The 57,671-nt window shown below is 68.4% G+C and carries 44 protein-coding genes and 1 pseudogene (1 of these 45 running past the window's edge); 27 read left to right on the top strand and 18 right to left on the bottom strand.

The features are described 5' to 3' along the window. The 5 genes from ACFPZJ_RS37070 to eccE all read right to left on the bottom strand — a co-directional run. Nucleotides 1–1,034 carry the 5' portion of an ABC transporter permease gene (locus ACFPZJ_RS37070; protein WP_381031095.1) on the bottom strand. Its footprint begins 10 nt before the window's first position, so the window shows 1,034 of its 1,044 coding nt (coding positions 1–1,034); the start codon lies at nucleotides 1,032–1,034; its stop codon lies off the left edge, out of view. A gap of 14 nt (nucleotides 1,035–1,048) precedes the next feature. After that, complete coding sequence (locus ACFPZJ_RS37065) at nucleotides 1,049–2,896, bottom strand: ABC transporter substrate-binding protein (protein WP_381031093.1); 1,848 nt, start codon at nucleotides 2,894–2,896, stop codon at nucleotides 1,049–1,051. Nucleotides 2,897–3,449: 553 nt separating this feature from the next. Continuing rightward, nucleotides 3,450–6,347: an SCO5717 family growth-regulating ATPase gene (locus ACFPZJ_RS37060; protein ID WP_381031091.1), complete on the bottom strand. Its 2,898-nt coding sequence runs from the start codon at nucleotides 6,345–6,347 to the stop codon at nucleotides 3,450–3,452. 209 nt (nucleotides 6,348–6,556) lie between these two features. Continuing rightward, nucleotides 6,557–7,396 carry a hypothetical protein gene (locus ACFPZJ_RS37055; protein ID WP_381031089.1) on the bottom strand — a complete coding sequence of 280 codons (840 nt, stop codon included), beginning with the start codon at nucleotides 7,394–7,396 and terminating at the stop codon, nucleotides 6,557–6,559. Beyond that, the gene (eccE, locus tag ACFPZJ_RS37050) at nucleotides 7,396–8,718 is read right to left on the bottom strand and encodes a type VII secretion protein EccE (protein WP_381031087.1); all 1,323 of its coding nucleotides are present in this window, start codon (nucleotides 8,716–8,718) and stop codon (nucleotides 7,396–7,398) included. Before eccE ends, ACFPZJ_RS37055 begins: the two co-directional genes overlap by 1 nt. 521 nt (nucleotides 8,719–9,239) lie before the next feature. Here eccE and eccB point away from each other — a divergent pair. The 13 genes from eccB (at nucleotide 9,240) to ACFPZJ_RS36985 (ending at nucleotide 22,393) form a co-directional block, all read left to right on the top strand. Next, nucleotides 9,240–10,841: a type VII secretion protein EccB gene (gene eccB / locus ACFPZJ_RS37045; protein ID WP_381031085.1), complete on the top strand. Its 1,602-nt coding sequence runs from the start codon at nucleotides 9,240–9,242 to the stop codon at nucleotides 10,839–10,841. 217 nt (nucleotides 10,842–11,058) lie between these two features. Further along, nucleotides 11,059–11,370, top strand: a complete 312-nt coding sequence (locus tag ACFPZJ_RS37040; RefSeq protein WP_381031083.1) for a WXG100 family type VII secretion target — start codon at nucleotides 11,059–11,061, stop codon at nucleotides 11,368–11,370. Between the two features lie 113 nt (nucleotides 11,371–11,483). Next, nucleotides 11,484–11,768 (top strand): WXG100 family type VII secretion target, encoded by a 285-nt coding sequence (locus tag ACFPZJ_RS37035; protein WP_381031081.1) that lies wholly within the window; start codon nucleotides 11,484–11,486, stop codon nucleotides 11,766–11,768. A 303-nt stretch (nucleotides 11,769–12,071) separates the two neighbouring features. Then, nucleotides 12,072–13,301, top strand: coding sequence for a type VII secretion-associated serine protease mycosin (gene mycP, locus ACFPZJ_RS37030; protein WP_381031079.1), 1,230 nt, complete (start codon nucleotides 12,072–12,074; stop codon nucleotides 13,299–13,301). 85 nt (nucleotides 13,302–13,386) lie between these two features. After that, a complete protein-coding gene (locus ACFPZJ_RS37025) occupies nucleotides 13,387–13,725 on the top strand; it encodes a hypothetical protein (RefSeq protein ID WP_381031077.1) in 339 nt (112 codons plus the stop codon). A gap of 38 nt (nucleotides 13,726–13,763) precedes the next feature. Then, nucleotides 13,764–15,212, top strand: coding sequence for a hypothetical protein (locus tag ACFPZJ_RS37020; protein ID WP_381031075.1), 1,449 nt, complete (start codon nucleotides 13,764–13,766; stop codon nucleotides 15,210–15,212). Between the two features lie 123 nt (nucleotides 15,213–15,335). Next, on the top strand, nucleotides 15,336–16,637 hold the full coding sequence (gene mycP / locus ACFPZJ_RS37015) for a type VII secretion-associated serine protease mycosin (RefSeq protein WP_381031073.1): 1,302 nt from the start codon (nucleotides 15,336–15,338) through the stop codon (nucleotides 16,635–16,637). Nucleotides 16,638–16,675: 38 nt separating this feature from the next. Next, a complete protein-coding gene (gene mycP / locus ACFPZJ_RS37010) occupies nucleotides 16,676–18,016 on the top strand; it encodes a type VII secretion-associated serine protease mycosin (RefSeq protein WP_381031071.1) in 1,341 nt (446 codons plus the stop codon). Nucleotides 18,017–18,205: 189 nt separating this feature from the next. Then, nucleotides 18,206–18,541: a hypothetical protein gene (locus ACFPZJ_RS37005; protein ID WP_381031069.1), complete on the top strand. Its 336-nt coding sequence runs from the start codon at nucleotides 18,206–18,208 to the stop codon at nucleotides 18,539–18,541. Next, nucleotides 18,538–19,707, top strand: coding sequence for a WXG100 family type VII secretion target (locus tag ACFPZJ_RS37000; protein ID WP_381031067.1), 1,170 nt, complete (start codon nucleotides 18,538–18,540; stop codon nucleotides 19,705–19,707). Before ACFPZJ_RS37005 ends, ACFPZJ_RS37000 begins: the two co-directional genes overlap by 4 nt. Nucleotides 19,708–19,922: 215 nt before the next feature. After that, a complete protein-coding gene (locus tag ACFPZJ_RS36995; RefSeq protein ID WP_381031065.1) occupies nucleotides 19,923–21,050 on the top strand; it encodes a hypothetical protein in 1,128 nt (375 codons plus the stop codon). Between the two features lie 821 nt (nucleotides 21,051–21,871). Further along, a complete protein-coding gene (locus ACFPZJ_RS36990; RefSeq protein ID WP_381031063.1) occupies nucleotides 21,872–22,003 on the top strand; it encodes a hypothetical protein in 132 nt (43 codons plus the stop codon). Between the two features lie 87 nt (nucleotides 22,004–22,090). Continuing rightward, nucleotides 22,091–22,393, top strand: coding sequence for a hypothetical protein (locus tag ACFPZJ_RS36985; RefSeq protein WP_381031061.1), 303 nt, complete (start codon nucleotides 22,091–22,093; stop codon nucleotides 22,391–22,393). A 392-nt stretch (nucleotides 22,394–22,785) separates the two neighbouring features. On the opposite strand, the gene ACFPZJ_RS36980 is transcribed toward ACFPZJ_RS36985, so the two are convergent. Then, nucleotides 22,786–23,232, bottom strand: a complete 447-nt coding sequence (locus ACFPZJ_RS36980; RefSeq protein ID WP_381031059.1) for a cytidine/deoxycytidylate deaminase family protein — start codon at nucleotides 23,230–23,232, stop codon at nucleotides 22,786–22,788. 520 nt (nucleotides 23,233–23,752) lie between these two features. Here ACFPZJ_RS36980 and ACFPZJ_RS36975 point away from each other — a divergent pair. The 4 genes from ACFPZJ_RS36975 to ACFPZJ_RS36960 all read left to right on the top strand — a co-directional run bounded on the left by ACFPZJ_RS36975 (nucleotide 23,753) and on the right by ACFPZJ_RS36960 (nucleotide 26,274). Continuing rightward, nucleotides 23,753–24,154 (top strand): hypothetical protein, encoded by a 402-nt coding sequence (locus tag ACFPZJ_RS36975; protein WP_381031057.1) that lies wholly within the window; start codon nucleotides 23,753–23,755, stop codon nucleotides 24,152–24,154. A 164-nt stretch (nucleotides 24,155–24,318) separates the two neighbouring features. Then, nucleotides 24,319–24,732 carry a hypothetical protein gene (locus tag ACFPZJ_RS36970; protein WP_381031055.1) on the top strand — a complete coding sequence of 138 codons (414 nt, stop codon included), beginning with the start codon at nucleotides 24,319–24,321 and terminating at the stop codon, nucleotides 24,730–24,732. Between the two features lie 79 nt (nucleotides 24,733–24,811). Further along, nucleotides 24,812–25,942, top strand: a complete 1,131-nt coding sequence (locus ACFPZJ_RS36965; protein ID WP_381031053.1) for a hypothetical protein — start codon at nucleotides 24,812–24,814, stop codon at nucleotides 25,940–25,942. Nucleotides 25,943–25,989: 47 nt separating this feature from the next. Beyond that, nucleotides 25,990–26,274, top strand: coding sequence for a hypothetical protein (locus ACFPZJ_RS36960; protein ID WP_381031051.1), 285 nt, complete (start codon nucleotides 25,990–25,992; stop codon nucleotides 26,272–26,274). A 1,111-nt stretch (nucleotides 26,275–27,385) separates the two neighbouring features. Here the strand turns inward: ACFPZJ_RS36960 and ACFPZJ_RS36955 are convergent. The 4 genes and pseudogenes from ACFPZJ_RS36955 to ACFPZJ_RS36940 form a co-directional block, all read right to left on the bottom strand. Continuing rightward, the gene (locus ACFPZJ_RS36955; protein ID WP_381031049.1) at nucleotides 27,386–29,560 is read right to left on the bottom strand and encodes an SUKH-4 family immunity protein; all 2,175 of its coding nucleotides are present in this window, start codon (nucleotides 29,558–29,560) and stop codon (nucleotides 27,386–27,388) included. An 8-nt stretch (nucleotides 29,561–29,568) separates the two neighbouring features. Further along, the gene (locus ACFPZJ_RS36950; RefSeq protein ID WP_381031134.1) at nucleotides 29,569–34,101 is read right to left on the bottom strand and encodes a toxin glutamine deamidase domain-containing protein; all 4,533 of its coding nucleotides are present in this window, start codon (nucleotides 34,099–34,101) and stop codon (nucleotides 29,569–29,571) included. Nucleotides 34,102–34,309: 208 nt separating this feature from the next. Next, nucleotides 34,310–34,894, bottom strand: a complete 585-nt coding sequence (locus tag ACFPZJ_RS36945; protein ID WP_381031047.1) for a hypothetical protein — start codon at nucleotides 34,892–34,894, stop codon at nucleotides 34,310–34,312. A gap of 377 nt (nucleotides 34,895–35,271) precedes the next feature. Then, nucleotides 35,272–35,457: pseudogene (locus tag ACFPZJ_RS36940) on the bottom strand (LppU/SCO3897 family protein); the annotation flags it as partial. A gap of 128 nt (nucleotides 35,458–35,585) precedes the next feature. Here ACFPZJ_RS36940 and ACFPZJ_RS36935 point away from each other — a divergent pair. Next, entirely contained in the window at nucleotides 35,586–36,014 is a 429-nt protein-coding gene (locus tag ACFPZJ_RS36935) for a hypothetical protein (protein WP_381031044.1), read from the top strand. Nucleotides 36,015–36,048: 34 nt separating this feature from the next. Here the strand turns inward: ACFPZJ_RS36935 and ACFPZJ_RS36930 are convergent, their stop codons facing one another. The 6 genes from ACFPZJ_RS36930 to eccCa form a co-directional block, all read right to left on the bottom strand. Next, entirely contained in the window at nucleotides 36,049–36,342 is a 294-nt protein-coding gene (locus ACFPZJ_RS36930) for a hypothetical protein (protein ID WP_381031042.1), read from the bottom strand. A 44-nt stretch (nucleotides 36,343–36,386) separates the two neighbouring features. Beyond that, nucleotides 36,387–37,715 carry an SUKH-4 family immunity protein gene (locus ACFPZJ_RS36925; RefSeq protein WP_381031041.1) on the bottom strand — a complete coding sequence of 443 codons (1,329 nt, stop codon included), beginning with the start codon at nucleotides 37,713–37,715 and terminating at the stop codon, nucleotides 36,387–36,389. Between the two features lie 74 nt (nucleotides 37,716–37,789). Then, a complete protein-coding gene (locus ACFPZJ_RS36920) occupies nucleotides 37,790–39,718 on the bottom strand; it encodes an ATP-binding protein (RefSeq protein WP_381031039.1) in 1,929 nt (642 codons plus the stop codon). 90 nt (nucleotides 39,719–39,808) lie between these two features. Then, nucleotides 39,809–40,126, bottom strand: a complete 318-nt coding sequence (locus ACFPZJ_RS36915; protein ID WP_381031037.1) for a DUF397 domain-containing protein — start codon at nucleotides 40,124–40,126, stop codon at nucleotides 39,809–39,811. A gap of 100 nt (nucleotides 40,127–40,226) precedes the next feature. Then, complete coding sequence (locus ACFPZJ_RS36910) at nucleotides 40,227–40,613, bottom strand: hypothetical protein (protein WP_381031035.1); 387 nt, start codon at nucleotides 40,611–40,613, stop codon at nucleotides 40,227–40,229. A gap of 246 nt (nucleotides 40,614–40,859) precedes the next feature. Continuing rightward, entirely contained in the window at nucleotides 40,860–44,804 is a 3,945-nt protein-coding gene (eccCa, locus tag ACFPZJ_RS36905) for a type VII secretion protein EccCa (protein ID WP_381031033.1), read from the bottom strand. Nucleotides 44,805–45,073: 269 nt separating this feature from the next. Between eccCa and eccD the strand changes: the two genes are divergently transcribed. The 6 genes from eccD to ACFPZJ_RS36875 all read left to right on the top strand — a co-directional run bounded on the left by eccD (nucleotide 45,074) and on the right by ACFPZJ_RS36875 (nucleotide 52,299). Further along, on the top strand, nucleotides 45,074–46,531 hold the full coding sequence (gene eccD, locus ACFPZJ_RS36900) for a type VII secretion integral membrane protein EccD (RefSeq protein WP_381031031.1): 1,458 nt from the start codon (nucleotides 45,074–45,076) through the stop codon (nucleotides 46,529–46,531). 207 nt (nucleotides 46,532–46,738) lie between these two features. Continuing rightward, nucleotides 46,739–47,026 (top strand): 30S ribosomal protein S15, encoded by a 288-nt coding sequence (rpsO, locus tag ACFPZJ_RS36895; RefSeq protein ID WP_004982702.1) that lies wholly within the window; start codon nucleotides 46,739–46,741, stop codon nucleotides 47,024–47,026. Between the two features lie 412 nt (nucleotides 47,027–47,438). Then, on the top strand, nucleotides 47,439–49,661 hold the full coding sequence (locus ACFPZJ_RS36890) for a polyribonucleotide nucleotidyltransferase (protein WP_381031029.1): 2,223 nt from the start codon (nucleotides 47,439–47,441) through the stop codon (nucleotides 49,659–49,661). After that, the gene (locus ACFPZJ_RS36885; RefSeq protein ID WP_381031027.1) at nucleotides 49,658–51,037 is read left to right on the top strand and encodes a M16 family metallopeptidase; all 1,380 of its coding nucleotides are present in this window, start codon (nucleotides 49,658–49,660) and stop codon (nucleotides 51,035–51,037) included. Before ACFPZJ_RS36890 ends, ACFPZJ_RS36885 begins: the two co-directional genes overlap by 4 nt. A 43-nt stretch (nucleotides 51,038–51,080) precedes the next feature. Next, the gene (dapB, locus tag ACFPZJ_RS36880; protein ID WP_381031025.1) at nucleotides 51,081–51,833 is read left to right on the top strand and encodes a 4-hydroxy-tetrahydrodipicolinate reductase; all 753 of its coding nucleotides are present in this window, start codon (nucleotides 51,081–51,083) and stop codon (nucleotides 51,831–51,833) included. A gap of 13 nt (nucleotides 51,834–51,846) precedes the next feature. Further along, a complete protein-coding gene (locus tag ACFPZJ_RS36875; protein WP_381031024.1) occupies nucleotides 51,847–52,299 on the top strand; it encodes a tetratricopeptide repeat protein in 453 nt (150 codons plus the stop codon). Between the two features lie 158 nt (nucleotides 52,300–52,457). Here ACFPZJ_RS36875 and ACFPZJ_RS36870 read toward each other — a convergent pair whose 3' ends face one another. Both ACFPZJ_RS36870 and ACFPZJ_RS36865 read right to left on the bottom strand, forming a co-directional pair. Next, entirely contained in the window at nucleotides 52,458–53,030 is a 573-nt protein-coding gene (locus ACFPZJ_RS36870; RefSeq protein ID WP_381031022.1) for a PH domain-containing protein, read from the bottom strand. A 113-nt stretch (nucleotides 53,031–53,143) separates the two neighbouring features. Next, nucleotides 53,144–53,383, bottom strand: coding sequence for a hypothetical protein (locus tag ACFPZJ_RS36865; RefSeq protein ID WP_381031020.1), 240 nt, complete (start codon nucleotides 53,381–53,383; stop codon nucleotides 53,144–53,146). Nucleotides 53,384–53,574: 191 nt separating this feature from the next. On the opposite strand from ACFPZJ_RS36865, the gene thyX reads away from it, so the two are divergent. The 3 genes from thyX (at nucleotide 53,575) to ACFPZJ_RS36850 (ending at nucleotide 57,263) form a co-directional block, all read left to right on the top strand. After that, a complete protein-coding gene (thyX, locus tag ACFPZJ_RS36860) occupies nucleotides 53,575–54,315 on the top strand; it encodes an FAD-dependent thymidylate synthase (RefSeq protein WP_381031019.1) in 741 nt (246 codons plus the stop codon). Nucleotides 54,316–54,523: 208 nt separating this feature from the next. Beyond that, nucleotides 54,524–55,423: a 4-hydroxy-tetrahydrodipicolinate synthase gene (dapA, locus tag ACFPZJ_RS36855; protein ID WP_381031017.1), complete on the top strand. Its 900-nt coding sequence runs from the start codon at nucleotides 54,524–54,526 to the stop codon at nucleotides 55,421–55,423. 154 nt (nucleotides 55,424–55,577) lie between these two features. Next, nucleotides 55,578–57,263, top strand: coding sequence for a ribonuclease J (locus tag ACFPZJ_RS36850; RefSeq protein WP_381031015.1), 1,686 nt, complete (start codon nucleotides 55,578–55,580; stop codon nucleotides 57,261–57,263). Nucleotides 57,264–57,671: the final 408 nt, after the last annotated feature.

The raw sequence follows: 57,671 nt of genomic DNA, 5'->3' as shown, positions 1-57,671 counted from the left end.
ACCCGGGGATCGAGCAGCGGATAGATCAGGTCGGCGAGCGTGTTCATCACGATCACGGCGGCGGCGAAGACGAAGAACAGACCCTGCACCAGCGGCAGATCCGGCACGCTCAGCGCCTGGTAGAACAGCCCGCCGAGCCCCGGCCAGGAGAACACCGTCTCCACCAGGATCACGCCCGCGACCGTCCGCCCGAGGTTGATGAAGATCAGCGTCACGGTCGGCAGCAGCGCGTTGGGCACGGCGTGCCGGCGCCGCACCAGGTCGTCACGCAGCCCCTTGGCCCGCGCGGTCGTCAGATAGTCGCTGCCCATCTCGTCCAGCAGCGCCGACCGCGTCACCAGCAGCGTCTGCCCGTACTCCACCGCCACCAGCGTCACCACCGGCAGCACCAGATGGTGCGCCACGTCCACGGCGTACGCGAAGCCCTCCTTGCCGCCCGACTCCATGCCGCCCGTGGGGAACAGCCCCGGGACCGGCCCCACGCCCACCGAGAGCGTGATGATCAGCAGCAGCCCCAGCCAGAAGGACGGCACCGAGTACAGGGTCAGCGCCAGGCCGGTGTTCAACCGGTCGCCCAGCCGGCCGTGCCGCCACGCCGAGCGCGTGCCGAGGAGGATGCCCAGGGCCGTGTAGAGCACGAAGGCCGTCCCGGTGAGCAGCAGCGTGTTCGGCAGAGCCTCCGTGATCTTGTCGACGACGGGAGCGCGGAACTGGTACGACGTCCCGAGGTCACCGGTGAGCGCCTTGCCGCAGTAGTCGGTGAACTGCCGCCACAGCGGCAGGTCCAGACCGAACTCCCTGCGGTACGCGGCCAGTTGTTCCTGCGAGACCTGCCGCCCGCCGGTCATGGTCTTGACCGGGTCGCCGGGGATCAGCCGGAACAGGAAGAAACTGGTGACCAGGACGGCCAGCAGGGACACGGCCGCCCCGCCCACCTTGCCCGCCACATACCGCGGGTACGCGGTGCGGCCACGCGCCCGGGGTGCGACCGTCCCGTCCTTCTCGGCCGGCACGGGCGTTGCATCAACGGTCATGAGGCCCCGATCGCCTACTCGCGGTCCTCGGCGGTGGCCCGCCGGCGCATCGCCACGAACGCCCCGATGCCGGCGAGGACGACAGCACCGGCGACGATCCCGATGACCACCCCGGTCGACGACGAACCGTCCGACGCGGCGTCGGAGTCCGCCGGAACCGCGGACCACCAGCTCCAGTAGCCGTCCTGGCCGTAGATGTTGCCCGCCTTCGCCGGCATGGTGGTGATCGACTCGATCTGGTCCGTGCGGTAGGCCTCGACGGCGTTCGGGTACGCCATGACGTTCATGTACCCGAGGTCGTACAGCCGGGACTCCATCCGCCGGACGATGGCGGCCCGTGCGGCGGGGTCGTACTCGGCGAGCTGTCGCGCGTAGAGCTCGTCGTAGCGCTTGTCGCAGATGAAGTTGTCGGTCGCGCCCGTGTCCTTCGGGGTGGCCGGGAGCGCCGCGCAGGTGTGGATGGACAGGACGAAGTCCGGGTCCGGGTTGACCGACCAGCCGTCGAAGGCGAGGTCGTACTTGCCGGCGAGCCAGGGGTCGGTCACGTTGTCCAGGCAGGTGAGCGTGACACCGATGCCGAGCCTGCCCCACCACTCCTGGAGGTACTTGCCGACCGCCTTGTCGTTCGGGTCGGTGGCGTGGCACAGCACGCGGTAGGTGATCGGCCTGCCGTCCTTGCCGACCCGTTTGCCGTCGCCGTTCTTCCTGTAGCCGGCCTGGTCGAGGAGCTGTTCCGCCTTCGCCGGGTCGTACGCCAGCTCCTGGCCGGGGGACGGCTTCCAGAAGTACTGCGAGAAGCGCGGCGGGATGTAGCCCTGGCCCTCGACGGCGTGCCCCTGGAACACCTTGTCGACGATGGTCTCGCGGTCCACTGCCATGAACAGGGCGCGCCGCACCCGCTGGTCCAGCAGGGAAGGGTGGCCGTCGCCGAACCTCTGGCCGTTCTTCGCCCGTGCCCCCGGGTTGGTGGCCAGGGCGTAGAAGCGGCGGCCGGGCGCGTCGTTCACCCGGATGTTCTTCTCGCCCTTCAACGACGCCGCCTGGGCGGGCGTCAGCGACGGTGACCCGGCGACGAAGGACACCTCGCCCTTGCGCAGCGCGGAGACGGCCGCGTCCTGGTCCTTGTAGTAGCGGAAGACCAGCTCGTCGAACTTCGGCGCCCCGCGCCAGAAGTCCTTGTTGGCCTTGAGGCGCACATAGCTGTCGGGCTTGTAACCGGTGAGGACGAACGGCCCGTTGCCGACGACCGGGAAGCTCTTGTCGTTGTTGAACTTGGAAAAGTCGCCGACCTTCTCCCACACGTGCCGGGGCACGATCGGCACGTCCAGGGCCGTCATCGTGGCCTGCGGCTTCTTCAGCTCGATGACCAGCTCGGTGGGGCTCGGGGCGGTGACCTCGCGGAAGTTGGCGACGAAGCTGCCGTTGGCGGTGGCCGCGCCCTCGTCGGTCATCATCTTGTTGAACGTCCACGCCGCGTCCTCGGCGGTGGCCCGCTTCCCGTCCGACCACCTGGAGTCGGAGCGGATCGTGTACGTCCAGGTCAGCTTGTCCGGCGACGACCGCCACTTGGTGGCCAGGCCCGGGACGACGTGGTTGTCCTCCGGGTCGTAGTTGGTCAGGTACTCGTACGTGAGCCGGTGGATGCTCGTGCTGAGCAGCCGGACCGCCAGGAACGGGCTCAGCGAGTCGACGCTCTGCGCCACCGCGACGGTCAGCACCTTCCTGCCGTCGTCGGCCGCACGGGCCTGCTGCGGCGCCGGGTCGAGCGGTGTCGCGAGGGAGGCGGTGAGGGTGAGCGCGGCCGCTCCGGCCGCTGCGGCGAGCCGGACGCGGCCCGGGAGGTTGCGTGTCTTCGTGTCCATGGTCGGTGACCTCGCGTCATCGCTCGCACGGGAGGGGCAGAGAGGACCGGTTGATCAGGCGTCAGATGGCTGATGAGTGTCTCAGCGCTGTCTGTGCGCGTCAACGGCGCCTGCACCCCTTCTGGCCTGGGGAAATAACAACCCGGTGAGCTTTTCCCGGCCATTGGTCGAGACCGGTGATGCCCCGCTGGTCAGGGCCTGACGACGGATTTCCCGCCCTGCGCCACGAGTTCCGCGCCGTTGGCGAACGACGTGCGCCCGGAAAGGGAATCGGCCCCTCGAAAGGGGCCGATCGGGTGGCGGACACGGCCGTTCGTGCCGCCTTACGGCGACGGTCGCGGCGCGTTACGACGGCAGTGGCGCGTCACGGCGACGGCCGCGGGGCGGCGGGTTGTCCTCGACGGCCCTGAGGCCCGCCGCCCGGCTCGGCGGGAGGCCGCCGCGCCGGGGACACCGGGACCACCGGGAACGCCGCAGGGCCAGGAACACCGGGAACGCCGGAGGGCCGGCACCGTCAGGGGTGCCGGCCCTCGGGTCCTGGCGGCCGAATCCGCTACTGCTGCGTCCAGCCGGGCGGTACCACGCCGTGCGGCGGCTGGTCCTGCTGCGGCGCCTGCGGCGGCGCCGGCTGCTGCCAGCCCTGCTCCGGCCCGGGCTGCTGCGGGGGCTGTTGCCAGGCTTGCCCCGGCTGCGGGGCGCCGCCGGGCTGGGCGTAGGGCTGCGGCGGGTACGCGTACCCCTGCGGGGGGTGCTGCAGGTTCGGGTTGCCGAAGCCCTGCTGCGTACGGGCGATGTCCTCGGCGACCAGGGCGGCGAGATCGAAGTACGCCTCGCGGGTCTTGGGACGCATCATGTCGAGGTCCACCTCGGCGCCCGCCGCGAGGTGTTCGTCGAAGGGCACCACGACGACACCGCGGCAACGGGTCTCGAAGTGCGCGACGATGTCCTCCACCTTGATCATCTTGCCCGTCTCGCGGACACCGGAGATCACGGTGACCGACCGCTGGACGAGATCGGCGAACCCGTTCGCCGAGAGCCAGTCGAGCGTGGTCGAGGCGCTGCTCGCGCCGTCCACCGAGGGGGTGGAGATGATGATCAACTGGTCGGCGAGGTCGAGGACTCCACGCATCGCGCTGTACAGCAGACCGGTACCCGAGTCCGTGAGGATGATCGGGTACTGCCTGCCCAGCACGTCCAGCGCGCTTCGGTAGTCCTGGTCGTTGAACGTGGTCGAGACCGCCGGGTCCACGTCGTTGGCGATGATCTCCAGCCCCGACGGCGCCTGCGAGGTGAAGCGGCGGATGTCCATGTAGCTGTTCAGCTGGGGGATCGCCTGCACCAGGTCGCGGATGGTGGCGCCCGTCTCGCGCCGGACCCGTCGGCCGAGCGTGCCGGCGTCCGGGTTCGCGTCGATCGCCAGGATCTTGTCCTGACGCTCCGTGGCGAGCGTGGCCCCCAGCGACATGGTCGTCGTGGTCTTGCCGACGCCGCCCTTGAGGCTGATCACCGCGATCCGGTAGCAGGACATCACGGGCGTACGGATCAGCCCCAGCTTCCGCTGCCGCTCCGCCTCCTCCTTCTTGGCGCCGAACTTGAAGCGCGAGGGGCCCGCGTTGTTCTTGCGCGCCTTGGGCTGATTGCGCAGCAGCCGATCGGAGGACAGCTCCACGGCGGCGTTGTAACCGAGCGGAGTGCCGGGCGCCGCCTGCTGCTGGGGGGCGCCGGGTCCGGCCTGGGGCCCAGGCGGGGCGGCCCAGCCCTGCTGGCCGTAGCCGGCGGGCGGAGCGGCGGGCTGCTGAGGCTGGGCCGACTGGTGCGGGTGCGGTGCGGGCTGGTCCGGCGTGGGCTGCTGAGGTGCGGGCGGCTGCGGCTGACCGGGCTGCGGATAGCCGTAGCCCGGCTGGGGCGGGTAACCGTACCCGGCCTGCGTGGGCTGGGGCGGCTGCTGCGGGTAGCCGTAACCGGCGGCGTCGGGCTGCCCGGGGTGCGGCTGCGGGTACGGCTGCGGCTGCGCGGGCGGGGGCGCCTGCTGCGGGTAGCCGTAACCGGCGGCCTGCGGACCTCCAGGGTGCTGCGGCTGGGCAGGGTACGGCTGCCCGGCATGCGGCTGGCCGGGCTGGGGCACCTGCCGCGGGTCGACCGGCGCGAACTGCCCGCCATCCGCCGGGTACTGCTGCTGCGCCGCGTAGCCGGGGTGCTGGGGCGGGCCGAACGAGGCCTGCGCAGGCGGCTGCTGCCCGGGCTGGCCGGGGTGCGGCTGCGCGGGAGGTTGGGGGTAGCCGTATCCGTCGGGCTGAGCGGGCGCGGCCTGCTGCTCCGGCTGTCCCGTCTGCTGCGGCACTCCCTGGTCGGGGTGCGCGGGCACGAAGCCCTGCGGCAGCGGGGGGAGTGCCTGGTTGGGCTGGGGCGGGGCGGGGGGCTGCGCGGGTGGCTGCTGCCCCTGCGCCGCGGGCGCGGGTCCGGGAACGGCGGGCGCCGGCTCCGGCGCTGCCTCCGGCTCCGTCCCTGCCTCCCGCTCACCTTCCGCCGTCGCCGCCTCGCTGTCGGTCTGCGTGGGGGAGTCCTGGTCGGGCCGGACGTCTGCCGACTCGTCGCCTTCCGCACCGGACACGGACCCCGCGGAGTCAGCCGCCTCCGCCTCGCCGCCGGGCTCCTCCTCCGGTTCGGAGTCGTCGGCAACGCCGAACAGCCGCGCCGCCTCGGCGTCGGCTGCGGCATGGTTCAGCTCGGCCTCCGGCTGTTCGGCTTCCGGCTGTTGGGTTTGCGGCTGCTCGGGCACCGACTGCTGGGGCAACGGCTGTGCGGACGTGGGCCGTTCGGGGGCGGCCGCCGCCGGAACGCCCGCCGCCGGGGTAGCGGTCCGGTCCGGGCCGTCCTGGCCGTTCTCGTCGACCGGGCGCAGCACGGGGAAGCCGGGTGCGGCCGGCGGCTGGACGGGCGGCGGGGCAGGCGTGTGCTGCTGCGGCACCTGCTGCGGTGCCTGTTGGGGGTAGCCGTACCCGCCGGGCGTCGCCGTGCCACCGGACGCGGGGGCGGTGCCCGGCGCGGACTGCTGTGGCGGAACTCCGTAGCCACCCGTGGCAGCGCCCTGCTGGTCCGGGCCGGGCGTGCCCTGAGCCTGCGAGGGCTGCGGAGGCTGCGGGGGCTGTGCGGGCTGCGGTACGCCCTGCGTGGGCGGCTGTGCCGGTACGGAAGCGTGCGGTGCGGGTCCCTGTGGCGCGGGACGGCCCGGCGGCCCGGTGGGCGGCCCGACGGGCGGTCCGGTCGGCGGTGGTGGCGCGGCCGGCCCGGCGTCCTGCTGCCCGTCGGCCGGAGAGCCAGCCTGCGTACTTTGGGCGTACCAGGCGGGAGGCGTGTAGACGATTTCGAACTCGCCGGTGACATCCACCTCGTGATCGTCCCCGTCCGAGGAAGGGCTGCCGCCGTTGTACTCGGACCGATCCCTGTTCACTGCTTGCCTCCTGGTCAGCCACTGCTGCTGAGCTGGTCGTCGTCGCGGCCGGGCGGACCGAGTGGCGAGCCCCACGCGACTGCGATCGTCACCGCACCACCAGAAGCCTAATCACTCGCATGGCGGGACGGAAAAGCCCCCGGGGCCGCACACGGAACGACTCCGGGGGCGCGACGCGTTCACGCCCTGCTGGGGCAGACGACGACGCCTCAGTCCATGCGGCGGGCCACGCCGAGCAGTCCCGTCTCCGCTTCGGTGGGGTCGGTCATGACGAACTTGTAGTGCTTGCGAGTGCACCACAGGGCGACGCCGTCGTGAAGGGACGGCAGATGCTGCAGATGCTCGTCCGGGACGCCCAGGGTGTCGCGTACGACCTCGATCTCATGGGGCGAGATGCGCTGGATGCCGACCAGCTGCGCCTGAGCCAGCCAACGAGGCGCGTGCTCGCTGACGAACGGCAGCACCGTCACCACGGCCTGCCAGGGCACGGAGGTCACCCGTCCGCGTGGCGGGCGGATACCGCAGTCCCGGAACAACACCACCGGACTCGAAACGGACGGCCCCTGCGCGGGCACCCGGCCCACCGGGTAGACCGTCACGCACTGCTGGCCGCCGCCCGCTGCCTGGGCCAACTGCTGCCACGCCTGCGGACGTCCGGTCTCGACCCCCACGCGCGCGCCCGTCGCGGCCGCACGCAGCGCCAGCACCTGGGCGAGCCACAGGCCACCCACCAGGACGACGTCGAAGGCGGTCGGACGGGACAGGCCGAGCACGGCCGGCTGCGCCTCGGGGTCGGTTCCGATGATCACGCCGTCGTCCCCGATCGGCATGCTGATCGCCGCTAGCTCCTCGGCGGTGACGACATGACGGTTGCGACGCGGGCCGCGCAGCCCGAAACCCGGGCTGAAGATGCGGCGCTGCTGCGGCGTCTCCGGCTGCCGGATGATCGGAATCATGCCGGTGTCGGTGGGCGAGGCGACGTGCGCGGGCGTGCGCCCGGGGGCCCGGCCCTGCTGTCCCGGGGGCATGGTCGGGGCAGGGTGGGACATCAGTACGTACCTCCGAGCGGCAGAGTGGCGAGGGCTCCGGGCACCTGCTCCCGGTCGAGACGGACCAGCCCGACCTTGGCGGCACCCGCGGACTGCTCCAACTCCCGGCCCACACGGCCCAGTTCCTCGTCACCACGGGCGGTGACCCGGATGTGCCCGGTGAGCGAGACCCCTCGATTGCCGGCCTTGCCCAGGGTCATGCTGAACGTCGTGGCGAGCACCGGCAGCGAGGTGAACCGCGTGACCAGTTCGGGCAGCGCCGCACCGCCGCTGCCCAACTGCGGCCAGCGGGACACCCAGTACGTCGTGTGCCACCGGTCGTCGACCCGCCAGGTCCGCACCGACTCGACCGTACGCCGCTGGGGCGATCGCCCGTCCTGAGCGTGCTGCGCGTTGGCCCGCGGGTTCAGGCAGCTGGAGGTCGCGAGCGCCTGCACCAGCTCGGTCTCGTCCAGGATGGTCGCCTTGAAGCCCGCCCCGGCCAGCCGGCTCGCCAACTGGTCCGCCGCCCGCAGCAGTGCGCGCTGCGCGCCGGGAACGCCGTCCCCGCGCGCCTTAACCGCCTCCGGGCACAGCTCCGGGTCGAGCTTGAGGGCGACCCAGGTGAGCCGGAGCGCGGGAGAACCGGCTTGCGCCTGCAGGGGGCCGTACGACCGCGCGGCGATCGACTGCGGGGGCAGATGCGGCGCGGGCGCCGGCTGGGTGTGCTGCACGACCTGGACGGAGGCGAGACGGATCCCGTCGACCTCCAGGGCGTCCTGGAGCAGCCGGAGCGGCAGTTGGCGCCCGGCCGACCCGGGACGCAGCGGCTGGTCTCCCGGCTGGACGAAGAGCACGGCGGTCAGGAACGTCCCGTCGCCGATCATGCCGATCGAGCGGTTGTCACGGGACACGAAGCCGTAGGTCCGCAGGGCCGGGTCGCACTCCACGACGGGGGCCAGCATCGGGTCCGTCCCGGGCGGGACGGGCTCCTTGGCCTCGCGCCGACGGCGCCGCAGCGCCCGAGCCGTCTCGTACCACTCGGGCAGGGGACGACGGCCCCGACGCAGGACCGCCAGGAGCAGCAGCACCGCCGCGACGACACCGGCCGGGACCAGCAGCCAGGACGCGTCGGCGGCCCAGGCGAGCAGCATGACCGCCGCCGCGAGCTCCACCAGGATGAGCTGCTGCAGCCGCACCGGGCCCAGACCGCCCGGGCGGGGCAGCGTGCGCGGGGACGCGGCGGCGGGGGCGGATGGAGCAACCGCCGTGCGTCTGCGGCCCGATCCCCCCTGTTGCGGCTGTGCGCGGCGTTCGCGCCGAGTGCTCGTAGCGCTGGTCATCCCCCGGGACATCCCTTTCGCGAAGTAGCGGCCGTTCGTCGGCCGGGATCCTCTGTCCGGGACACCGGCGACGGGCCAGGGGCACCGATGGCCCACATCATCCGTGCGAGTGGCTCACGGTACCCGCTGCGGAACCCGAGGCGACACAGGGGACACCGAAACCCCAGGTGGCCAGCCTGTCACGGACGCACCCCGCGTGGTGGAGCGCTGTGGTGAAGCTCTGTGAAGATGCGGGGTCAGCCGCACACCTGATGAATCGTCGTGCCACGGCGCAGGGCATAGTAGGTGCCTGCGCGGCCGAAGTGGCGGTCCACGACGAGGCCGCGGCCTGGTCGGCATGACTGAGCTGTCCGGCACCCTCGGGCATGACGAACGCGCTCGATCACCAAGAACGCGCTCGACCACCAAGAACGCGCTCGCACATCATGAACACGATCGAGTATCACGAACACGATCGAGAATCATGAACGCGTCGAGAATGACGAACGCGTCGAGAACCACAAACGGGAGAAACGGGGACCATGGCAAAGCGTCGGGATGAGCTGGCCGCCTACACGTTCGCTCGCAAGCGCACCGTCGCGGCGTTCCTGGCGCCTTCACCGGGCGGCTCCGAAGAAGGCGCGCCGCGTCCCGTTCGTACGGTGATGCCCAGCCTCGGGGTGGGCGTGGTGCTGGTCATCGGCTTCATCGCCTGGGGCGTCATCAAGCCCACGGCGCCCAAGGGGTGGGACACGCCGGGGGAACACATCATCGTCGACAGCGACTCCACGACGCGGTACGTGGTCCTCGACCCGGATCCGAAGGACGGCAAGGTGGAGAAGGTCCTCCACCCGGTCCTCAACTACGCCTCCGCCAAACTCCTGCTCGACAAGGGCAAGGGCAGTGTCATCGAGGTCCCCGGCAAGGAGATCGACAAGAGCGGCCTCCGGCACGGCGCGACGGTCGGCATTCCCTACGCCCCCGACCGGCTGCCCTCCAAGGAGGACGCGGAGAAGGTGAAGACCTGGGCGGTGTGCGAGCGTCCCGCCCCGGGACAGGAAAGCGCCATCGACCGCGCCGTCTTCGTCTTCGACGCCGACGACGCCAAGTCGCTGAGCACCTCGGGCAAGGTCGGCCCCAGTGAGGCCCTGTACGTCCAAGACCGTGAATCCGGACGGGAGTTCCTGGTCGACGGCAGAGGCAACCTCTTCCTGCTCGGCAACCAGGCCGGCCTCGACGACACCACGATGGCCCAGCTGCGCGCCGCCGTCATCGGCAGCCGGGCCGAACCGCAGCCGGTGAGCCGGGACTGGCTGCGCACCCTCAACGAAGGCGGCGTGATCACCTTCCCCACGGTCCCGTCCGTCGGCACGCCCACGACGGTCCAGGGACTGCCCGCCGAGGCGAGCACGGTGGGCCGGGTGCTCAAGGCGCAGGACGCGCAGGGCGAGCAGTACTTCGTCGTCCTCAAGGACAAGGTCGCCGCCATCACGCCCTTCGTGGCCGACCTGCTCAAGCGCTCGCCCGACGCCCAGGAGGCGTACGGCGACGACGAGATCACCGACATCAAGGTCAACCCCCAGCAGATCATCGCCGCCAACGGGGGCGAGGCGGAAGGCTTCTACACGGACAAGGGCTGGCCCCAGACCGTTCCCCGGCAGGCCAACCCGGCAGCCACGGCGACCGCCGAGGCGCGCACCACCTCGTGCAGCGTCTACAAGGGCGCCATCGGCGGCGACAAGAAGCCGGAGCTCGCCGCGTGGGCCGGGACCAACTACCCCAAGAAGGTCATCACCGACTCGCTGAACGCCTACGTCTCATCCGGCTCCGGACTCCTCTTCAAGGAGGTCACCGGTACGGCGGGAGGCGGCGGCGCGACGTACCTGCTGACGGACACGGGCCTGCGGTACTCGCTGCCGGCGAGCAACGACAGCGAGGCGGAGGGGAGCGCCGCCGGCGCGTCCCCGGGCTCTTCGCCCTCGGACGGTTCGGACGGCGGTGCGAGCGAGACCGACAAGGCGCGCACACGGCTCGGTTACGAGGACCTCTCCAGCCCCGCGATCGTGCCGCAGACATGGGCGAGGTTCATCCCCAAGGGACCCACCCTGGACACCGCCAGCGCGGCACAGCCGCAGAGCCAGTGATCGCTCAACGGCGTTGATCTCCAAGGCACTTGGGAGTAAGACGCCACATGGGTCACAGGATGATCGCTCAAGCGTGTGAGCCGTGTAACTGATTGCCCAGGCCTGTGGATGAGTGACAGGCTGACGATAGAGTGTTTGCAGCGCTCAAAGGTGCGAAGCTTCTCCGGGCACCGCTGCAGGTTTCCCGGATCAACGACGACATGGGGGAAGGTTCATCATGGCCGGCCAGTTCCGGGTAACAGAGGACGAACTCACCAAGCTCTCCGGCGACATCAACACCGTCAACGGTCAGCTCCAGGGCGAGATCCGCCGTCTCAACGGAGTGATCGACCAGATCGCCGGCGGCTGGCAGGGCCAGGCGGCCCAGTCGTACCGCCAGCTGCAGGACCGTTGGAACTCCGACGCGAAGAGGATGTCGGACATCCTCAACGACATCAAGGAAGCCGTGGACTCCACGCGGAGCAACTACTCCGCCTCGGAAGAGCAGCAGAACGCCGAGATCAGCAAGATCATGTCGGACTTCGGCTGATCGAGCCGTACCGGCCCGAAGTCCCTCGCAGGACCTTCGGCCGCTGCCCAACTCCACTTGGGCCCCGCAGACTTCCTTCGATTCTTCCCGAATCTTCCTGAAAGGGAACGACGATGTCGATTCTCGTCAATTACGCCACCATCACCAACGCGTCCACGGACGTGCGCACGACCGCCGGCCGCATCAAGCAGCAGCTCGACGACCTCGAGGCCGCCGTCAAGCGCGTCGCCAACACCTGGGAAGGTGAGGCGCAGGAGGGCTACCAGCGCAAGCAGCGCGAGTGGGACCAGACGGCCCAGTCCCTGCACGCCACCCTGCTGAAGATCTCCACCGCGCTGCAGAGCGCGGCCGAGAACTACCAGGCCACCGAGAAGAGCAACGCCAACACCTGGGCCTGAGCCCGTCGGCGGCCCGAGGGGCATGAGATGAAGAGAATCGGCCCAGCCGACGCCATGGCGTCCGCTGGGCCGACCTCTGCTTGGGGATCACCCACATCTTCTGCGGAGCCGCGCACAGCAAATTCCGCAAACATTCACACTCACATCGCCACACACATGACCCAGCTTCTCAGGAAGCAAGGAAGCCCTGGGGGCCTGAACATGGGGGGCCTGAACGTGAAGGGCCGGACAGCCCGTTCGCGAAGCCGCGAGAGCCGTGGCAGCCGCAACAGTGGAGCCCGCGCGCTGCAGCGGGTTTTCGGCGTGCTCGCGGCGTCCGGGATCTGCCTTGCGTCGGCGCCACCGGCGCTCGCGGCTCCGGACAGCCCTCCCTCTGGGGGCAACCCGGACTTCGGCCTGTCGGCGAGCACGGAGTGTGTCTTCGGCGGCGACGTCATCAAGTCCACGCCGTGGTCACTCCAGCGGATCCTCCTGGACCAACTGTGGGAACAGGCGACGGGCAAGGGCGTCACGGTCGCGGTGATCGACACGGGCGTCGACAAGTCCAACAAGCAGCTGAGCAGCGCCGTGGCAGGCGGCAAGTCCTACGTCGGCGGCTCCGCCACGGACGACATCGAAGGCCACGGCACCCGGGTCGCGGGCATCATCGCGGCCCGCCCGCTCGAAGGCACGGGCTTCGTCGGCATCGCGCCGGAGGCCAAGATCCTCTCGTACCGCTACACAGGCGGGGAGGGGGAGGAAGGCCAGGGCGACTCGGGGACCATGTCCCAGGCGATCGGTGCCGCTGTCGCCGCGGGAGCGGACGTCATCAACATCTCCTCGGACACGGCGAACAAGCAGGACAATCTGCAACTGCGGAACGCCGTGGCGGCAGCCGTACGGAAGGGTGCCCTGATCATCGCGGCCGCCGGCAACGACGGCGCCGACGGCAAGCCCTCGGACACCTACCCCGCCTCGTACGACGGCGTCCTGGCGGTCGCCGCCTCCGACCGCAACGACGAACGCGCCTTCTTCTCCCAGTCGGGCGATTTCGTGGACGTCGCGGCACCGGGCGTCGGCATGGTCTCCACGGTTCCGAAGGGCGGCCAGTGCACGGCTGACGGCACGAGCTTCGCGGCGCCGTACGTCGCGGGCGTCGCGGCCCTCCTGAAGGAGAAGTACCCGAAGTGGACGGCGGCCCAGATCGCCACCCGCATCGAGGAGACCGCCCAACGTCCGGGCCGGGGGCCCAACCGCTTCATCGGATGGGGCGTCGTCGACCCGGTAGCCGCCCTGACGGACGGATCCACACCGGGGAGTTCTCCTCAACCGGATCCGCCGGTGGTGGCTGGATCGGGTGGGGTTGTGCCTATGGCTGTGACCATGGGGGAGAGCGAGGCGGAACGCGAACGCCGCCTGGCCGTCTACGTGTTGGGCACGGGACTCGCTCTGGCGTTGGTGGTTGCGGGGAGCGGGGTGGCTGTGCGGGACTGGCGCAGTAGGCGCGACGACCGAACCGGCCGAACCGGCCGTCCCGGCCGGGCTGGTCGGTAGTGGCGGGCCGGGCGACGACTTGCGCACCGAACGGTGCTGACGACTTGAAAAACAGGGGAGAGGACAACGGGGTATGAGTAACGGGATGCGCGTTGATCTGAGCGCGTTGGATGAGGTCATCCGGAAGCTCTGGACGCTGCTGGACGACATGGACAAGGCGGGGCAGACGTCGCGGTACAACACGGAGATCCCGATGGATGCGTTCGGGAACACTTGCCTGTTCTTGGAGGCGGGTGACCTGCACGCCGCACACCATGACGCGAAGACTCAGCTTGAAAGCGCGATCCAAGGACTTCACGGCCTGATCGATAAATTCGGTAAGAGCACCTCCAAGGTGAAAGACAAGTACACCGAGCAGGAGTACGCGACCAAGCAGCAAATGGGTGGTAATTCGGGGGGCTCGGAAGGTAATTGGGCCAAGTAGACCGATCGAGAATCACCTACAGAGGGGAAGCATTCAGGATGTCCGGTGATACGGAACTGCCCGCGCCCAAGATCGAGTATGACTCCTGCACCGCGAACCCGGAGCGGCCGCAGACCAAGACTCAATTCATTGACTACTCGCTCAAAGAGCTCAAGCAGATGCTTGAGGGCACCAACCCGGGAGCGATCGAGGAAGCCGGCCGCCATTGGGGTAAGGTCAACGAAATCCTCGCCGGTGGCGAGGGAGGAGGGATCGCTGGCCTGCTCGATAAAGCAGTCGACAATGTCTTGGAACACTGGGAAGGTGATGCAGCCAGAAGTTTCGAGAAGAAGGCTCGCGAAATCTCGCAGAGCCTACGAAACGCAGCTTGGCATGCGGACCTAAACAGTACTCAGATGGCTGACGCAGGTTCGCAGTTGCGCAGGTACAAGGAGCAACTGGACGCCATTGAGGAACCCGGCACCCTGGATAAGATCGGTGACGGTCTCACTGACTGGAAATGGGACAACGGCGAAGCGGTAGCTGCGGACCTCAGGCAAGGCAAGATGACTGCCGACCAGATCGCAGCAGCCAATGAGGGCAAGATCGGCGCGAGTCGAGAGGCTCAGCTCAATGGTGTTGCTGTCATGGAGAACCTGGGCGCTCAGTATGCGCGAATCACGAGGAACCTGAAAAACAACCGTGTAGTCGAAGAACCCCCCGGCCATGTCAAGGAGCCCAACCGGGATGTGGAGTACCCGCCGCCGGTCACCCCGGTCGGCGTTGGCGCGTCTCGGCCCAGCGTTTCAGGCTCCGGCAGTAAGCCGTGGAGCGCGGGTCCGACCACCAGCGTCAAGCCAGCCCCAACGGTGCCCCGGGATCAGGGCATCACCGGAGGCACGCAACTCCCGACTGCCAAGACGAAGGTAGACAGCATCACCCCCGGTCTGACAGGGCCCGGCCTTGGTACGAGTACCGGGGTTGGAGGCGGTGGCGGTGGTGTAGGTACCGGCGGCGCCCAGGGCCCGGGCATCGTTGCACCCGGGGGGGGAACCGGAGTCGGCCGTGGGGCCACGGTTGGACGCAGTGGCATCGGAGTCGCGGGTGGCCGAGGTGGTGTAGCTGGAGGCGGCGCCGCAACAGGCCGCGGTGCCTCAGGCCGAGCCGGCATGGGCGGCATGGGCGGTGCGGGATCCGGTGCCGCTGGCCGTGGCGGTGCCGGAGCCACGGGTCGCGGAGCTCTTGCAAAATCACGTGGCGGTGTGGTTGGAGCAGCTAAGGGCATCACCGGCAAGGGTGTCGATGGCGGCGCGGGCCTCCACGGCAGTCGCGGCGGAACCCAGCGCGGAGCAGTGGCAGGCGGAATGGCTGGCAGCTTGGGCCGCAACGGTCGACGGTCTGAGGAGGAGAACGGCCGAGGCGACCGTCCGGACTACCTGGTCGAGGACGAAGAGACCTGGATCTCAGAAGAGGACCGCGCCCGGAACGTACCGCGAACCATCGAGTAAGCCGATGGGCGAGCCGCACGGCGAAAACTGCGGCTCGCCCGTATGGAGGCTGGTTGACCCAGCCGTCGTTGAGTGAGGAGCAAGGAAGTGGGTTTTAAGCGAGTCTGGTCTACGACGGGAGTCGTGGCGCTGGCAGGAGCTGTGCTCCTCACTACGGCCCCCACTGCCTCAGCTGACTACATTCGAGATCAACAGTGGGCCTTGAATGTATTCGCAGCTGAAGATGTTTGGACTGAGTCTCAGGGGGAGGGCGTCACCGTTGCTGTCGTCGATTCCGGTGTGGATGCCAGTCATCCTGATCTGACTGGTCAGGTCCTTCAGGGTAAAGACTTCACGGGTGGCGGGAATGCCCAAGAGGATGTTCTTGGCCATGGGACAGCGATGGCAGGTATCATTGCTGGCCATGGCCACGGTGCGGGAAATTCTTCCGGCGTGATGGGGCTCGCGCCGAAAGCTAAAATTTTGCCCTTGCGTACGCTCCAAACAAATACTGACAGAAATCTTGATGAGACATGGGGTGCCGCAGTCAAATATGCGGTAGACCATGGCGCCAAAGTAATCAATCTGTCGTTCGCAAGCGATGGCGGCAGTAAAACTCTAAGCGCTGGCCGCGAAGCGATCGCATATGCGCAGGCGCACGATGTTGTGGTCGTGGCCGGCTCGGGTAATGACGGTGTTTCTGCTGTAAGTGAACCAGCAGCACTACCCGGTGTCGTTTCTGTCGGCGCCGTGGATAAGGATGCGAATCTCTGGGACAAGTCGAATACAGGAGAGGGGCTAACGCTCACAGCTCCGGGTGTCGATATCGTCAACACGAATCCGACAGCATCCAAGGGTTACGGTCTGGGCAGCGGTACTTCTGATGCCACGGCCTTTGTGTCCGCCGCTGCCGCCTTGGTCCGCGCAAAGTACCCGGACCTCACTGCGGGCCAAGTAATCAACCGTCTGATCAAGTCCGCCACCTTCGCGCACCACAAGGGTCTGAAAGCGCCCGACGAAGAATACGGCTACGGGATCGTCCGGCCCTACTCGGCCCTCACAATGGATATCCCTGCGGGCCCCAAGAAAAACCCTCTCGGTCAACTCTCGTCATCCAGCTCGACTTCGAATAAAGCGTCCCAAGGGACGGACTCATCGAGCCAGGCCAAAAAGAAGAAGTCCTCGTCCAGTAACGTCCTCGGCCTGGTCGGCGGGATCGCAGCTGTCCTGGTCATCGGTGCAATCACTTTTGCGGTCATCCGCAGCCGCCGCAAAGGCGGCAACGGTGGCCCAGGCTCCAGCGGCGGCGTCTCGCAGGGCGCAGGCTATCCGCCTGCCCAGCAGTCCTTCCCTAATTCAGCTCCCAATCATGGGTACCACCCTCAAGAACAATCCCTGCAGCCCCCCAACCCCTACGGTCAACAACCGCCCTCGCAGAATCGATGAGTGGCCAAACCAGTGGTGGTTGACTGAGGAGCAGAGAAGTGGGTTTCAAGCGAGCCTGGTCTGCGACGGGAGTCGTGGCACTGACGGGAGCTTTGCTCCTTACTTCAGCCCCCACTGCCTCAGCGGATTACATCCGTGATAGGCAGTGGGTCATTGACGTCATCAACTTCGAGAAAGTTTGGGCAGAGTCACAAGGCGAAGGCGTGACCGTTGCCGTTGTTGATAGCGGCGTGGACGGTAGCCATCCTGATCTGACCGGGCAGGTATTGAAGGGTAAAGACGTCACCGGAAGTGGCGATGCCCAAATGGACACTGACGGGCATGGCACCGGTATGGCGAGTCTCATCGCTGGTCACGGACATGGGGCAAACAATGCGGCAGGCGTGATGGGCCTGGCACCAAAGGTCAAGATCCTTCCCGTCAAAGCTGCTGTAGCTGACGATTACGATGACGATCAGTGGGCAAAGGGAATTCGATACGCAGTCGATCAAGGCGCAGACGTGATCAATCTGTCCTTTACTGATCCTCTCGCTTCTCCTGGTTCTGAGGGTGCCAAAGCGATCGAGTATGCCCAGCAACATGACGTGGTTGTTGTGGCCGGTACTGGAAACGACGGAATCGAGCATTTGCCCTACCCTGCAAAGCTGCCTGGGGTGGTGGCTGTAGGTGCAGTTGATGAGTCTCTGAAGATTTGGGAGAACTCCAATTATGGTCGAGGAGTGACAGTCGTTGCTCCTGGCGTGAAAATCGTTGGAGCGGATCCCAGTCGGTCTAATAAATACGCAGAAGCGGATGGCACCTCCGACGCAACTGCCTATGTTTCGGCCACTGCCGCCCTCGTCCGCGCCAAATACCCCGACCTTACCGCAGGCCAGGTCATCAACCGCCTGATCAAGTCGGCCACATTCCTCGACCGCGAGGTTAAAGAGGTACCTGATGAGGAATACGGCTACGGTCTGATCCGCCCGTATTCAGCATTGACCATGGACATCCCCAAGGGACCCAAGCAGGGCCCCCTCGCCCAAGCGGCCCCATCCACGTCCACAACTTCCGGCGCTGCATCCGACGGCAACAGCACGAGCCAGGCCAAGAAAAAGAAGTCCTCCTCGGGCAACATTTTCTTCGTCGCCGGCATCGCAGCCGTCGTGGTCGTCGTTGGCATCGCCATCGCAGTAATCCGCAGTCGCCGCAACGGCGGTAGCGGCGGCCCCGGCTCCGGCGGCGGAACCCCTCCCGCCGGCACGGGGTACCCGCCCCAGCCCTCGGGCTACCAGCAGTACGCCCAGACACCCCCCAGCCACGGGTACCCCACGCCGCCAGAACAGGACCCGCAGTACCCCAACCCCTACGCTCCACAGCCCCCGCACCAGGGTCAGTGAGAGCTCGCCACATTCGTGCCAGGCGATAGATGAATTGGGGTACCGAAAATCGGGTCAATGTTTCCGGGCTCTTCTTTTACGCAGGGTCGATGGACACAGTCGCCGGTACCCGCTTCAGGGGCGACTGCTTCGGCAATAGGCGGTTCACGCCGATCGGTTCTTAGGGATCATTCAAGAGATGGGGGAAAAGTGGCTGACGAAGAGGCGTACTACGCGGACGGGGCAGGGAGAGGTCTAGCCAAAAATTTCGAGCTCCAGGCGTACGACTTGCGTGCCTATCTCAAGAAGTTCGAAAATGAGACTGGCGAAGAGGCAATCTCAGACGGATTTGGGTTTCTCACGGAATCGGACGAGGTCCGTAACGCTTACATCGAATACTCGGCGACCGCAGCCTCTGCAATGAAGGCCCTTCACGAACATCTGGATGCTATCGCTGACGCCCTGCGAAAGATCAACAAGAGCACTGAAGTGAATGACGAAGACGTTGCTGTGCTCTTCGGTAAGGGCTCCGGGGGGAACAAATGAGCGGCAAGGAGTCGGGCGCAGAGGAGATCATCGAGCTTGGCCTCGAAATTGTCAACCCTGGGGGCCGCCCGGATGAATTGAGGCAGGCCGCCAAGGCATGGCGGCAGCTCAAGGACGAGGTAGCGGGCGCTGATGGGTTACTCAAGGCGCTCGACAGGAATGTCGACGACACAGTCGGTCACACTTGGCGCGGCGAAGCTGCGGAAGCCTTCAGGGAGCATTGGCGTAAGGTCAAAGCTGCAGTCGAAGAAGGCGTCCAAGAGTACGACGACATCGCCCAGCAGCTCGAAGAAGTGGCCGATGAGATCGAGACCGTCAACGACGAGATCCACGCTATCTATGCCGAAATTGGTGTCTCGATCGGCGTCGGGGTGGCTTTGTCATTTGTGAGCTTTGGCGTCGCGGGTGGTGCCGCCGCCGCGAATGTCACGCGACTCGCCACACAGGCGATCCGCATTTCAGCCCGCCTCGGTGCGCTGCTCCGGCGCATTGCGGCGGCAATCCGGGCATACCAGCAGGCTGGGAAGATGACCAAGCTGGCTGCCAGTTTCTTCGTCAACTGGGCTGGAAACACTGGTGGCACGCTGATCGGCGCTGGCCTCTCCGGCCAGGACGTCGATGCTGCCAAGGTCTGGGAAGCAACCTGGCAGGGAGGACTTGCCGCAGCCGTTGGCACCCCTGCGGGCGCGGCGGCAGCCGGCAAGGCCGCGAAGATCATGGATGACATGGCTTCGCCGCCGGGCGCTCTTGCCAAGAATGTGATCGAGAACGCAACGGGCGGGGTCGTTGGTAATGTGGCCGGAGGGGCTGCCGTGGATGCCCATGCCGCTCTCACAACAAATGAAAACCCTGACTGGCTTAAGAATGCCCTGGTAAATGCGGCAGGCGGGGCAATTGGCGGAGGAACAGTCGGCGGCGTCGGACACTACAGGGAAACCATTCCTGTCGCTGAGGGCTGGGATACGTCACGATATGGGCAGCGCGGTGAGAACCCTGACTTTGCCATCGAAGTGCCCGCTGGCGGTGTAGGTGCTGGATTGGCAGGCGCAGGCGGAGAGCTTGCCGCGAGTGACGACCGGGACGGCAAGGAAAAGGACAAGGGCGCGGACGAGCCGAAGACAGCTTTCGGCCGTAAGCAGCGCAGTCTTGAGGAAGATTTCGGATGATGACAAGGTCCAGCATCCTGGCCCGCTGCTTGACGCTGTTGGGCCTCAGTATGTCGGCTGCGGTTGCCGTCGTACTGATCCAGCCCTCCGCTCGCCCACCCAGATGGGACCTGTTCACATGCCTCTTGGGGGCGGCAGTGGCTGCCGGCGGCGGAGTCTTTTTGCTCCGCCGCGGCCCTGCCGCTCACCTGGGTACGGAGGGCAGACACTGGTGGGTGGAGCAACGCAACGGTTGGGTCGGATTCGCCGCCTGGTCTTGGGTTGTAACTGCGTTTCTGGTCGCTTACTCAGCACTGTCACCAACGCCTGCAGCGTGGGAAATCGTTGATGCAGGTTCCGCGATGCGTACGACCGAGGTGGAGAAGGTTCTGTCCACCAAGTATGTAAGCAGCCAGCGCACTGGGCATTACACCTCCACCGTGCAGGTGTCGGTGCCCTTCGACCAAGGGCCCAAGACAGCGGAAGTGGAGATGACCTCGAGCAACAAGCCGAGCGCAGGAGAGGAGGTCTGGGTCCTCTTTGCGCCGGCGTCACCTGACCTGGAGGTCTTCGTCGGGGATCGGCAGTCGCTTGAGGAGAAGATCGGTGGGCGAGCAGACTACTGGACGATCTTCTTGACTCTGGGCTGCGTTGCCTTCTGCTGGTTCATGAACCTGTTCGGCCGCTGGCGCTCCGATCCCGTTGCTGGCCTCCACCGTTCGCGACAACAAGGCACACTCCACGTACTGCCCGTCTCTGTCAGAGGGGTGGGAGTAGCTCTGGATGAGCGCCCGGCCTCTGGATCTGCCACCAAACACCATAAGCCGCGCATTCACTTGACGTGCGCGGAGTTCGGTGAGCTGTTTCTGTATCTGGATGACATCGTTGACCCTGTTCCTCTGGCGCATCGGCTCATGGGCGTCCGGGGCCACGTCTACTGGCGACGGCCCACTCGGCAGCTCCCCTACGGCAATTCGGTCGGCTATGCCGTGCTGATCCTGGAAGGGAACCATTATGTCGCCGGATGGCTTGAATCACCGAACTCTTCAGTCGACCTGCCGTCGAGCGCACTTGTCCAAGCGGACCGGGAGCTTCCAGCGGTGGGCGAACTCCGAGCTCTTCATCCCATATCGGCCGTCGAGGTCAGCGCCAATTCCACCATCCTGAAGGCGCTCCTACTCGGCATCGTGGCACTCACCGTGGTCACATTTGGAGTCGGTGAGGTCGCGACAGTTGTTTTCGCCGCCGCATCTGTACTGGCAGTTCTAGTGGGCCGAAGGCGGGCGGGACGCCAGGTTCGGCGTCACCTGGAAAGTGTTACGCCAGGCCGCGATCTGAGCACTGGTTCGATCAGCGAAGCGTGATTGCTGTACCTGCTGCTACGGCCGACGCCCGCGGACGAGTGCAACCGGGGGAACCCGTCCACGAAAGTCTAGGGCTGGCGCGAGTTGCACATCCCCGGTTGTGACCGACACTGCTCGATCGGATCGGTACGGACGTGGGTCTCGGAACTCGCAAAACCACCCTATTCTTCTCGCTCGTGGCACCTGGAAATGCTGTAGTGACCTCGATCATAAACCTGAAGGGATCTCCTCAATGGGCCTCATCGTGCTTGTGGTTGGCGTAATCGGTATTGGAGCTGTGCTTTGTGCCGTTGCCGTATTTGCTGTCCTGCGCAGCCGCAGGGACTCGGGTTATGGTGACCCCGCCGATGGTACTTACTCGCAGCCCATGGGATATCCGCCCCAGCATGTGATGCCCCCGACCGTTCATCGGCCGCATCCTACCTCGACCGGGAATTATGGATACCTCACACCTCCAGGGCAGTCGCTGAACCAACCCAATCCCTACGCTCAGCAACCGCCGTACCAGGGCCAGTAGGTGTCCACTTGGTGCGGTGAGTGCCTATCGCATCAGTCCGAGCGCTGCATGCGGATGATGTATCGCTGTTGCGAACACACCCTTGCCCTTGTCGGTCTTCAGAAGAGCGAGGAGTGGCAGTTGCAGTGTGTTTCACTGTCAAGGGCTCCACTCGTGGTCCGCATGGAGCACCGCTGATGCGCGCGAACAATGCGTCAACGGTACGTCGCTGGCCAAAGGGCGCGGCAGACGGCGGTGCTTGGGTCGCCGGTGATCTCCCCTTTGGCGGAGTCATGATCGTCCCCAGCACCGGTGACATGTGTTCATGCAGCCATCGGACTGGCAGAAGTTCGCCGACGAGCGTGAGAAGGCCGACGCCTCGCGCATCGAGCGGGCGCAGCAGGCCGGGCTCACCGAGCTGGTGCAGAGGGAACCGAACATGACCTACGCGTACTAGCCGCCATGGCGCAGCGAGGAGGTCAGGCATCCCTGCAACTGACCCGTGCAAGCGGTATGGGGTACCTGCTGCGAGGAGCGAAGCTCGGTGGAGGGCCTGCTGGTGCTGTTCTTCGTGGTGATCGGAAGACTGGCGATCCTTGCTCTCGGCCGGCTCAGCAGGGGATGGCGGACGCGGCGCATTCTCGCCGTCTATCCCTGGCGTCAGCAGTCAGGGGCTGTGCGCGTCACCAAGGAAAAGGCGGTCTTCGTGCTGCCCGACCCCGACAGCCCTGACAAGACGGTGTCCCTGAAGATCGTTGCCGGGTCGTTCGGACCTGGACCCGCGAGGCGTTGCAGGACTATGACGACGAACTCTGGTACGCCGGTGACCCCGGCTTCGCCTGCGTGATCGCCAAGGTCGGGCAGAACCTGAGTTGCTTGGCCCAACCCACTGCCTACGACCAACGAACCTTCCCCCGCCGCACAGGCCTCAGCCCCGAAGCCCGCTGCCCCGCCCGCGCCATCGGTGCGCGGGTGGCTGAGTAACGGAGCCCGAGCCTGTAGCTCGTTGAGCCGAGTTGCTTGCAGGACCCGTGCGTCCGCAAGCACCAACGCCTTGCGGCTCAAGTGAGTCGGTACGGGAACCAGACCGTTGGTGTCGGCCTTTGGTGTCTTTGTGCCGGGCGGACTCAGTGGGAGCTCGGGGTTGTTGAGGCCGAGGAGAGCCGCGTGGACCTTGCCGGGGGTTGGGGAGCCATCGGCGTCAGAGGCCGGCGCGGTGGTGGTTGGAGGCCAGCGGTGTCAGTCCGTACTGAGTGGAGCGGTCTCTTCGGCCTCGAGTCGGTGGTCGGCCCAGACGTAGCTTTCGGGCAGCAAGTCGGTGATGAGGACGGTTCGGACGCGATCGGCTTCGCCGACGATGACCTTGAGGGCGGGGAAGTAGTCGAGCAGGACCTGACGGCAGCGGCCGCACGGGGGGACGACCCCGCGGTCGCGGTCGCCCACGGCGACGATGGTGTCCAGCTCGTAGGCGCCCTGGGCGGCTGCCGTGCCGATGAGGACCAGCTCGGCGCAGGGGCCTCCCGTGAAGTGGTAGGCGTTCACGGCGGTGACGATCCGGCCGTCCCGGGCGCGGGCGGCAGCTGCCATGGTGTGGTTGTCGCCCCGGCAGCGAGTGCGAGCGACGTGGGCGGCGGCCTGGATGAGTTCGTGGTCGACGTGGTCGACGCCCTGGCCCTGCGTGGTCATCTTCTCTGCCTTCGTCGGGTATCAGGTCACGTTGGGCCGCGTTGCGGGTGTGCGCAAGCCCCGATCGGTGGGTCCGTACGGATCTTCGCACTGCACGCAGATGCGGAAGCCTCTGCCCGGTGGCCCGGTGGCCCGGTGGCCCGGTGGCCCGGTGGCCCGAGCGCATCGAGAGCGACGCCGTGCGTTGCATGCGTGTAAGTGATCAACGATCCGCAGCGTCTCGACGGGCCTGCGGACCACACACCTACAAAATGCGGCCAGGTCTGTGGGGGACGATTTCGGGTGAGCGCAACGGACCGCAATCGGGAGACCGCCGAGCGGGCGAGGGCCTTGGTGCCTGCGGGCGAGGTGCTGCGGCCGATCATGGGGTCAACCTGGCGGAGAGAGCGCCTATGCCAGGCTGTTTCCGGCGGCCGTGGGCTCTGCGGTCCGAGCGCCGTACGCTCGGGAGCTGGTTGATGCTCCCCATGTTCTGGTCTGTGAGGCTCTACGAGACACCTGGAACCCGATCGAGGCGCTCGTGGAAGCGTTCACGGAGCGTGAGTCGAAGAAGCCCGGCAAACCGTTCCACGGGGGATGGAACAGCGTGGCCGGCCACCTGGCCCGCGCCATCGTTCCCCGTACCAGGAACAGCAAGGCCGTGGTGTTGCAGGTCACCGACCGCCGCCTGCAGCTCGTGTATGTGTTCCGCGCGCGTTCCTTCACCGGCGCACCCGGTCCGGTCGAGGTGGGCTGGTCCACGGATCTTCGGAACGTGACCTGTATCCGCGACCGAAGTGATGTAGCGGGCGGCGACCACGAGATCGCCTTTGTCGACGGCTCGTGGTGCTCGGTCCACTTCGGGGGCTTTGGCTGGAGCCGCATGGCGTCGGTGTTCCCGCTTCGGCTGAGCCACCTGGACCAGGTTCCGTACAGGGGATGAGCGGCCCGTGTGCACGGACGTCTGAAAGGACGAATGCGCGGCACGCGTCGCTGAGTTGACACAACCTACGAGGTTTCTGCACCGCCGGTGTGTTGAAGCGTTCACAGGTGCGTTGGTAGTTTCACGCCGGTCGATTCACGCCGACCCTCCCGATGAGGTATCCCTTGAACAGCGCGCCCGACAGTTCCGGCAAGCCCGTGGACGACTCCGAGTTCCTGGAGATGGCCCAGCAGGACCCCGTTCAGGTCAAGATCCTGCGGCAGTCCCTGGAGCATCTCGCCTCGGGGCTGGGAGGTGACGCGCTCAAGGAGATGGCCCAGGAGGTCCTCTCCGGGCGTATGGGGCTGCGCGATGCCGCCAATGTGTCGGCGTACGCCGAGCAGGCCGTGGAGCAGGCGGCTCCCCTTGCCGAGAAGTGGGCATCCCTGTCCGACAGCGAGCGGGAACAGCTCGCGGCGGAGGGTGAGCGCCGGCTCGAGGAGGAGCGGCGGCAGCTCGATGACGAGCGGCGTGCGGAGTCCGAGAACCGGTCGGGTACGAAGTCGCGTCACGACGGGCGTGGTTGGTCCTTGTACTGAGGGGCTGAACCTGGGGACCGGTGTCCGTGCCCTGAGGCCGGTTCGCCGATGGGTCAGTGATGCAGGCGATGGGAGAGAAGTGAACTTCCGTGTGGAACCCGGTGCGATCGACGGCTTCTCGAAGCTGGTGGGGCGTGCCGCGGAGGGCAGTGCGCAGGCCGTCTCGTACACCACCACTCACGCGCAGATCGAGAAGTCGGTGGGTGGAGAGGCCTGGGACCTCGTCGCGGGTGAGCACGAGCGTTATGTGAGCGAGGCCAAGAAGGCTCTGGAGAGGGTCAAGAGTGTTCTTGAGGCGTCCGGGAAGGAACTGGCGGGCACGGCCAAGTACTACCGGGAGACGGACCTGGACGAGGCGGCCAAACTCGACGCCACCTACCCGGGCTCCAAGGTGTCGGGCGGGGCTTCCGGGGGCGACCCGCAGGACTTCTCCGACGCCGGTGACGCCGTGGACACGCTGAAGCCGCCCGGTGACCCCACCAACCCCCTCGCCAAGTACGCGTCGGGCCACGCGGACGAGTACAAGATGAACCCGGTGCAGAAGACGCTCGGCAGCGTCCTCGACCTGGGCAGCCCCTCGGCCATGGCCGTGGAGGCGTCCAAGCTGCTCTTCGACTTCGACCCCTTCGGCGTCTGCACGAACTGGGTGTTCGGGGACTGGAACAAGTACAACGACTGCTCGGACGTATGGGGGAATCTTGCGTCGTTCTGCGACGCGGTGGCGGCCAACGTGCGCAAGGGCAACCAGAACGTCGGTCTCAGCTGGGACGGCAACGCCGCGAACGCCGCCACGGTGTACTTCGACGAGTTCTGCAAGAAACTCGACGAGATCAAGGAGACGTTCAAGTCCCTCCAGGAGTGCTACGCGCAGGCGGCGCAGATGGCGTTCCAGTTCGCCGAGTTCCTCAAGTCGTTCCTGGTGATGTTCTGCGACCTGCTCGTCATCTGGCTGGTCAACCTCCTCGCGGCGCAGGCCGTCAACGCGATCCCCGTCGGCGGACAGGCCGCTTCGGTGGCCATGTTCGCCCTGGCCGCGGCACAGGCCATCCGGCTCATGCAGATGTGGGCCGAGGCTGCCAAGGCGTTCGACACGTTCGCGTCGGCGTTGAGCGCGCTCGGGGTGGTCATGTCGGCCGCCGTCAACGGCTTCTCGGCGGCGGACGGGTTTCCTCAGGTGGGCACCGGTGGTTACGACCATGCCGCGGTGTGAGCGACATACGCGATCCGTGGGTTGGAAAGGGAGAGAACGGTCCGGTCATGAGTTTCTTCGGTGGGGGCAGTGGCCTCGAGCTCTTCCTCTCGCGCTGCCGCATCATGAGCGTCGGGTCCGTACCCGTCTGCCTGGCCGCCATGGTCTTCTTCATCAAGGAGGAGGGCTGGCACTTCAGCCTTCTCCTGTGCGGCGTCCTGCCGTTGGTGGCCGCTTACCTGGCGATCAGGGGCAATCGCGAGATCCGTGCGGGGATGGCGGCGTCGGGGCTCGCCCTCGCCGTCGCCACGCTGCCGTTGACGTTCGTACTGGCGTCGCTCGAGGGCTCCTAGAGGAGGAGCGGGGCAGAGGGGCACCGCGGGAGCGGCCTGCAGCCTCTCCGCTCGCCCCTCGGGCCGGTCGTCGGCAGCTGAGCTCCGCTGCCATGACATCGGATGACGGCGGTGAGGCGGCGAACCGGTCGGAGGGGACGGACGGAACGGACGTGCAGTCGCCGTCCTCCGGGGTGAGCGCGAACGAACTGCGCGCGCAGTTCCAGGCTCACGGGCGACCGGCAGGAAGGAGTCCCCAGGCGTACCAGGGCGGTGACAATTGCCCGGTGGTCGACAGGGCGCAGCTTCCCGATCTGGTGGCGTAGCGACTCCGCGAAAGGTGACCGTGACCTGCCCTGTCTCATCGGAGGACACGGTAAGCAGGCGCGGGAGGCGTTCGGCCAGGTCGCGAATCCATGGTCAGAAGCCTGGTTCTCCAGCATTCGGCAGAGCTCTGTCCAACGGCGAGGGGAGTGTCGCGGAGCTCCGACGCAGCCAACGCCCACAGAGCCGGGTGAGCCGTGAGCAGCTCTGGCAATTCCGCCTCTTCGGCCTGCGTATCGACCGGCAGCCGGAGAGCGAGCTCATTGTCGGACGGCAGAAAGGTCCATCGCTTGTCCGCCTCACACTCAATGATGAACCGGACCATCGACCTCGCGGATCGGTGGAAATGGCCCACCATGTCCTGCGTGAACCGACTTGGCTCGTTCGAGGTCACGAGACCGTCGGCCCAGTGAACGTTCGCGGGCAGAGCGACCCCGTCCCGTGGGTTCGCCCGCGCGGCGTCAGCCAGTGAGTGCCCCTCGTGTGCGACACCCCACTCCTGGAGAAGATGCCGGGCGTTGTCACCCGCGTCCAAGCTCCGACTATCCAAGTGGACGGCGTCCGGCATTCGTGCGAAGGGTTCGCGGAGCAACTCGGTCCTGCCCGCACCGGCCGCACCGCGGGCCGCTAGGGTCGGATACCACCGATCAGGCGCCGCCAGCCAACTCCGACCTGCTCCAGGGCCCTGTCAGGGGTCAACTCCACCCGATGCTCGATTCAGCCGGTGAGCAATATGACGCGAGAGGTGTTCGGGCAGTGCTGTTCCGCGAGAAGGCGAGGCGATGACATGCACGGCAGCAGCCCGGCGTCAGTCGTTGTGGAGCGCGTACGTCCACGCCTCCGCCTGGGAGCCCTGCGCGTCGACCTCCCAGACGGCATCTTCGATGTGCTGCCGGAACAGATGGTCTTCGTCCCGGTTCTCCAGCGTCCAGAGAATGCGACGTCCGGTGATCCACCACGTGATCATGACCAGGAAGCGGTCGAGGGATGTCGCGACGAGGAAACCGTCGAGTCCGCTCTCGTCGGCGTTCCGGGGCATGCGCAGGACGTGGCCTGAGGGGCCGTCGATCACGATCTCGGCGCCCATCCACAGACCGATCTGGAAGAACGGACCGCTTTCTGCGGGCTGTTCGATACCCTTGGTCCAGGCCAGTTCCCACAGGAATTTGTCGTAGTCAGGCTCCAGCCTGATTCCCTTTTCTTCCATGACGGGAAGACCGATGCTGGTGAGTACCCGGCGGGCCGTTTCGTCGGTGAGTCCGGTCGGCAGGTCTTCCGGTCGGGTGCGCAGAACGGGCGCGTTGGGGAAAAGCTTTGCCAAATCGGCCGCGGTCGTCGTGGAGGCGCTCATGAGGAGAGTGGGGCCTGCGGCTGTCTTTGCGCCAAGGAGAGGAGCCCCGCGGAGGGGAGTGAGGACGTGCTCTGCTTCCGCATCGGCGGCTTCCACGGCGAAGACACCACCGGGGCCGGCGAACACGGTCAGGTCGCCCATACGCAGTGAGACAGGCAGGAACTCGTCATCGGGTCCCTCCTCGCTGTCGTTGTGAGCCAGGAGTTCGCGTCGACGGGTCGGGCCGGCCCGGCCCGTCTCCGGCGGCCAGGTCAGTGCATTCGTGGCTTCGTCGGGGAAGTCCTCGTCGAACCAGGGGCCCGCTACAAGCTCTGCGGTCTGCGCGTCCCACACACGCACACCCTTGTCCGAGGCATTTGCGGCCACCGCCGGGCGACCGTGCCAGCGCACGTCGAACAGGGCGTAAACGGGACCGGGTTCGAGGTAGCTCGGGTCGTAGCCGCCCGGGGGGCGCCAGTGGGTCCATCGGGTCTTCCAGGGAAGACGTACGCCGGATTGTTCGATGGCGGCGCACAGTTCAACGTCGTTGCGCGCCTTGGCCATCAGGTGCAGCCACGCCGCCCACTCGCCCTGATCCGTCGGCGCCACCCCGTACATCCACAAGTACACCGCGTCGGCGGCTGCGTTGGAACCTGGCACTGATCCGTCATGCGCGCAGTGGGCTGCGTCCAGGAGTGCGTTCTGCGGAAGGTTGGCCAGGACGCCGCCGTCTCGCAGCAGCTCGTCGAACTCGCCTGCCTGTACCGCGTGCATGGCCAGACCCTGGGCGGCGTAACGGCCCAGCGGGCCGGAGGCGGCCCAACCGTCCGGGTGCCGCAGCCGGGGAGCGAGCTCTCGCAGCCACCGGGCCATGTGGCTGTTGACCTGCTTGCTCAACTCGGCCGGTGTCTCACGGCGCAGAGCTTCGGCCACCGCTTCGTCGGCGAAGGAGACGTCCGCATCGGTCACGGTGAGGACTTCGGGGAAGCGGGCGGCAAGCTCGCGCAGGGCTGCCTCGTCGTAGTCCGGGGCTCCGGCGGCTCGGGCCAGCTCGTTCCAAGCTTCCCAGGGCACACGTCGTGGCTCGGACAGGGCCAGTGCCCGCAACTGCGGAGACTGCGAGGCGGTTACGACTGCGGCCGCGCGTGCGGTCTGAGGGCCGTCGGGCGAGGTGTCGTCAAGCCAGAGCTGGGGCCAACGGCGCGGCCGTGCGTCAGGAGCCGGGGGCGGCGTATCGACCACAACGCTCGGCCCGGCGAGGGCGAGACGTTCCGACACCCGTTCACGAACGAGAGACGGCTGGGCGGACCTGCGGGTGAGCCCTGCCTGGCCTGCGTGTGTGATCAGAACCAGCTTGCCGGCCCCGTGCCGACGGACGGCCTCGCGCCAGGTATAGGGATGCGCCTTGTCCTCGGGCACCCCGATGAGCCTGAGAGCGCTTCGGAACACATCTTCCGCATCCGCTGCCGTGGCATCGAGCAACACGCTTTGGGTGATGTGCCGGTGCACTTCTTCAAGGACGTCCGTCGTGCCGGTGACGCTGACGACTTCCACATGCTTCGTCTGGGGGTCGCCGTCGCCCCACCAGTCACGTATCTGTGCGACTGCCTGGTCCGGAGCGACGCGTTCGGGGCCGTGGGACGACTCGGACATGGAACTCCCTACTGCGGCGGATTGACATGCAGCATAGCCTTCGCCCAAACCGAGCCGATGGCTGAGAGATGACGATCCATCTCGGCCTGCATCTCATCCTCATTCTCAGTGCGTATCTTCTTCACCCTGTTGGCTATCTGCTGGTCGGTGAGCCCGCTCTTTTCCTGCTGGCTCTTCAACTTCGCCCGCGCCGCCTCCCGCTCGGCCACACCTTCGGGATCGGTCCGGTATGTGGTGCTGTAGTAGACGGGAACCCTTCCGTCCTTGAATTCTGGGTGCGTACGCAGTCGTGTCGAGCAATCGGCGTGCCCCTGCCCGGAACCGCACGGCTCACGCTCCGTGTAGAGGCCGGCTATTCGGTACTTCTTACCTTCCGGACCGGAGTTCGTCCTGTCGAACCAGTCGAGAAGATGTTTCTCCGAGTGCCTGGGAGTGACACCGGTGGGGTCCGCCGGGACTGAGGAGTCGACAACGAAGGTGCTGTTTCCGTTGTTGTCGACGACTTCGATGACGGCGTAGTTCTTGCCCGAGAAATCGGGCTTGTGTGGCGCCATGGCGTCGATGAGGGCGTTGACCTGGGCATTGGTGGGGCTGGCTTTGTGTTCTCCGGTGACTCGATGATGGAGTTCGGAGATGTTCTTGTTGGTCTCCGGATCCGAACGGTACATCTTCGGGAACTTCGCGTTGGCCTCGTCGCGGGCCTCGGAGCTGCGAGCCCGAGGGTTGTCGGAGGCCACGTCGGGTGTTCCGTCGGAGCGCGTGGAGCCCGCGTAGGGGCGGCCGTCCCGGTCGTGCTCGGGATTGTGGCCCACTCCCTGGCTCTCATGGAATCCGAGGCTGAGCCGGGCGAGTGAGGCGACGACGGCGTACCGCTGTCCGTCGTTCATCTGACGGAAGTCGTCGCCCAGCGCGTCTTCCAGTTCCTGGCGCGTGAAGGCGGTGGGTGGAAGGTCCGTGTCGCCGTTCTCACGGGCCTGATGGTACGCGTCCATCCGGTCCGCGGCGGCCTGCAGGAGCGGCGTCAGACGGCCTTCGTCCGCCCAGTTCCGCAGACTGTCGTGCACGGGATCCAGCCCGATGCGGTAGACCTTCAGGCCGCGCGCAGCATCCGGGTCGTAGTCCTTGTGTTCGTCCCGGTCGTCGCTCGGGTAGTTGCGCACCGTCTGTTGGGGCGAGTCCGGAGGGAGGTTCTGGTGCTCCTCCGTCCTGTCCTCCGGCTTGGGCAACGACTTGTTGCGCTCTTCCCGGGTGGGGTCGTCAGGCAGATTCTGGTTGTTCTTCTTCGGATCTGCGCCTGCTGGATCCTCCGGCGGCCGACGGTCGGTCCCGGCGGGGGCTGCTGGGAACTGTCGGCCGGCCTGGTTGGTGCTGTGGGAACGTGAGCGGTCACTGGTGGACCCACCGTCGGGCGAGACCGGCTGCCTGTTCCCGTCCAGCGGAATCGCGAAGACCCCGTGGTCCCCGCTGTGCAGCGGCTTCGAGCTCTGCTGCCCCGTCTGGGCGTCGATGTAGGTGATCTCGCCGTTGTGGTTGACGGCATTCCACGCGTGTGCCCGCCCGTTGGCGTCCTGCGTGATGATCACGGCCTGGGAGCCGTGCCCGCTGTCGCGGAGAGTGTTCTCCAGGCGGTTGAAGGCGTCGCGGCCGTTGCCCAGGTCGTTGAAGCGGGCGCCCAGTGTGTTCTCGATGCGGTCGCGGCCGCCCTTCTCGCCGCGGTCCGAGGGGTTGCCGTCGGCGTCCAGGTCGGGCGTACGGCTGGCCGCTGCGGTGGGGTTGCCCGCGTACGTGTCCACCACGGACAGGGCCACGTCGACGCAGTTGTTGTTGCGGCCGGGGGCGTCTCGGCCTTCGCCGTTGATGCGCTCGACCCAGGGGCCGTCTGCCGGGTTCGGCGGTCGGGTCGGGTCGCCGTTCTCGTCTCGGGGGACCGAGTTCTCGAGGGCGTCCTGTTCACCCCGGGTGGGTTCGATGACGCCCCCCGGGGGGGTGGTGTTGCGGGTCTCCGAGGCCGGGGTCGGGGGGTGCTTCGGCTTCGGGTGGTCCGAGGAGCTCTGCTGGTTGGGGTTGGTGGGGGTGGAGTCCGGGGTCTGCGTGGTGGGCTGGTGGGGCCGGTTGCTCGGCACTTGGGTCACGTGGTGGATCGGGACCGGGGTGACCTGGGGCTGCTGTTGCTGGTTGGGGTTGTTCGCCGACTGCTGCTGGGTGTTGGGCTGCGCGCCCGGCTGGTTCGGAGTGTTCGGCGTGCCGCCCGCAGGCTGGTGGGGTGGCCTTGCGGGGGTGGACCCGGCGCTCGGTTGATTGGGTGTGCCCGCCGTGCCCTGAGTGGTGGGGCCGGGCTGCGTCGAGGAGTTCGGGGTTCCGCTGCTCGGCGTCGAGGTCCGCTCGGGACCGGTACCGGTCGAGGTGGAGGGCGTCGACGTGGGGGCGCTGGTGGACGGCGATGCCGTCCGGGTGGGCGACGACTGGCCCGGGTTCTGATTCGGGGCCGTCGTGCTCGGGTTCTGGCTGGTGGCCGGGTTCGTATTCGAGCTCTGGCCAGGGGTCGTACCGGGGGTGTTCCGGGGCGTGCTGCCGTCGCCCGGCGTCGTGCCAGGGGCGTTGCGGGACGGCGTACCGTCACCCGGCGTCGTACCTGGGCTGTTCCTGGGCGGTGTCCGATCGCCCGGCGTCGTACCAGGCGTGTTGCGCGGCGCCGTGCTGTCGCCCGGCGTCGAACCAGGGGTGGCGCGCGGCGGAGCCCCGTCGCCCGGCGTCTTGCCAGGCGTGCGCTGCGTCGGTATTCGGCCGTCCGGCGTGCTCGGGGTGCTCGGCGTCCCCGGCGTACGCCCGTCCGCCGCACCAGGTATTCGGCCGTCCGGCGTCGGAGTGCTCCGAGACGTCGTCGGCGACGTGGGACTCGGCGTCGAAGCAGGCCCCGTCCCCGCGGGAGACGGCGTACCAGGCGTGCTGCCGGAAGGATTCCTCGCCGCACCCGAGTTGGCGCTCGGGCTGGTCGGGCCCGTCCCCGCCGGCGTACCGCCGGACGCCCCCGCACCCTGGGGCGAGCCGCCCGCGACACCCGCGGTGGCTGGCGCCACAGGCGACGTAGGCATGGCCGAGCCGCCGTCCGTACGGCCACCCGATCCCCCCGACGAGGGGTCGGCCGTCGGCGCCGTAGGGGCGGCGTTGGCCGCGGTGGGCGCGGTGGCGGCCAGGCCGTCGATCTGGGTGCCGATCGATCCGCCCCCCGGCGAGGACGACGTACCGCCGGACGCCGCGGACGTGGGCGCGGACTGCGGAGTCGGGGACGACAGGCCGGATACGGGGGAGCCGCCGCCCGAGTGCGAGGGGCCGGACGTGCTCGGAGTGCCGGACGAACCGTTGGAGCCCGCACCGCCAGGTGAGGCTCCGCCCGGCGAGGGGTCGTCGAAGTCCGACAGCGACGGCCCTGACAGAGCGGGCGTCGGCCTCGGGTACGAGGTGTCCGAGGAGGACGGACTCCCCGAGTCCGACCCGGAACCGGAGTTGGGGCCCGCCCCGACATCCGGCGCGCCGATGTCGTTGCCGCCGGTGTCTGCGGATATCCCGCCGCCTATGTTCACGCCAGGGCCGCTGCCGTTGCTCGCGCGTGTCGGCGTCGAGGAGTCCGACCCCGACGAACTCGCGTCGAAAGACGAGGAGTTGGACGACGATGAGTCAGAACTCCCCGCCCCGGAGTCCTTGCCGCTCCCACTGCCACTGTCCTTGCCGTCTACGCCGCTGCCGCTATTGCTCCCACCGTCGCTGCCCGGCGTCCCCGACACCCCGTCGTACCCGTCGATACGGCTGTCGATCGCGTCCCGGGCCCGGCTGCCCGCCTTCTGGCCCAGGCTGTCGCGCACGCCCTCGGCGAAGGTCTGCGGGCTCTGTCGGAGGGCCTCCAGACCTGCCTCTCCGCCTGCCTTCATGGTGGTGCCGAGGTCGTAGCCCTCCTGGGCACCGAAGCCGACGTTCACCGTCTGGCGGACTAGGTCGGTGATCATCGCCTCGACCGCGGAGATCGCGGGCTCCTTCAGCGTCTCGATGAGCGCCTCGATCATCGCCTGTTTGAGCTCGTCCAGGATGCGCCGGACGATTACGCGGGCGGCCTGGGTGGCGCCCATTCCCGCGACCGAGGACAGACCGAAGGTGACCGGTGCGGCGGCCGCGGCGGCGGCGATCTGAATGGCGAGGGCGATCAGTTGGGCGATCACCGCCCATTTGGCGAACTCGACCAGGTAGGCGCAGGCCTCCAGGACGTTCGCGATGAGGTAGGCGGCCTGGGCGGCGTTCGCGAGGTAGCCGTCGGAGCCGTCTCCGCCGTCGAACTTCTTGTACGTCTTCCGGAACGCGTCGATCGAGTCGCCGGCGTTGTGTGCCACCACCGTGCCCGCGACGGTGTTCGCCCTGGTGTGCAGCTCGGTGACGTCGTCGCCGAACTTCCGCCAGAGCTCGGCGCAGTCTCTGAGCTTGTCCTCGTTCGCCGTCGGCCACTTGTAGCCGAGCATCTCGAGAACCCATTCGAGCTCGTCCGGCAACATCATCGCCACAGCAGCACGCACCCCCGTCAGACAGCACGGCCGTACAACTCCCTCACCCGTCAAGGGAAATCACACAGGAGTACAGCCGCCCGCAAAGTTTACGGACTCATCTACAGGCGACTTCAGAGGGTTGCTGTCACAAATCTGTTGCAGGTCCGCGCCGTTGCCCGAGAGCGGCCGCGGTCCGCGGCGGTCGTCCGCCGCCGTTACGTCAGGGCGTACGGCCCTTCGTGCGCTGCCGGTGTCCCTTGACGTCGGGAGCGCCGATGTGGCCGGTCGCGCGCTCGGACTCGCCGAGCCAGATGTGCGGGACGTGCTGCTGGACTGCCGCGACCATCTGCTGCCGGCAGGGGGCAGGGAAGGGCAGACGGTAGCGCAGGCGGGGAAGTTGGGGGTGCAACGGCTCCTCGTCGCGGACCAGGGCCCACAGGACCGGGTCGTCCCGGTCGATGGGGCCGGTCGGGAACAGCTCCAGGGAGTAAACCTTCTGGTGGCTGCCCATCTTGCTCCAGTACAGGCCGACACCCGCGAGGCTCTGCCAGGCGATGACGTTGCGGCGATCTGCGTTCTCGACCCACAGGCCCGTGTGGTCCACGAGGATCCTGGTGCGGCGACTCGCCCAGTTGGCGGTGAAGAGGAACACGCCCACGACACCGAGCGCGAGCATGAACACCAGGCCCACGAACCCCGCGACGCTGGACTCCCCCTTCTGGTTCCCGGTAGCAACCACGACGGCGCCGATGACGCCGACGACGCCGAGCGCGATGAGGACGACGGAGCAGGGGAGCCCGGTCATGGCGCCGCGGCGGCCGGTACGAATGACCGTGGCATCGGGAGCGGGGGAGGGCGTCTGCGAGGGCAACATGGTGCGTGAGCCTCGAATTCACCCACTGCCCCGTCATGACGACGTACGGCCGGGAACGCGGCGGGGAACAGGTACAGGTGCGGGTGGCGAAGCGGCGAGTGCGGGGCCCGGTCCCGCCCGGCATGGACGAGTTCAGGGTGCGTCTTCCAGGGGTGAAGTGACCGGGGTTCGTGGGGGAACGACCTCGGGAGGCGCGGAACGCGCGCGGCAGTCTCATGGTTCTCGGGGCGATACTGACTGTCGCGAGAAACCGGCCGGCCGCAGCCCACGCCTGCGAGCTGCGGCCGGAAACCGAACCGAATCCCGGGTCAGACCTTGGTGAAGCACATCGTGTAGTCGAAGCCCCGGTGGTCGTCGTGCTGGATGCCGTAGTCGTACCCCGAACCGCATTCCTGGCCTTGACCGGGCATCAGCCCACCCGTCTGGTACTCGGCCTCGGGCGAGCCGCAGTCGACGACCGTGGGCACCGGCTCGCCCTGCGGGTCCGCGACCTTGACGCAGTCGCCGGCGCAGGCTGTCCGCCGGTGTCAGTCGGGCCACCACCGGGGCGGCACTCCCGGACGTGAGGGGAGATACTGCCGAAGGGCAAGGCAAAGGGCAAGGAGCGGCGAGGAGAGGCGACATGACCAGGCAGCCCGACAACTCACGGAATCCACAGGGCGCTTCGCAGGACCGCGGGGTACTGGACGAGGCACTCGAACCGGAGCAGATCCGCTCCCTGAACTCCGCCCTGCGCAAGCTGACCGAGACCGACGGCGTCAGCAAGGACCTGCAGGAGGCGGCCAAGAGGATGCTCTCCGGCCGCCTCGCCCTGCGCGACGCCCTGGACGACCCCGCGGTGGCCCGCGCCCTGGGCTCGGGCATGTCCTCCCTGCGCGGTCAGTGGGAGTCGCTGTCGGAGGAGGAGCGCGAGCAGATCAGGCGAGGGGAGGCACCGGCGGGCGGAGACGCCCCCTCGGGGCCGTCCGAGCCGAGGAGCTCGAAGGACCAGTCCTCGCAGTCCGGCAAGAAAGGCCAAGGACGGCACAGCGGCGGGTTCTCGCTGTACTGATCACGGACGCCTACTGATCACGGACGCCTACTGATCACGAAGACTGTTGCTGCTTGCGGTACAGCGCGATGGCCGTCTCGGTCGGGTGGTTGGGGACGGTGACGGTCTCGCCGGTCTCCTTCGAGACGACGATCTTGCTGCCGCCGGGCGGAGCGGGCTGGGGCCGCCCGGCGGCGTCCGTGACGGGCGGGAACACCGCGCACACCAGGTACCCGATGTCGAACTCCTCGACGCGCAGCTCCGCTGGGGTGCCGTCCGGCAGCTTGGGCTCCGCATACCGGCTGCGCACGATGTCGAGGACCTGCTCGGGGGTCGTCGGCGGTGTCACGGATCGCTCTCCTTGTTCTCTTGGCGGGATCTACCGGGGCCCGGTCAGAACAACCCGTGCCACATCTGCTCGACGATGAGCGACCACCAGGTGTCCGGGTTCGCCAGCGCGGAAGCGTCGACGGCCACCAACTGCGCCTGCAGCGCCGCCACCTCGCCGCCCGCCGCAACCGGATCCAGCCCCCGCATACGCTGCCGCGCGACATCGAGCAGCGCCAGGCAGCGGGCGAAGGCAGCCGCCGAGACATTGACGTACCGAGCCGCGGCCGTGACCGGATCCACCGCCCACACCGCGCCGAGCCCGTCCGGCTGCCCCGCACCCGGCCGGCACTGCACCGCAACCACCGCGACCCCGTCGAAGCCGATCCGCACCAGATGCGCCAGGGCGCCGATCTTCTCCTCGCCGGCCGGGCTGCGCCGCTCGCGCAGATTCGTGGCGACGTCGGTGAACAGGCCGCCGGCCGGAGGGGCGTCGGGCCGGTCGGCGGTGAAGAAGAGCGGGACGTCGGCAGGGAGCCCCGCCCGGGTGAGCGTCGACTTGGTGGTGTCGGGCAACGGGCTGTCGGCGATGTCGTCGGCGTCGTAGCGACGTACGCCGTCCTGACCGAAGACCTCGACGAGATGGCGCCCCAGCGCCACGTCACGCATCGGTTCCGCGGGCGTCACCTGAGCCGGCACCGGGACGCGGTGCGGCCGGGGCGGCGGCTGCTGTCCCGCGATCCGATGCATCGTCTCGACCTGCTCGACCAGCGCCGCGACGCCCTCCGCGCGCGCTTCGGGACGGGCGCCGTAGGTCTGTGAGCAGGAGAGCCGGGCGTTGGGGAAGGCGTTGAGGAGTTCGGCCGTGTAACCGCCGGGGAGCAGGCTGGGGCGCAGGTCGGTGTGGATGGCCAGGACGGTGTCGACGGGGACGTTCATGCGCCGCAGCTCGGCCCACGCCTGGTACTCGGCGGGGGGCAGGCCGGGAGCGGAGGTACGGAAGAGGGTGGTCTCCTCGCCGTTCGCCGGGTCGACGTACGTGAAGACGGCGGTGTTGCCGGGGCCGGTGACCGGACGGGCACCTCCCGCGGAGCCCTCGTCCTGTGCCGCGCCGCCATGCTTCTGCCGGTACATCCGGATGACCTCGTCGACCGGCACCGACGGCCAGACCGTCAGCTCGCCCGTACGGCGGTCCACGACCCCGCACGCGTTGCCGATCTCGGCGGGCGGTCGCCGCTCCCCGGTCACCGGATCACGCTCGGGCTCCGCAGGCGCGGCCCACACGACCCAGCCCAGGTCGAACTCCTGCATCCGCACCTCGCGGCGCGGCTCCGTTGAGCCTTCCGGGTTGAGCCAACGGTCGGCGACGGCGAGCGCCTGCTCCTGGCTGGTCACGGGGAGGCTCCTTCGGAAATGGTCGGTCGAGAGTGGTGAAGAGGGGCGACGGGGCGGGCCCGCCCCGTACGTGCCTACGAGGCTATCGCCGCGTCCGCCGGGCGGATGCGGAGGGCCTTCGCCCCGCGTTCGGTCGCCACGACCAGGATGCCGTCGGGGGACAGGTCGGCGGAGATGAACGGGACGTCGGAGATCAGGGCGGCGACGACCTCCTGACTCGCCCGGTCCCAGACCCGCAGGTAGTCGGCGCCACGGCTCAGCCCCAGCGGGGCGGCGGCCCGCTCGTCCTCGGAGGGACGCAGAATCCGCCCGGGGTCGGCGTCGGGAAGCTGATCAGGTTGCAGGAGGCCATGGACCAGCACCGCGGAACCGCCACCCTCGCCGACCGGCTGCGCACCGGGCGTGCCCGCAGGCACGACGAGGACGGCGACCGGGGCGGCCGGCCCCTCGGGCTGCGGCAGGCTGCCGACGGTCACGGCGCTGACCCCGGGAACAGGCAGGCTCCACAGCGTTCGCCAGGGTAGGTCGAGTCCGAGCCGGCCGTGTATGGCGTCGGCGTACTCGTACAGGCCGTCCTCGACGAACGCGGTCTCCAACAAGGCGGCCCGCAGCACGGCGGGCGCCTGGGTGCGGGTCAGCAGTGGCGCCGTACGCAGGTACGTACGGGCCGGTGCGCCGAGCTCGTCAGCGGGTACGGCTTCGACGGCGGCGCGCAGCGGCACCGGGTCGGCGTGGACGAACAGACCGGGGTCCGTGAGAAGTTGGGGAAGAAGACCCGCCTCCAGCGTGTGGCCCGCGATGTGGTCGCGTACGTACGGGTCGGCCTTGCTCCAGTCCTGCTCCGGCACGGCCTTAAGAAGGGCCATCGCGATCTGCGTCTGAGCGGCGCGGACGTTCGGCAGACCGGCGCGGATCTCGTCACCGATGGCCGGGTGCATCAGCCTCAGCAGCGTACGCCCGCCGTCAGCCCCCTCCGCCTCCTGCTCCTCCGGCTGTACGAAGGGCCCGGCGAGCAGCATCCCGCCCGCGATGGCTTGGCCCATGTCCTGCCCCGCGACCGCACTCGCCAGCCGCGCCCACAGGTGGACGGGCATGCCGTCGGCCTCGGCCAGGGCGAGCGGCGCCAGTAGCAGCCGCAGCGTCTGGGGGTCGGCGCCGAGCCGCCGGGCGTGCAGGTCCAGGGCCTCACCGAGGGAGGTCGGCAGGTGCCTCTCGTCGGCCGGGTCGAAACCCTCCGGAGCCATCAGGAGGCAGTTGACGGCGAGTTGGACGACCAGCGGACTGGTCCCGGCCCGGCGGCCGATGGCCGCTGCCAGGGCGAGGCGGGCGGCGGGGTCGACGGTGAACGGCAGCTCAGGCGCCCCGAACTCCGGGCTCAGCGCAACCTGGGCGTGCAGTACCAGGCCCTCGGGGTCCGCCCACTGCGGCTCGTCGAGATCGATGACCTGGGCGGTGCCGGGCGGCAGTCCCCCGGCCAGCTCGGCGGCCAGGGGGCGCGGCACCTCGGCCAGGAGACGGACGGTCTCTGTGGTGGCGAGGGGGGCGAGGACCTCCCGTACGAGCCGTGCGGGCTCACCCGCGGCCCGGACCGGACCGGCGCGGTCGACGTCCGGCACGACGACGGTCACCGGCTCGTCGAGCGCGGCCAGCTCCGCGTACACCTGCGCGGTGCTGTCGGCGTTCAGCTCGAAGTGGTCGGCGAGCAGCCACAGCAGCTGCGCCGCGGTCAGTCCGTCGGCGGCGGGCACAGCCGGGGCCGGCAGGTCCGGCGGCACCGTCGACGGGTCCATCGCGTCCAGCGGCAGCCGCTTGCGGTAGTCCGGCTCGCACAGCATCAGGAACCCGGTGAGCAGCCGCGAACGCCCGCTGCCCGAGCCGCCGGTGAGGACGACCACGCGCGGAGCGCCGGGCGCGGCCGCGCGCCATGCGGCGAGCGCGCGCAGCGCGGCGGTCCGGCCGCCGATGTGGGGGTGCGGTGGGTAGTCCTCGGTCGAGCCGGTCATGGGTCCCCGTCCTGCGCCATGTCCTGCGCCATGTCCTGAGCCATCGCGGACGCCTTCGCCTACGACCCCGATCTTAGGCTCGCAGGCGACCTAGTCCGCAGACACACCCTCGTTGTGCGGCGCAGGCTCCAGGTCGAACTCCCCGTCCCGCGCCCCGAGTACGAACGCCCGCCACTCCGCCTCGGTGTACCGCAGCACGGTGTCGGGATCGAGGGAGGACCGCATGGCCACCGCACCCTGCGGCAGGTAGGCGATCTCGACCCGCTCCTCGTGCTCCTCGGTGCCGGGCGCGCAGTGCCACTCGACCCCCGAGATGTCGAGCGCATACAGCTCGTCCCGCTCCCGTTCCTTGCGGGCCTTGATGTCCTCGGCCTGAGTCCCGACCTCGTTGTCCCGTGCCTCGGTCATGCTGCTGGGGCCTCTTCCTGACGTGCGGACGACGTACGGGTCTCACCCTACTTGCGCGAGTCCTGCTCACGTTGCGGAATGGGCAGGTCACCCAGAGAGGTCAGAGGTCCTGGCGAGGGCGCAACGTGCTGTGCACGACGCCGGACGGCACCTTCACCTGACCGTCGTACTGCGCGGTCGTCTCCCGCCAGACGGCGTCCTGGTCGGCCTCGTTCCGCTCGTGCGCCACGCCCATCTTGGTGAAGGCGACGCCCATTCCCGCGAGCCGCTCCGCCAGGCTGGCCATCGACTCGTACATGCCGTCGCGCAGGCCCTCGTAGACGACGCCGAACTTCTCGCCGATGTCGTCGTCGCCCCACGGCGGGGTGTCGCCCTTCTCCAGCGCCGTCAGGCCCTGCTTCAGGCGCCGTGCGGCCTGGCCGAAGTCATAGCCGACGTTGAACATGTGGAAGCCCTCGGTCTTGAGGACCGCGGGATCGGAGTTCATGAAGTCCGACGACACAACTGCCCCCCGTGGCTCGTCTTTTCCGTCGCAAGGCAACCTTAGCGCCGGCACCCGTACACGACCCATCCGCAGGTACGGGATCTCCCCTGTACGAGCTGCCCCGGTACGAGATCCCATTGCCGAGACCCACCCACGGGCAACACGGAGGGGCGGCACCCACCCGGGTACCGCCCCTCCGCCCGCGGCGGCCGACCCTCAGAACCGAGGGCCCCCTCAGGACCAGGGCCCTCAGAACCGAGGCGGCAGCCACCCCGTCTGAATGAGCTGCCCACCGCGCCGACGCGTGTGGAAGTACCCACGGCCGGGCGGCAGTTGCGACGGCGTGATGTTGCCCAGCAGCGCGCCCTCGGTACGGTCGCCGGAGAGCACCACGCCCTGGGCGCCCAGCTCGCGCATGCGCTGCATCACCGGCTCGTACAACGACCGGCTCGCACCGCCCGAGGCGCGCGCGATGATGATGCGCAGACCGATGTCACGGGCGAACGGCAGGTACTCCAGGAGCGGGGACAACGGGTTCATGCCGGTCGCCACCAGGTCGTAGTCGTCGACGATGACGAACGCGTCCGGGCTGCTGTACCAGCTGCGGTTGCGCAGCTGCTCGGGCGTGACGTCCGGGCCCGGCATACGGCGGCTCATCGAACCGGCCAGGCCCTCCAGCGTCTCCGTCAGGGCGGGCGCCGACGCGCAGTACCGGGACAGGTGCGTCTCGGACACGCCCTCCAGGTGGGCGCGCCGGTAGTCACCCATGACGATCTTCGCCCGGTCCGGCGTGTAGCGCTCGGTGATCTGCTTGATGAGCAGCCTGAGCAGCGCGGACTTACCGGACTCGCTCTCACCGAACACGATGAACAGCGGGTCCGTCTCGAAGTCGACGAAGACCGGCGACAGCGACGACTCGTCGATGCCGATGGCGACCCCGCGGTCCGGGTGCTCGAAGCCCTTGGGCAGCCGGTCCGACGGCAGCATGGTGGGCAGCAGCCGGACGGCGGGGGCGTGGCTGCCCTGCCAGTTGTCGTTGATGCCGCGGATGAGGATCGACGTGGCCTCGGACAGGTCCTCGGTCGCCGAGGAGCCGTCGACCCGGGGCAGCGCGGTCATGAAGTGCAGCTTGTCCTGGGTCAGACCGCGGCCCGGGACGCTCGCCGGCACGTTCTGTGCGACCTTGCGGTCGATCTCCGACTCGGTCGGGTCGCCGAGCCTGAGCTCGATGCGATTCTGCAGCATGTCCTTGAGGGCGGGCCGCACTTCGGTGTAGCGGCTCGCGGTCAGGATCACGTGCACGCCGAAGCCGAGGCCGCGCGTCGCGATCTCCGTGACGGTGGACTCCAGCAGCTCGTAGTCCGTCTTGAAGGTCGCCCAGCCGTCGATGACCAGGAACACGTCACCCCAGGGCTGGTCGGGCAGCTGCCCGGCGGCCCTGCGCTGCCGGTAGGTCTGGATGGAGTCGATGTTGTGGGCGCGGAAGTACTCCTCCCGCGTGTTGAGGATGCCCTCGACCTCACTGACCGTACGGCGCACCTTCTCGGCGTCGAGACGGTTGGCGACCCCGCCGACGTGTGCCAGCTCCTCCATCGCGATCAGACTGCCACCACCGAAGTCCAGGCAGTAGAACTGCACTTCGGACGGAGTGTGGGTGAGGGCGAACGACGAGATGAGCGAGCGCAGCAGCGTCGACTTGCCGGACTGCGGACCACCGACGAACAGACCGTGCCCCGCACCTCCGGAGAAGTCCCGGTACAGCACGTCACGCCGCTGCTCGAACGGCTTGTCCACCATGCCGACCGGCACATTGAGCCGGCCGAGCGCCGTGTAGTCGGGAGCGGTCAGGCCGCGGTCCTGGGTGACGGCGAGCTGCGGAAGCAGCTGCTCCAGGGAGGGCGCCTCCTCCAGCGGGGGCAGCCACACCTGGTGGGCGGGCGGGCCCTGGTTGATCATCTTGCTGACGATGACGTCCAGGACGGTGTCGGCGAGCGCGTCGTCGACCTGGTCGTCGGCCTCCGGCTCCGGGACGACCGGCTGCGGGGGCAGCTCCACATGGCCCGCCGTGAACAGGGCGGGCCGCAGCTGCGTGGAGCGGCTGACCCGGGACGGGCCCTCGCCGTGGTACGGCCCGGACACGTACGCCGCCTTGAAGCGGACCATGGTGTCGGTGTCGTACCGCAGATAGCCGGAACCGGGGATCGACGGCAGGTGGTAGGCGTCCGGGACGCCGATCGCCGTACGGGACTCGGCGGCGGAGAAGGTCCGCAGACCGATCCGGTACGACAGATAGGTGTCCAGGCCGCGCAGCTTGCCCTCCTCCAGGCGCTGCGAGGCCAGCAGCAGGTGCACACCCAGCGAACGGCCGATACGGCCGATCTGGATGAACATGTCGATGAAGTCCGGCTTGGCGGTGAGGAGTTCGGAGAACTCGTCGAGCACGATCACCAGCGAGGCCATCGGCTCCAGCGCGGCGCCCGCGGCCCGCGCCTTCTCGTAGTCGTGCAGGTTGGCGTAGTTGCCCGCCGAACGCAGCAGCTCCTGCCGGCGCTGCATCTCACCCGTGATCGCGTCGCGCATACGGTCGACGAGGGTGAGGTCGTCGGCGAGGTTGGTGATGACGGCCGCGGTGTGCGGCATGTCCGCCATGCCGGCGAAGGTCGCACCGCCCTTGAAGTCCGCGAGGATGAAGTTCAGCGTCTCCGAGGAGTGCGTGACCGCCAGACCCAGCACCAGCGTGCGCAGCAGCTCGGACTTGCCGGAACCGGTCGCGCCGACGCACAGACCGTGCGGGCCCATGCCCTCCTGCGAGGCCTCCTTCAGGTCGAGCATGACCGGCTCGCCGTTCTCGCCGACACCGATCGGCACCCGCAGCCGCTCGTGCAGGGTGCGCGGACGCCAGGTGCGGGAGACGTCGACGGAGCCGGCGTCGCCGATGCCCATGAGGTCGGTGAAGTCCAGGTTGGACAGGAGGGGCTCGCCCTCTTCCGCGGAGCCGACCCGGAAGGGGGCGAGCTGCCGCGCCAGGGATTCGGCCTGGGCCGCGTTCAGCAGGTCCGGCTTGCCGCTGTAGGCGGACTCGTGGCCGACGAACAGCCGCATCCGGTCCGGCTTGGCGTAGATCGTCAGACCCGCGCGCAGCTCCTCCTCCAGTTCTCCGGGCGCGATCTCCAGGAAGGTGACGCCCTGGAGACCCTCGGCGCTGGCGAGTTCGGAGTCCGGCGGCACGGTGCCGCCGTCGAGCACCACGATCAGGTGCGGCTGGTCGTAGACCGGGTTCGCCTCACGGTTCCAGCGGGGCCTGTCGTCGAGCTGGTCCGCCAGCGCCTCCTCCAGCTCGCCGAGGTCGTCGAAGAGGAGCCGTACCGAGCCCGCTCCGTCCTTGGACTTCGGGTGCTGGCTGTGCGGCAGCCACTTGATCCAGTCCCAGTCCGCCGCCGCGGAGGGGTGCGCCACCACGGCGATCACCAGGTCCTCGGGCGAGTGCAGCGTCGCCAACTGGGCAAGGGCCGAGCGGGCGTTGCCGTAGACCGTGTCGGTCTCGCCGCAGATCGTCACGTGGTAGAAGGCCCGCAGCGAGACGGCGACGGGCAGGTCGTGGAGACTGCCGTGCGCGTCGAGGAAGGCCTTCATGGCCGCCGCGGTGAGCGGCTCCAGCTCGTCCTTCGGGGCCGTCTCCGGGGCGACGAGCGGGGTGTTGAGCTGCTGCACGCCCCGGCCGATCCGTACGGAGGCGAAGTCCGCGTCCGTCGGGCGGCGCTCCCACAGACGCTTGCTGTCGGCCGCCACCGCCCACAGCTGCTCCGGGTCGGGGTGCTGGAAGAGCTGGCTGCTCCGCTGGAGTTCGGCGGTCTTGTGCACGTCCTTGCGGACCTGCTCCAGATAGCGGAAGTAGTCACGCCGGTCCTGGGCCATCCCGGCGCCGCCGCCCTGCCGGGACTTGGCGAACTGGGCGATGGCCATGGCCAGGGTCGAGGCCAGCATCAGCCCGCCGACCACCCTCATGTAGGAGGGCAGGTTGGGCATGAAGAAGAAGCCGACCGAACCCAGCATGCCCATCATGGGCAGCAGGTTCATCAGCATGCTCTCGTCGCCCTCGCGTGGAATCTCGGGCGGCGTCTCGAGTTTGACCTCGCCGTCCGGGACGGCCGGGGGCACTGTCCGCGGCGGCCGTTTGATGATGACGACGCTCACCGATGCACTCATCCTTCGCGATTGATACGTCCTGGCACCGACGCCCCCGTGTACCGCGACGTGTTCTCGTTCGCGTAGGCGTCGTTCGCGTAGGCGTCGATCCTACTGATGCGCCTGATGCGGGGAGAGCCAGGAGGATGGAGATGCCAAGGGGGTACGGGGAGAATTGAGGGAGGCAGGCCCTGTGCCCCGCGCGGCAGCGGATAAGGTGGCGCTTCGCGTCGTACGAGCGGCGTGCAGCAGTCTTGTCTAGCAGGGGGAAACACCAGGTGAGCACGGGGACTTCGACAGGTTTCTGCCGAATCACCATCGCAGCGCCGGACAGTCGTGTCGACGTCGCGCTTCCGGAGGACCTGCCGATCCAGGATCTCTTCCCTGAGATCGTCAGGCTCTCGGGCCTGGTGCAGTCGGACACCAGCCCCGCCGGCTACCACCTCGTGACCCGCGAGGGCCAGGTGCTCGACGCGAGCCGTTCGTTGCTGGAGCACCGGGTCAGGGACGGCGAGGTACTGCTGCTGCGGACCTTCGCCGACTCCCTGCCGCCGGCCGTCCACGACGACGTGGTCGACGCGATCGCGCAGGCGGTCAAGCAGGACATCCGCAGCTGGAACGACAACCTGATGCGGGTGGCCGGTCTCGTCGCCGGGTCGGTGCTGCTGGTCATGCTCGGCTTCGTGTTCTGGTTCGCGGACCCGGTGCGGCACGACATGAACGGCCTCCAGGGCATCCTCGCCGGAGTGACCGCACTCGCCCTGACGTCGCTCGCCGGCGTCCGGGCCCGGGTGTACGAGGACCGCGGCTCCGCCGTCGCGCTCGGCGTCTCGGCGCTGCCGCACGCGCTCATCGCGGGCTCGGGTGTCATCCCCCAGGACGCGGGCGAAGGCCCGGGCAGGCTCCAGTTCCTCGTCGGCTGCGTCGCCGTGCTGCTCTGCTCCGTCGTGCTGATCATGCTGCTGCCGCAGGGGGACGCCCCGTTCGTTGCCGCGGCGCTGGCCGCCGGGATCGGCACGCTCGCCGTCTTCTGCGGTGTCCTCACCGAGGCGGAGCCGCGGGAGATCGCCGCCGGCACCGCCGTCGTCGCGCTGGCCGTCGTCGGCTTCCTGCCCGGCTGGTCGGCCCGCTTCGCCAAGCTGCCGATCGGCTTCCGCAACCCCGAGGACCTCGCCAGGGCCCGCCGCGAGGGCCACGAGCGGGACGTCGAGGCCATCGACGTCCAGCGCATCGTCGCGCAGACCAGCCGGGGCCACGAACTGCTGCTCGGAATGGTCGGCGGCTGTGCCGCCGTGATCATCGGCGCGGGCGGCGCGGTGCTCGGCTTCAGCGACAGCGGCTGGGCCCAGCTGCTGGCCCTGTGCACCGGCCTCGCCGCGATGCTGCGGGCGCGCCTGTTCCGCTACACGGCCCAGGTCAGCTGCCTGTTCGTGGCCGGCGTCGGCACGCTCGCCCTGCTGGTCCTCGGCCTCGCGATCTCGCCGCCGGCCGACGTCATCAGGGAACTGCTCCAGGGCAACTCCGGCCCGGTCGACGTACGGACCCTGTGGCTGGGCGCCACGGTCGCGGTGGTCGTGCTGATCCTGATCGCCATCGCCCTGATCGTGCCGCAGAAGGGGCTCTCTCCCTTCTGGGGCCGCATGCTGGACCTCGCGGACTCGCTCGTGCTGCTCTCCCTGGTCCCGATCTGCCTGGCCGTCCTGGACGTCTACAGCAGGGTCCGCGGCGGTATCTGAGGTCCCCGGGCCGGGGCGGCCGGCCCAGCGGGAATCCGGCCACGTTCGGGCTGGTACCCTGGCTGACGGCCGTTCGTGTACGCACCCCCGGAGCCCATCGCTCTGGAGGCCGCGCCCAGCGGATCCCCGCCTTCCGAGTCACGGAAGATCCCCCGAGAAGAAGACCGGGGGCACTCGGTGGCAATTCACAGACTATGAGGAGTACGCGTGTCGCTCGACGCCGCTACGAAGAAGCAGATCATCTCCGAGTTCGGTACCAAGGAGGGTGACACCGGCTCCCCCGAGGTCCAGGTCGCTCTGCTGTCCCGTCGGATCTCCGACCTGACCGAGCACCTCAAGACCCACAAGCACGACCACCACTCCCGCCGTGGTCTGCTGATCCTGGTCGGTCAGCGCCGCCGGCTGCTGCAGTACCTCGCCAAGAAGGACATCCAGCGCTTCCGTGCGCTGGTCGACCGCCTCGGCATCCGCCGCGGCGCGGCGGGCGCCAAGTAAGACGCCGTGAAGGGAGCGGTTCCCTGGGGAAAGGGGGACCGCTCCCTTTGCTGTACGTGCGGAGTGTCACTGACGCTTTGTAGTGTGGTAGCACAACGCAATAGGTACGACTCACAGTGATGACCCGGTCCTGTACCGGGTACGTGGTCACACGAAGGTCGACACGACCGTCACCACGGTCACCACGACCGTCACCACGACGGACGTCATCCCGGCGACCGTCACAGGACGACGAGAAAACGAGGAGAAGCGCACCTCGCCGCCGCCGGTCCTCGGTAGTGGCCCCCGGGCACGAGCCCCGGGTGCTTCGATCGAAGACCGGCCCGCACCAGACGGAGCGCTTCTCCGCCACCGTCCCCCCGCCACGCGGGCGAGGAGGGACGAAAGACGACAAGTAACGGAGAAAACGCTAGTGGAGAACGAGACCCACTACGCCGAGGCCGTCATCGACAACGGCGCCTTCGGTACCCGCACCATCCGCTTCGAGACGGGCCGCCTGGCCAAGCAGGCCGCCGGCTCCGCCGTGGCGTACCTGGACGACGACACCATGGTGCTGTCGGCCACCACCGCCTCCAAGAACCCCAAGGACCAGCTCGACTTCTTCCCGCTGACGGTGGACGTCGAGGAGCGGATGTACGCCGCCGGCAAGATCCCCGGCAGCTTCTTCCGCCGTGAGGGCCGGCCCTCCGAGGACGCGATCCTCACCTGCCGCCTCATCGACCGCCCGCTGCGCCCGTCCTTCAAGAAGGGCCTGCGCAACGAGATCCAGGTCGTCGCCACGATCATGGCGCTCAACCCCGACCACCTGTACGACGTCGTGGCGATCAACGCCGCGTCCGCGTCCACGCAGCTGGCCGGCCTGCCCTTCTCCGGCCCGATCGGCGGCGTCCGCGTCGCGCTGATCCGCGGCCAGTGGGTGGCCTTCCCGACGCACACCGAGCTCGAGGACGCCGTCTTCGACATGGTCGTCGCGGGCCGCGTCCTGGAGGACGGCGACGTCGCGATCATGATGGTCGAGGCCGAGGCCACCGAGAAGACGATCAAGCTGGTCGAGGGCGGCGCCGAGGCGCCCACCGAGGAGGTCGTCGCCGCCGGTCTGGACGCCGCGAAGCCCTACATCAAGGTGCTCTGCAAGGCCCAGTCGGACCTCGCCGCCAAGGCCGCCAAGCCCACCGCCGAGTTCCCGATCTTCCTGGACTACCAGGACGACGTGTTCGAGGCGCTGACCGCCGCCGTCAAGCCCGAGCTCGCCCAGGCGCTCACCATCGCCGGCAAGCAGGAGCGCGAGGCCGAGCTCGACCGCGTCAAGCAGCTCGCCGCCGAGAAGCTCCTGCCGGAGTTCGAGGGCCGCGAGAAGGAGATCTCCGCCGCGTACCGCTCGCTCACCAAGCAGCTGGTCCGCGAGCGCGTGATCAAGGAGAAGAAGCGCATCGACGGCCGCGGTGTCACCGACATCCGCACGCTGGCCGCCGAGGTCGAGGCGATCCCGCGGGTGCACGGCTCGGCCCTTTTCGAGCGCGGTGAGACCCAGATCCTGGGCGTCACCACCCTCAACATGCTCCGCATGGAGCAGCAGCTGGACACCCTCTCGCCGGTGACCCGCAAGCGCTACATGCACAACTACAACTTCCCGCCGTACTCCACCGGTGAGACCGGCCGCGTCGGCTCCCCGAAGCGCCGCGAGATCGGCCACGGCGCCCTCGCCGAGCGCGCCCTGATCCCGGTCCTGCCGACCCGTGAGGAGTTCCCGTACGCGATCCGTCAGGTGTCCGAGGCCCTCGGCTCCAACGGCTCGACGTCCATGGGCTCGGTCTGCGCCTCCACCATGTCGCTGCTGAACGCCGGTGTGCCGCTCAAGGCCCCGGTCGCCGGTATCGCCATGGGCCTGATCTCCCAGGAGATCGAGGGCGAGACGCACTACGTCACCCTCACCGACATCCTCGGTGCGGAGGACGCCTTCGGCGACATGGACTTCAAGGTCGCCGGCACCAAGGAGTTCGTGACCGCCCTCCAGCTCGACACCAAGCTGGACGGCATCCCGGCCTCCGTCCTGGCCGCCGCCCTGAAGCAGGCCCGTGACGCCCGCCTCCACATCCTCGACGTGATGATGGAGGCCATCGACCGGCCCGACGAGATGTCCCCGCACGCCCCGCGGATCATCACCGTCAAGATCCCGGTCGACAAGATCGGTGAGGTCATCGGCCCCAAGGGCAAGATGATCAACCAGATCCAGGAGGACACGGGCGCCGAGATCACCATCGAGGACGACGGCACGATCTACATCGGTGCCGCCGACGGCCCCTCCGCCGAGGCCGCCCGCGCCACGATCAACGGCATCGCCAACCCGACGATGCCCGAGGTCGGCGAGCGCTACCTCGGTACGGTCGTCAAGACGACCACCTTCGGCGCGTTCGTCTCCCTGCTGCCCGGCAAGGACGGTCTGCTGCACATCTCGCAGATCCGCAAGCTGGCCGGCGGCAAGCGCGTGGAGAACGTCGAGGACGTGCTCGGCGTGGGCCAGAAGGTCCAGGTCGAGATCGCCGAGATCGACTCCCGCGGCAAGCTCTCCCTCGTCCCCGTGATCGAGGGCGAGGAAGGTTCTGCCGACGAGAAGAAGGACGACGCCGACCAGTGACGTCCCGTGGCTTCAAGGCGACGGCCCGCACCTCCTCGGAGGCGCGGGCCGTCGCCCGTACCCAAACCCTGATCAAGGGCACCAACGGCATCGGCACCGTCCGCAAGACCACCCTCCCCGGTGGCCTGCGCATCGTCACCGAAACGCTGCCCTCGGTCCGCTCGGCGACCTTCGGCATCTGGGCGCACGTCGGCTCCCGCGACGAGACCCCGGCCCTGAACGGCGCCACGCACTACTTGGAGCACCTGCTCTTCAAGGGCACCACCCGCAGGTCCGCCCTGGACATCTCCTCCGCCATCGACGCGGTCGGCGGCGAGATGAACGCGTTCACGGCGAAGGAGTACACGTGCTACTACGCGCGCGTGCTCGACACGGACCTGCCGCTCGCCATCGACGTCGTGTGCGACATGCTCACGGACTCCCAGATCCTGGAGGAGGACGTCGACGTCGAGCGCGGCGCCATCCTCGAAGAGATCGCCATGACCGAGGACGACCCGGGCGACTGCGTGCACGACCTGTTCGCGCACACGATGTTCGGCGACAACCCCCTCGGCCGCCCGGTCCTCGGCACGGTCGACACGGTCAACGCCCTCACCGCCGACCGCATCCGCCGCTTCTACAAGAAGCACTACGACCCGACCCACCTCGTGGTCGCCTGCGCCGGCAACATCGACCACGGCAAGGTCGTACGCCAGGTCCGTGCCGCCTTCGAGAAGGCGGGCGCCTTCCGCGACCTCGACGCCGAGCCCGTCGCCCCGCGCGGCGGCAGCCGCGCCATCCGCACGGCGGGCCGGGTCGACCTGGTCGGCCGCAAGACGGAGCAGGCGCACGTCGTCCTCGGCATGCCGGGCCTGTCCCGCACGGACGAGCGCCGCTGGGCCCTCGGCGTGCTGAACACCGCGCTCGGCGGCGGCATGTCCTCCCGTCTCTTCCAGGAGGTCCGCGAGAAGCGCGGCCTGGCCTACAGCGTGTACTCGTACACCTCCGGGTTCGCCGACTGCGGACTGTTCGGCGTGTACGCGGGCTGCCGCCCCTCGCAGGTGCACGACGTGCTGAAGATCTGCCGCGACGAGCTCGACCACGTCGCCGAGCACGGACTGTCGGACGACGAGATGGAGCGGGCCGTCGGCCAGCTGCAGGGCTCCACGGTCCTCGGCCTGGAGGACACCGGCGCGCTGATGAACCGCATCGGCAAGAGCGAGCTGTGCTGGGGCGAGCAGATGTCCGTCGACGACATGCTGGCCCGGATAGCCTCGGTGACACCGGACGACGTCCGCTCGGTCGCCCGTGAGGTCCTGGGCCGCCGGCCCTCCCTGTCGGTCATCGGCCCGCTGAAGGACAAGCAGGCCTCCCGGCTGCACGACGCCGTCGCCTGACGACGTCCGTCTTCGGTACATCCGAGGTAAGGAAGCAAGAGAGATGAGCAAGCTGCGCGTGGCGGTCCTCGGCGCGAAGGGCCGCATCGGATCCGAGGCGGTACGGGCGGTCGAGGCCGCCGACGACATGGAACTGGTCGCCGCCCTCGGCCGAGGCGACAAGCTGGAGACGCTGGCCGACACCGGCGCCCAGGTCGCGGTCGAGCTGACCACCCCCGCCTCGGTCATGGGCAACCTCGACTTCTGCGTACGCCACGGCATCCACGCGGTCGTCGGTACGACGGGCTGGACCGACGACCGCCTCGCGCAGCTGAAGGGCTGGCTGGACCAGTCCCCGGAGACGGGTGTGCTCATCGCGCCGAACTTCTCCATCGGGGCCGTCCTCACCATGAAGTTCGCGCAGATCGCCGCGCCCTACTTCGAATCCGTCGAGGTCGTGGAACTGCACCACCCGAACAAGGTCGACGCCCCCTCCGGCACCGCCACGCGCACCGCCCAGCTCATCGCCGAGGCGCGCGCCAAGGCGGGCAGCGCCCCCGCCCCGGACGCCACGGTGACCGCCCTGGACGGCGCCCGCGGAGCGAACGTCGACGGCGTCCCGGTCCACGCGGTCCGCCTGCGCGGTCTGCTGGCCCACCAGGAGGTGCTGCTCGGCGGCGAGGGGGAGACCCTCACCGTCCGCCACGACTCCCTCCACCACAGCAGCTTCATGCCGGGCATCCTGCTCGGTGTGCGCCGCGTCGTGACCACTCCGGGCCTCACCTTCGGCCTGGAACACTTCCTGGACCTGAACTGAGCCCCCTGCGGTCATGCGCGCGAAGATCTCCTACGCCGTCACGGCCGCCGTCCTGGTCGTCTACTTCGTCCTGGTCGGCAGCCGCGGCGTCCTGCTCATTCAGACCGGCACGCCCCTCACCGTCGCCTTCGGCGTCGCGGTGCTGATCCTGCCGGTCATCGGCCTGTGGTTCCTGTGGAAGAACACCGAGTTCGTCCGCAGGGCCAACCAGCTCGCCGCCGAACTCGACGCCGAGGGCGGCCTGCCCGTCGACGAGCTGAAACGCACCCCCAGCGGCCGTATCGACCGGGACTCGGCCGACGAGGTCTTCGCCAGGCGCAAGGCCGAGACGGAGGCGGCGCCGGACGACTGGCGCACCTGGTTCCGCCTGGCCGTCGCCTACCACGACGCCCGCGACACCCCGCGCGCCCGCAAGGCGATGCAGCGCGCGATCGCCCTGCACGACGGCAAACAGGTCCAGGTCTGAGCTCACCCGGACGAGCCCACGCCGTACGCCCGGGGCCCCTGCCCTCACAGAGCCGGGCCGCACCCGACGCGGCGCCCCGACCGAGCACCGAAGGGGGCTGGTGCGCAACCGCTGCGCACCAGCCCCCTTCCTGCCGTTCTCCCTACCCGGACCCGGGCTCAGCCGCGCACCGGTGCGGCCCCGGGGCTGTGCTCCGCGGCCCAGGCCTCGATCGTGTCAGCCGCGCGGTCGAACGCCGCCGGCCGCGCGAGGAAGTCCGCGTTGTGCGTCGTCAGCAGCGGCGGCACCTCGCCCGTCGACCGGTCACGCCGTACGAGGACCAGCGCCTGCCCCTGCACCGTCCGCGGCAGCCCCAGCCAGCGCACCGGCTGTTGCACCGTACGCACGGAGGCCACCTGCTCCCAGGGCGCCGTACGCGTGCTGAGCAGACCCACGCGACGCAACCCCCGGGCACTGACCCACACACCCATGCGCAGCAGCCGCAGGGCGGCGACGATGACGATCAGCGCGATGCCGAACACCGCTGCGGCCGACGCCGGCGGGGCCGTCGCCGCGATGATCACCGCCGCGAACAGCACGAAGGAGGCGAGCAGCAGCGCGAGCGCCCCCACCCCCACGCGCCACGGTCCTGGACGGTACGGGCGCCGCCAGCGGTCCCGGTCGTCGTGCGGCAGCGGGACATCGTCCGCTCCCTCGAAAGCGCGGTCGGCCGTCAGGAAGGGCAGGGGCACGACTGGTCCTCACTCGATCCATGCAGGGGCTGTGCCCGGTGAGGCTACCGATCTGTGTCCCCGGTCACCACTGTCGGGGGTCCGGACGGGGTCGGTACCGGCCGCGGGGCGGCTCAGCGGTTCTCGGACGCCTGTGACTGCTGGGTCTGCGTGGCCGGGTGATCGAGGGACAGCGCGGGCATACCGACGACCAGCGAGCCCACGAGAGCGGCGATGATGGTGAGGCCCAGCAGCCAGCGCCCCGCTATCTCACCGGCGGACGCCCGCGCGCGGGGCGGGGGAGTGACATTGCTGCGGAACCTGTCGGCTTCGACGAGGAAGGCGAACGGGACGGGTTCACGCCGACCGGACATCGGGTGTGCGGCTCCCTTCTGGGGTTGAAACGGACCACTGTCATCCTTAGAGACGAAGGAACTCCCCGAGAGGTGCCCGGTTTCACCGACTTCATGGCGGCGCGGCGCGAAAGCCCCGAACGGCGGCCCCCGGCGGGGCGGGCCGTAGAGTGGCGTCCCTAAGACGACGAGATGGGAAGGCCCTCCGAACAGTGACCCAGACGCCCGACGACGACTTCAAGATCGACCTGCGCAGCGATGTCACCGTCGAGCTGGTGAAACACAGCGCGACGGACTCCGACGTGCTGTTCGCGGCGCGTGTCTCGACCCTCGGGGAGCAGTCCCTGGACGAGCTCAAGAAGGATGCGGAGCGCTCGAAGGGCCTGATCAACTACCTGATGCGGGACCGGCACGGCAGCCCGTTCGAGCACAACTCGATGACCTTCTTCGTCAGCGCCCCGATCTTCGTGTTCCGTGAGTTCATGCGGCACCGCGTGGGCTGGTCCTACAACGAGGAGTCGGGCCGCTACCGCGAGCTGCAGCCCGTCTTCTACGTGCCGGACGCCTCCCGCAAGCTCGTCCAGCAGGGACGGCCGGGCAAGTACGAGTTCGTCGAGGGCACCCCCGAGCAGCACCAGCTGGTCGGTGAGGCGATGGAGGAGTCCTACCGCCAGGCCTACCGGACGTACCGCGAGATGCTCGCCGCCGGCGTCGCCCGCGAGGTCGCCCGATCGGTCCTGCCCGTCGGCCTCTACTCCTCGATGTACGCCACCTGCAACGCCCGCTCGCTGATGCACTTCCTCGGCCTGCGCACGCAGCACGAGCTGGCCAAGGTCCCGTCCTTCCCGCAGCGGGAGATCGAGATGGTCGGGGAGAAGATGGAGGCCGAGTGGGCCAGGCTCATGCCCCTCACGTACGCAGCCTTCAACGCCAACGGGCGTGTGGCGCCGTAACGCACCCCGTTCGCCGGCCGGGGACACATGTGCGCATCAGCCCTGCGAAGTGTCCGTATTGCGGCATTTAGAGAAGTTCATCTAGCCTGATCAAACGGGTCCGGCACTGCTTGAACCCCCGAGCAGGCAGTGCCGGGCTCCCCCATGTCATGACTTGTCGCCTGCCCTAGGGCAGACCCCGTCCTGAGCAACGAGTAGCGTGTAACCCATGGCTCCGACCTCCACTCCGCAGACCCCCTTCGGGCGGGTCCTCACCGCCATGGTCACGCCCTTCACGGCGGACGGCGCACTCGACCTCGACGGCGCACAGCGGCTCGCCACGCACCTGGTGGACGCAGGCAACGACGGCCTGATCATCAACGGCACCACCGGCGAGTCCCCGACCACCAGCGACGCGGAGAAAGCGGATCTCGTACGAACGGTCCTGGAGGCGGTCGGCGACCGGGCCCACGTCGTGGCCGGCGTCGGCACCAACGACACCCACCACAGCATCGAGCTCGCCCGCGCGGCGGAGCGCGTCGGCGCACACGGCCTCCTGGTCGTGACCCCCTACTACAACAAGCCCCCGCAGGAAGGCCTGTACCGGCACTTCACGGCCATCGCCGACGCCACGGAACTGCCGGTCATGCTGTACGACATCCCCGGCCGCAGCGGCGTCCCGATCAACACCGAGACGCTCGTCAGGCTCGCCCAGCACCCCAGAATCGTCGCCAACAAGGATGCCAAGGGCGACCTCGGCCGCGCGAGCTGGGCCATCGCGCGCTCGCGACTCGCCTGGTACTCCGGCGACGACATGCTGAACCTGCCCCTGCTGTCGGTGGGCGCGGTCGGCTTCGTCTCGGTCGTCGGCCACCTGGTCACCCCCGAGCTGCGCGCCCTGGTCGAGGCGTACGCCTCGGGCGACGTCCAGAAGGCGACCGAGATCCACCAGAAGCTGCTCCCGGTCTACACCGGCATGTTCCGCACCCAGGGCGTGATGACCACCAAGGCCGCGCTCGCCCTCAAGGGCCTGCCCGGCGGTCCGCTGCGCGCCCCCATGGTGGAGTGCACGCCGGAAGAGATCGAGCAGCTCAAGCTCGATCTCGCCGCAGGCGGGGTACAGCTTTAACACCAAGACTTCGCGCGACCGCTCGCGCACGAAACTCCACAACTGAATACGCGGGCCACCGGTGCCCGCACCCCACACGACAACTGCTTCTGCACGAACGTCATGCGCGCCACGTGCCCTACCGGTACGTGGCGCGTGTGGTGAGGAGAGTCTTTTGAGTCATCCGCATCCTGAACTCAGCCCGCCCCCGCCGCTCCCCGAAGGCGGGCTGCGGGTCACACCGCTCGGCGGCCTCGGCGAGATCGGCCGGAACATGACGGTCTTCGAGTACGGCGGCCGCCTTCTGATCGTCGACTGCGGGGTGCTCTTCCCGGAGGAGGAGCAGCCCGGAATCGACCTGATCCTGCCGGACTTCTCGTCCATCAGGGACCGCCTCGACGACATCGAGGGCATCGTCCTCACTCACGGTCACGAGGACCACATCGGCGGCGTCCCCTACCTCCTGCGCGAGAAGGCCGACATCCCGCTGATCGGCTCCAAGCTGACCCTCGCCCTCATCGAGGCCAAGCTCCAGGAGCACCGCATCCGCCCGTACACCCTGGAGGTGGCGGAGGGACACCGCGAGCGCATCGGCCCGTTCGACTGCGAGTTCGTCGCGGTCAACCACTCCATCCCCGACGCGCTGGCGGTCGCCATCCGCACCCCCGCGGGCATGGTGGTCCACACCGGCGACTTCAAGATGGACCAGCTGCCGCTGGACAACCGCCTCACGGACCTCCACGCGTTCGCACGGCTGAGCGAGGAGGGCATCGACCTCCTCCTGTCCGACTCCACGAACGCCGAGGTCCCCGGCTTCACACCGCACGAGCGGGACATCTCCAACGTCCTGCGCCAGGTCTTCGCCGGTGCCCGCAAGCGCATCATCGTGGCGAGCTTCGCCAGCCATGTCCACCGCATCCAGCAGATCCTGGACGCGGCGTACGAGTACGGCCGCCGGGTCGCCTTCGTCGGCCGCTCGATGGTCCGCAACATGGGCATCGCGAGGGACCTCGGATACCTCAAGGTCCCGCCAGGGCTGGTGGTGGACGTCAAGACGCTGGACGACCTCCCCGACAGCGAGGTGGTCCTGGTCTGCACGGGCTCGCAGGGCGAACCGATGGCGGCCCTGTCCCGGATGGCCAACCGCGACCACCAGATCCGTATCGTCGAAGGCGACACGGTGATCCTGGCGTCGTCGCTGATCCCCGGCAACGAGAACGCCGTGTACCGGGTGATCAACGGCCTGACCCGCTGGGGAGCGAACGTCGTCCACAAGGGCAACGCGAAGGTCCACGTCTCGGGCCACGCGTCAGCGGGCGAGCTGCTGTACTTCTACAACATCTGCCGCCCGAAGAACCTGATGCCGGTGCACGGCGAATGGCGCCATCTGCGCGCCAACGCCGAACTGGGAGCCATGACCGGCGTCCCGCACGACCGCATCGTCATCGCCGAGGACGGCGTGGCCGTCGACCTCGTCGAGGGCAAGGCCAAGATCTCCGGGAAGGTCCAGGCGGGATACGTGTACGTCGACGGCCTCTCCGTCGGCGACGTCGGTGAGCCGGCTCTGAAGGACCGCAAGATCCTCGGCGACGAGGGCATCATCTCGGTCTTCGTGGTGATCGACTCGTCGACCGGCAAGATCACCGGCGGCCCGCACATCCAGGCCCGCGGCTCCGGCATCGAGGACTCCGCGTTCGGCGACGTGATCCCCAAGATCACCGAGTCCCTCGAGCGCTCCGCCCAGGAGGGCATCGTGGAGCCCCACCAGCTCCAGCAGCTGGTGCGCCGCACGCTGGGCAAGTGGGTGTCGGACACGTACCGGCGCAGGCCGATGATCCTGCCTGTGGTGGTGGAGGTCTGACGGACCGTCGGACCCTGGTCCGCGCGAACTGGGAGCGGGGCGCCTCGATTTGCATCGAGGCGCCCCGCTCCAGTACGTTTACAACTCCGCTCGATCGGGAACCCGGCCACCTCGTGCGCCGGATCCGGTTCCCTGAGGGGGCGGAAATTCCGACTCAGAACCTCTGATAAAGTCGGAAGCGCCGGAAAGGGAAACGCGGAAGCGGGACCTGGAAAGGCAGCCGAAAGGCAAATCCCGCCGACCGGGAATCGGGTCCGAAAGGATCTGATAGAGTCGGAAAAACCGAAGGGAAGCGCCCGGAGGAAAGCCCGAGAGGGTGAGTACGAAGGAAGCGTCCGTTCCTTGAGAACTCAACAGCGTGCCAAAAGTCAACGCCAGATATGTTGATACCCCGTCTCCGGCCATTCG

The organism is Streptomyces bullii (assembly GCF_042657145.1).
GTDB classification, from domain to species: Bacteria; Actinomycetota; Actinomycetes; order Streptomycetales; family Streptomycetaceae; genus Streptomyces; species Streptomyces bullii.
Note: the sequence above shows the minus strand (reverse complement) of the source record. Positions and strands in the feature narration are given on the sequence as shown.

Excerpts from the sequence above, each read along its gene's own strand:
- ACFPZJ_RS37065 (WP_381031093.1), bottom strand. The coding sequence starts at position 2,896 with ATGGACACGAAGACACGCAACCTCCCGGGCCGCGTCCGGCTCGCCGCA.
- ACFPZJ_RS37055 (WP_381031089.1), bottom strand. The coding sequence starts at position 7,396 with ATGTCCCACCCTGCCCCGACCATGCCCCCGGGACAGCAGGGCCGGGCC.
- eccE (WP_381031087.1), bottom strand. The coding sequence starts at position 8,718 with ATGACCAGCGCTACGAGCACTCGGCGCGAACGCCGCGCACAGCCGCAA.
- eccB (WP_381031085.1), top strand. The coding sequence starts at position 9,240 with ATGGCAAAGCGTCGGGATGAGCTGGCCGCCTACACGTTCGCTCGCAAG.
- ACFPZJ_RS37040 (WP_381031083.1), top strand. The coding sequence starts at position 11,059 with ATGGCCGGCCAGTTCCGGGTAACAGAGGACGAACTCACCAAGCTCTCC.
- ACFPZJ_RS37035 (WP_381031081.1), top strand. The coding sequence starts at position 11,484 with ATGTCGATTCTCGTCAATTACGCCACCATCACCAACGCGTCCACGGAC.
- ACFPZJ_RS37025 (WP_381031077.1), top strand. The coding sequence starts at position 13,387 with ATGCGCGTTGATCTGAGCGCGTTGGATGAGGTCATCCGGAAGCTCTGG.
- ACFPZJ_RS37020 (WP_381031075.1), top strand. The coding sequence starts at position 13,764 with ATGTCCGGTGATACGGAACTGCCCGCGCCCAAGATCGAGTATGACTCC.
- ACFPZJ_RS37000 (WP_381031067.1), top strand. The coding sequence starts at position 18,538 with ATGAGCGGCAAGGAGTCGGGCGCAGAGGAGATCATCGAGCTTGGCCTC.
- ACFPZJ_RS36990 (WP_381031063.1), top strand. The coding sequence starts at position 21,872 with ATGCAGCCATCGGACTGGCAGAAGTTCGCCGACGAGCGTGAGAAGGCC.
- ACFPZJ_RS36980 (WP_381031059.1), bottom strand. The coding sequence starts at position 23,232 with ATGACCACGCAGGGCCAGGGCGTCGACCACGTCGACCACGAACTCATC.
- ACFPZJ_RS36960 (WP_381031051.1), top strand. The coding sequence starts at position 25,990 with ATGAGTTTCTTCGGTGGGGGCAGTGGCCTCGAGCTCTTCCTCTCGCGC.
- ACFPZJ_RS36955 (WP_381031049.1), bottom strand. The coding sequence starts at position 29,560 with ATGTCCGAGTCGTCCCACGGCCCCGAACGCGTCGCTCCGGACCAGGCA.
- ACFPZJ_RS36950 (WP_381031134.1), bottom strand. The coding sequence starts at position 34,101 with ATGATGTTGCCGGACGAGCTCGAATGGGTTCTCGAGATGCTCGGCTAC.
- ACFPZJ_RS36945 (WP_381031047.1), bottom strand. The coding sequence starts at position 34,894 with ATGACCGGGCTCCCCTGCTCCGTCGTCCTCATCGCGCTCGGCGTCGTC.
- ACFPZJ_RS36935 (WP_381031044.1), top strand. The coding sequence starts at position 35,586 with ATGACCAGGCAGCCCGACAACTCACGGAATCCACAGGGCGCTTCGCAG.
- ACFPZJ_RS36920 (WP_381031039.1), bottom strand. The coding sequence starts at position 39,718 with ATGACCGGCTCGACCGAGGACTACCCACCGCACCCCCACATCGGCGGC.
- ACFPZJ_RS36915 (WP_381031037.1), bottom strand. The coding sequence starts at position 40,126 with ATGACCGAGGCACGGGACAACGAGGTCGGGACTCAGGCCGAGGACATC.
- ACFPZJ_RS36910 (WP_381031035.1), bottom strand. The coding sequence starts at position 40,613 with ATGAACTCCGATCCCGCGGTCCTCAAGACCGAGGGCTTCCACATGTTC.
- dapB (WP_381031025.1), top strand. The coding sequence starts at position 51,081 with ATGAGCAAGCTGCGCGTGGCGGTCCTCGGCGCGAAGGGCCGCATCGGA.
- ACFPZJ_RS36875 (WP_381031024.1), top strand. The coding sequence starts at position 51,847 with ATGCGCGCGAAGATCTCCTACGCCGTCACGGCCGCCGTCCTGGTCGTC.
- ACFPZJ_RS36865 (WP_381031020.1), bottom strand. The coding sequence starts at position 53,383 with ATGTCCGGTCGGCGTGAACCCGTCCCGTTCGCCTTCCTCGTCGAAGCC.
- dapA (WP_381031017.1), top strand. The coding sequence starts at position 54,524 with ATGGCTCCGACCTCCACTCCGCAGACCCCCTTCGGGCGGGTCCTCACC.